The organism is Shewanella sp. SG44-2 (genome assembly GCF_014164215.1).
GTDB classification, from domain to species: domain Bacteria; phylum Pseudomonadota; class Gammaproteobacteria; order Enterobacterales; family Shewanellaceae; genus Shewanella; species Shewanella frigidimarina.
Window position 1 is genome coordinate 1 of the sequence record NZ_JACJEU010000012.1, and the last position, 57,671, is coordinate 57,671.

38 protein-coding genes (1 of these 38 running past the window's edge) are annotated in these 57,671 nt (G+C 41.3%); 15 read left to right on the forward strand and 23 right to left on the reverse strand.

Annotated features, from left to right (window positions below):
• Nucleotides 1-809: 809 nt before the first annotated feature.
• The 5 genes from H5181_RS10955 to H5181_RS10975 form a co-directional block, all read right to left on the reverse strand.
• The gene (locus H5181_RS10955) at nt 810-953 is read right to left on the reverse strand and encodes an IS3 family transposase (RefSeq protein WP_167526096.1); all 144 of its coding nucleotides are present in this window, start codon (nt 951-953) and stop codon (nt 810-812) included.
• 100 nt (nt 954-1,053) lie between these two features.
• Complete coding sequence (locus H5181_RS10960; protein WP_259397033.1) at nt 1,054-2,328, reverse strand: peptidoglycan DD-metalloendopeptidase family protein; 1,275 nt, start codon at nt 2,326-2,328, stop codon at nt 1,054-1,056.
• Nucleotides 2,329-2,652: 324 nt separating this feature from the next.
• Nucleotides 2,653-6,351: an AAA family ATPase gene (locus tag H5181_RS10965; protein ID WP_182751011.1), complete on the reverse strand. Its 3,699-nt coding sequence runs from the start codon at nt 6,349-6,351 to the stop codon at nt 2,653-2,655.
• Nucleotides 6,351-7,679 (reverse strand): exonuclease subunit SbcD, encoded by a 1,329-nt coding sequence (gene sbcD, locus H5181_RS10970; protein ID WP_102037339.1) that lies wholly within the window; start codon nt 7,677-7,679, stop codon nt 6,351-6,353. The genes H5181_RS10965 and sbcD overlap by 1 nt, the downstream gene beginning before the upstream one ends.
• Before the next feature lie 106 nt (nt 7,680-7,785).
• Complete coding sequence (locus H5181_RS10975) at nt 7,786-8,547, reverse strand: TSUP family transporter (RefSeq protein ID WP_041413055.1); 762 nt, start codon at nt 8,545-8,547, stop codon at nt 7,786-7,788.
• A gap of 297 nt (nt 8,548-8,844) precedes the next feature.
• On the opposite strand from H5181_RS10975, the gene H5181_RS10980 reads away from it, so the two are divergent.
• Entirely contained in the window at nt 8,845-9,522 is a 678-nt protein-coding gene (locus H5181_RS10980) for an SDR family NAD(P)-dependent oxidoreductase (RefSeq protein WP_102036652.1), read from the forward strand.
• Nucleotides 9,523-9,556: 34 nt separating this feature from the next.
• Here H5181_RS10980 and H5181_RS10985 read toward each other — a convergent pair whose 3' ends face one another.
• The gene (locus tag H5181_RS10985) at nt 9,557-9,760 is read right to left on the reverse strand and encodes a hypothetical protein (protein WP_041413057.1); all 204 of its coding nucleotides are present in this window, start codon (nt 9,758-9,760) and stop codon (nt 9,557-9,559) included.
• 173 nt (nt 9,761-9,933) lie between these two features.
• Between H5181_RS10985 and H5181_RS10990 the strand changes: the two genes are divergently transcribed.
• Nucleotides 9,934-10,137, forward strand: a complete 204-nt coding sequence (locus H5181_RS10990) for a hypothetical protein (protein WP_041413059.1) — start codon at nt 9,934-9,936, stop codon at nt 10,135-10,137.
• Between the two features lie 92 nt (nt 10,138-10,229).
• On the opposite strand, the gene H5181_RS10995 is transcribed toward H5181_RS10990, so the two are convergent.
• The 8 genes from H5181_RS10995 to H5181_RS11030 all read right to left on the reverse strand — a co-directional run bounded on the left by H5181_RS10995 (nt 10,230) and on the right by H5181_RS11030 (nt 20,309).
• Nucleotides 10,230-10,616 (reverse strand): ribonuclease E inhibitor RraB, encoded by a 387-nt coding sequence (locus H5181_RS10995; protein WP_011637910.1) that lies wholly within the window; start codon nt 10,614-10,616, stop codon nt 10,230-10,232.
• Between the two features lie 10 nt (nt 10,617-10,626).
• The gene (locus H5181_RS11000; protein WP_011637911.1) at nt 10,627-10,860 is read right to left on the reverse strand and encodes an RNA-binding S4 domain-containing protein; all 234 of its coding nucleotides are present in this window, start codon (nt 10,858-10,860) and stop codon (nt 10,627-10,629) included.
• A 50-nt stretch (nt 10,861-10,910) separates the two neighbouring features.
• Nucleotides 10,911-11,717: an SDR family oxidoreductase gene (locus tag H5181_RS11005; protein ID WP_182751012.1), complete on the reverse strand. Its 807-nt coding sequence runs from the start codon at nt 11,715-11,717 to the stop codon at nt 10,911-10,913.
• A gap of 27 nt (nt 11,718-11,744) precedes the next feature.
• A complete protein-coding gene (locus H5181_RS11010) occupies nt 11,745-12,947 on the reverse strand; it encodes an HD-GYP domain-containing protein (protein WP_102036650.1) in 1,203 nt (400 codons plus the stop codon).
• A gap of 154 nt (nt 12,948-13,101) precedes the next feature.
• Nucleotides 13,102-13,623: a DUF2919 domain-containing protein gene (locus tag H5181_RS11015; protein WP_011637914.1), complete on the reverse strand. Its 522-nt coding sequence runs from the start codon at nt 13,621-13,623 to the stop codon at nt 13,102-13,104.
• A 54-nt stretch (nt 13,624-13,677) separates the two neighbouring features.
• Nucleotides 13,678-15,690, reverse strand: coding sequence for an NAD-dependent DNA ligase LigA (gene ligA / locus H5181_RS11020; protein ID WP_182751013.1), 2,013 nt, complete (start codon nt 15,688-15,690; stop codon nt 13,678-13,680).
• Nucleotides 15,691-15,791: 101 nt separating this feature from the next.
• The gene (zipA, locus tag H5181_RS11025; protein WP_182751014.1) at nt 15,792-16,853 is read right to left on the reverse strand and encodes a cell division protein ZipA; all 1,062 of its coding nucleotides are present in this window, start codon (nt 16,851-16,853) and stop codon (nt 15,792-15,794) included.
• Nucleotides 16,854-16,874: 21 nt separating this feature from the next.
• Entirely contained in the window at nt 16,875-20,309 is a 3,435-nt protein-coding gene (locus H5181_RS11030; protein WP_182751015.1) for a chromosome segregation protein SMC, read from the reverse strand.
• Between the two features lie 160 nt (nt 20,310-20,469).
• On the opposite strand from H5181_RS11030, the gene cysZ reads away from it, so the two are divergent.
• Both cysZ and H5181_RS11040 read left to right on the forward strand, forming a co-directional pair.
• On the forward strand, nt 20,470-21,243 hold the full coding sequence (gene cysZ / locus H5181_RS11035; RefSeq protein ID WP_182751016.1) for a sulfate transporter CysZ: 774 nt from the start codon (nt 20,470-20,472) through the stop codon (nt 21,241-21,243).
• A 255-nt stretch (nt 21,244-21,498) separates the two neighbouring features.
• Nucleotides 21,499-23,910 (forward strand): DUF5916 domain-containing protein, encoded by a 2,412-nt coding sequence (locus H5181_RS11040; protein ID WP_310734280.1) that lies wholly within the window; start codon nt 21,499-21,501, stop codon nt 23,908-23,910.
• Nucleotides 23,911-24,022: 112 nt separating this feature from the next.
• Here the strand turns inward: H5181_RS11040 and H5181_RS11045 are convergent, their stop codons facing one another.
• Complete coding sequence (locus H5181_RS11045) at nt 24,023-25,249, reverse strand: response regulator (protein ID WP_165871083.1); 1,227 nt, start codon at nt 25,247-25,249, stop codon at nt 24,023-24,025.
• A gap of 37 nt (nt 25,250-25,286) precedes the next feature.
• Nucleotides 25,287-26,408 carry a beta-ketoacyl-ACP synthase III gene (locus H5181_RS11050; protein ID WP_123777789.1) on the reverse strand — a complete coding sequence of 374 codons (1,122 nt, stop codon included), beginning with the start codon at nt 26,406-26,408 and terminating at the stop codon, nt 25,287-25,289.
• A 386-nt stretch (nt 26,409-26,794) separates the two neighbouring features.
• Here H5181_RS11050 and cysK point away from each other — a divergent pair, with 386 nt between their 5' ends.
• Both cysK and H5181_RS11060 read left to right on the forward strand, forming a co-directional pair.
• Complete coding sequence (cysK, locus tag H5181_RS11055) at nt 26,795-27,760, forward strand: cysteine synthase A (protein WP_011637922.1); 966 nt, start codon at nt 26,795-26,797, stop codon at nt 27,758-27,760.
• A gap of 314 nt (nt 27,761-28,074) precedes the next feature.
• Entirely contained in the window at nt 28,075-28,968 is an 894-nt protein-coding gene (locus H5181_RS11060; protein ID WP_011637923.1) for a LysR substrate-binding domain-containing protein, read from the forward strand.
• A gap of 66 nt (nt 28,969-29,034) precedes the next feature.
• On the opposite strand, the gene focA is transcribed toward H5181_RS11060, so the two are convergent.
• The gene (focA, locus tag H5181_RS11065) at nt 29,035-30,711 is read right to left on the reverse strand and encodes a formate transporter FocA (protein WP_182751017.1); all 1,677 of its coding nucleotides are present in this window, start codon (nt 30,709-30,711) and stop codon (nt 29,035-29,037) included.
• Nucleotides 30,712-32,147: 1,436 nt separating this feature from the next.
• Between focA and H5181_RS11070 the strand changes: the two genes are divergently transcribed.
• From H5181_RS11070 to pflA, 4 genes are all read left to right on the forward strand, one after another.
• Complete coding sequence (locus H5181_RS11070) at nt 32,148-35,021, forward strand: TonB-dependent receptor domain-containing protein (RefSeq protein ID WP_011637925.1); 2,874 nt, start codon at nt 32,148-32,150, stop codon at nt 35,019-35,021.
• 686 nt (nt 35,022-35,707) lie between these two features.
• Entirely contained in the window at nt 35,708-37,240 is a 1,533-nt protein-coding gene (locus H5181_RS11075; protein WP_182751018.1) for a DUF3360 family protein, read from the forward strand.
• A 405-nt stretch (nt 37,241-37,645) separates the two neighbouring features.
• Nucleotides 37,646-39,928, forward strand: coding sequence for a formate C-acetyltransferase (gene pflB / locus H5181_RS11080; protein ID WP_182751019.1), 2,283 nt, complete (start codon nt 37,646-37,648; stop codon nt 39,926-39,928).
• A gap of 78 nt (nt 39,929-40,006) precedes the next feature.
• A complete protein-coding gene (pflA, locus tag H5181_RS11085; protein ID WP_011637928.1) occupies nt 40,007-40,744 on the forward strand; it encodes a pyruvate formate lyase 1-activating protein in 738 nt (245 codons plus the stop codon).
• A 53-nt stretch (nt 40,745-40,797) separates the two neighbouring features.
• On the opposite strand, the gene yfbV is transcribed toward pflA, so the two are convergent.
• The gene (yfbV, locus tag H5181_RS11090) at nt 40,798-41,235 is read right to left on the reverse strand and encodes a terminus macrodomain insulation protein YfbV (RefSeq protein WP_182751020.1); all 438 of its coding nucleotides are present in this window, start codon (nt 41,233-41,235) and stop codon (nt 40,798-40,800) included.
• A 229-nt stretch (nt 41,236-41,464) separates the two neighbouring features.
• Here yfbV and ackA point away from each other — a divergent pair, with 229 nt between their 5' ends.
• Together ackA and pta are read left to right on the forward strand one after the other, a co-directional pair.
• Nucleotides 41,465-42,667 carry an acetate kinase gene (ackA, locus tag H5181_RS11095; RefSeq protein WP_011637930.1) on the forward strand — a complete coding sequence of 401 codons (1,203 nt, stop codon included), beginning with the start codon at nt 41,465-41,467 and terminating at the stop codon, nt 42,665-42,667.
• Between the two features lie 62 nt (nt 42,668-42,729).
• Nucleotides 42,730-44,877 (forward strand): phosphate acetyltransferase, encoded by a 2,148-nt coding sequence (pta, locus tag H5181_RS11100; protein ID WP_011637931.1) that lies wholly within the window; start codon nt 42,730-42,732, stop codon nt 44,875-44,877.
• Between the two features lie 287 nt (nt 44,878-45,164).
• On the opposite strand, the gene topA is transcribed toward pta, so the two are convergent.
• Entirely contained in the window at nt 45,165-47,804 is a 2,640-nt protein-coding gene (topA, locus tag H5181_RS11105; RefSeq protein ID WP_182751021.1) for a type I DNA topoisomerase, read from the reverse strand.
• Between the two features lie 391 nt (nt 47,805-48,195).
• Here topA and astB point away from each other — a divergent pair, with 391 nt between their 5' ends.
• Nucleotides 48,196-49,530, forward strand: a complete 1,335-nt coding sequence (gene astB / locus H5181_RS11110; protein WP_182751022.1) for an N-succinylarginine dihydrolase — start codon at nt 48,196-48,198, stop codon at nt 49,528-49,530.
• A gap of 158 nt (nt 49,531-49,688) precedes the next feature.
• Here the strand turns inward: astB and H5181_RS11115 are convergent, their stop codons facing one another.
• Nucleotides 49,689-52,151 (reverse strand): Ig-like domain-containing protein, encoded by a 2,463-nt coding sequence (locus H5181_RS11115; protein WP_182751023.1) that lies wholly within the window; start codon nt 52,149-52,151, stop codon nt 49,689-49,691.
• Between the two features lie 223 nt (nt 52,152-52,374).
• On the opposite strand from H5181_RS11115, the gene H5181_RS11120 reads away from it, so the two are divergent.
• Nucleotides 52,375-53,685 carry a dicarboxylate/amino acid:cation symporter gene (locus H5181_RS11120; protein ID WP_102036400.1) on the forward strand — a complete coding sequence of 437 codons (1,311 nt, stop codon included), beginning with the start codon at nt 52,375-52,377 and terminating at the stop codon, nt 53,683-53,685.
• Nucleotides 53,686-53,871: 186 nt separating this feature from the next.
• On the forward strand, nt 53,872-54,549 hold the full coding sequence (locus H5181_RS11125) for a LysE family translocator (RefSeq protein WP_182751024.1): 678 nt from the start codon (nt 53,872-53,874) through the stop codon (nt 54,547-54,549).
• A 110-nt stretch (nt 54,550-54,659) separates the two neighbouring features.
• Here H5181_RS11125 and H5181_RS11130 read toward each other — a convergent pair whose 3' ends face one another.
• The 3 genes in view from H5181_RS11130 to H5181_RS11140 are tightly spaced (at most 57 nt apart) and all read right to left on the reverse strand, a layout consistent with a single transcriptional unit that may run on beyond the window.
• Nucleotides 54,660-56,177: an ABC transporter permease gene (locus H5181_RS11130; protein WP_182751025.1), complete on the reverse strand. Its 1,518-nt coding sequence runs from the start codon at nt 56,175-56,177 to the stop codon at nt 54,660-54,662.
• Between the two features lie 57 nt (nt 56,178-56,234).
• Complete coding sequence (locus tag H5181_RS11135) at nt 56,235-56,912, reverse strand: ATP-binding cassette domain-containing protein (protein WP_182751026.1); 678 nt, start codon at nt 56,910-56,912, stop codon at nt 56,235-56,237.
• Nucleotides 56,912-57,671: the 3' portion of a putative selenate ABC transporter substrate-binding protein gene (locus H5181_RS11140; RefSeq protein ID WP_182751027.1), read on the reverse strand. The gene runs 95 nt beyond the window's last position; 760 of the gene's 855 nt are visible here — the last part of the coding sequence; its start codon lies off the right edge, out of view; it ends in the stop codon at nt 56,912-56,914. Before H5181_RS11140 ends, H5181_RS11135 begins: the two co-directional genes overlap by 1 nt.

A 57,671-nucleotide genomic window follows, 5' to 3' on the forward strand; every position in this document is an offset into this window, starting at 1 on the left:
CTAGCGGTAAATGAGTCGCATCAAAAACAATGACAAGTATGAAGCAATAGAATAGAAAACTAAGGCCAAAAAGCTTTGGGTAAGCAGAGTATTATCTTGACTCACCGGGAGCGTCCATATATGGCGAGCTAGCTTTAGAGAGGAAGGGACGCCCCATCTGAAGCGTTAGCATTTTCGAATAAGGTCGAAGAACATCGAAACGTGGTTTAAAGCTGGGTTCATCCACGTCGCGAAATTATCGCTTTTCAGATAATTTTGATGTGGCGGCTGGGAGATCCAAGAGGGAACAGCCGTTGGTTTCCTCTTGGTCTGGTGTGGGCGAAGCACCACGACGTTAGTGGCCGCAGGCCATATCTTAAACAAGGTTTGGGGCATAAATGATTTGCATACCTTACTTGCAATTAGTGTGATTCAACTCTGAACTTGAGGACGTTGAAGAAAATAGCGTGAAGCTCACATGGAGGTGAGCTTAGCTTTCGCGGTACAGGTCGTTCTTTGGCGTCCTGCCATCACGACATTCGTGAATCCATTCACATCAGATGTACCATCGGAAGCGTTAGTATTTTCATTCTTTACTATAAAGAGTTGGCCGAAGCGGACTGCAAATGAAGTTAAAATCTGGATCTACCCCATGGCGACCTTTTCGCAGCTGTTGTTTCGTAAATAGCGAAAATGTTGCGGGGCGGCTGGGCTAATTCTTATAAAGAGTAAAGAGGGAACAGCCGTTGGTTTCCTTTTGGTCTGGTGTGGGTGAAGCGCCACGACGTTATGACCTGGTTAACTGAATTCAGTCACCCTAGTTAAGTTCGTTAAGCCACTTCTTTTAACGGCTTACCCATACGCTCAAATTCATTAGGACTTTGATAATTGAGGTATGAATGCATCCGTTGGCTGTTGTACCACATCGTGATGTCATTCAAACTAAAATCACAGCATTGATAAACACCGGCCATAAAAAATGCAGCCTATTGGCTGCATTTAATCGTTCTATCACATCTAAATTCTACGTAATAAGCCTCAGTTCATTAACCTAAGTCCATTAGAATAAGTCTATTAGCCTAAGTCCATCATCATGCTGCGGCTACGTACCAAAGCTTGAAACGCTTGTAATTGCTTTTTAGGTAAGACTTTAGCTTCTGCAATATTGGCTTTCATTGCGTCAATTGGGCGACCATTAACAATGAACTCATAATGCAAATGTGGGCCTGTGGAAGCACCAGTATTGCCCGATAAGCCAATCACTTGACCACGGGTTACACGCTGACCTCTTTTAACTAAAAACCTCGATAAATGCAGGTAACGAGTACGCACTTTATTATCGTGATCAATCACAATGTAATTACCCGCAAAAGCATGTTTAGTCACTAATGTCACCACGCCATCACCAGGAGCCACGACTTGAGTACCTATAGGCGTAGCAAAGTCGGTACCATTGTGTGGACGAACGCGACCTGTAATTGGGTGTTTGCGATAAGGGTTAAATCGAGAACTCAAACGGACTTTTCTATTTAGCGGAATACGTTGGAAGGCTGGAGTTAAACTTTGACCTTGAATGTCGTAATAGTTGCCATCAATATTTTGGAAAGCTGTAACGTCGCGACGGCCGGTGTTAATGCGAATACCTTCTATCGATGTGATACCTGTTGGTTCGCCTTCAACAAATTGATCGTTAACTAACACCGAAAAAGTATCACCGGCATGTAGCTCACGAGAAAAGTTTAATTTGGATTTTAACAGTGATTCGACTTTTTGAATTTCGGCTGCACTTAAACCAGCATTTTTAGCCGACACATAAAAAGAGCCGTTAATTTCGCCGCCAACGATGCGATTTTGCCAAATGCCATCGATATTAATGTCATTAACACCGTAAGTTCCGTCTTTAAAACGGGTGAATACCACTTGGTGAGCAGGGTTAAAGTACAGCTCTAGCTTATCAAGTTCACCATTGGCATTGTCCCAAAATTGGATGCGGTTACCCGGCAGCAGTGTATCTAACGCTAATACTTCTAAATCAGCCTCAAGTACTTTATACATGGTTCGTTGGTCGATGCCTGCTAACTCAAATAAATGACTTAAGGTATCACCGCTTTCAATCACGCGATCTAAAATCGGTGAGATAGGCTTTATAAGCTTCAACGCACTGTCTTGTTGAGCTATATCTGGCAATAACGAATCGATATCGATTGCCACTGGAATACGTTGTGATGAAAACTCTTGTTGTGTTGGCCATAATAAAGCCGCACCAACAACAAACACACTTGCAAGCAAGATTTTCTTGTGCAAGTTTGGCAAGTTCACTTGACTTACCGCTGGCCTTTGGAAGCCCATAATTTTACTCATTAGCAATGTCTAATCCACCCTAAAAGATGACTCTTTATATTTTTTATTTTTCTTTTACTGCAAATTGTTATTGCGATATTGAGCATAAAGTCGGTTAACTCTATGCCTTCATGTCGTTTTTTATGGTGAATATGACCCAATATTTGATACTACGGCATCCTGTATAAACAGCTAAAAATACGGACTTTTGCACTCAAACTGCATATCAACGCTCTTTTATATCAAAAAATAATCATTTTACAAATATAAAATGATATTTAATTAATATTTAATTTGAACTCGATTACAGTAATCATGGGAGTTTGAAGCAGATCAAGACCCACTTACAGCAAACTCACCCTGCAATTTACTAATACCAAGGCCATTCATTTTAGTCACTTTTATCTGTACGTCGATCCGCTCTTTCATGGCTTCAATATGGCTAATTACACCAATCATTTTGCCCGACGCATTTAAATTATCTAATGCGTCTAAAGCGGTATCTAACGTTTGACTGTCCAACGTACCAAAGCCTTCATCTAAAAACAGTGAGTCAATGCTCGTTTTATGACTAACAAGGTCAGATAATGCGAGCGCAAGGGCTAAACTCACTAAAAAGCTTTCACCGCCCGACAAGGTTCGGGTGTCTCGCACAGCATCACCTTGCCAGGTATCGAGCACTTGTAGCTCTAACGCATCGGACTCTTTACGTTCAAGTAAGTAACGACCTTGCAAACGTTCCAGCTGCCTGTTCGCCAATGCCACTAAATGGTCTAAAGTAAGCCCTTGAGCAAACTTACGGAACTTATCGCCCTTTTGTGAGCCAATTAACGAATGCAGGTACGCAAGATCGTCGTAATCTTGTTGCATTTGAGCTTGTTCCGCTAACAGTTGCTGTTGCCCTGCCCGCTTATTGGTATCTTGTTCTAACTCATGATTTAAGCGCCACAGTGTTTGCTTGTCTTGTTGGTGCTTAGCTTCCATCGTTTGATGTTGCAGCATTGTATCGCCGTGTTGAGTAATATCGTATCCGTGTTGCTCTGCCAGCTGCGCTAACTCCGTTTGTTTTATTTTGGCTTGTTCAACTAACGTATTGGCTTTGACAATGTCGTTATCCAGTTGCTGTTTTAGTTGCTGTAATGTGTGACGCTCTTTTGGCGTCAATAAGGCTTGCTCAAATGACTGTTGATCTGTAAATGGACTTGATTGTAATGCCACTTGCCATTTGGCCTGCATCTGCTGTAACTCTTGATTCGCCTTGGTTACTTGCTGCGTTGTCGATTGCAGCTGCGCTTGTAAGCCAGCAAAATGTTTATCCGCCGTTTGCAATTGTTGTTGAATTGAGACAAATACCTGCTGAGCTTGATCTACTGCGTGTTGGCTAAACAGCTTTTCATCTTCAACTATTTGGTCTCCAAACACGGCTTTACGCTGTGCGAGTACAGAATCGAGTTGTTCGTTAAGCGTAACCACTTGCTCAGTCACTTCTGCTAGCTTGGTTGCCATTTCAGTGGAGTGCAGATTGTTTGCGGTGAGTTTTTCAGCGGTGACACTGAGCTGCTGCTGGTTATCAATAGCCTGCTGCTGCGCTGCAACCCAACGTTCAAGTTGTTGTTGTAAATGATGAAGCCAAGTGTCGGCATTCTCTAGCGTCGGCGGTGTTAACCCTGTGGCAATAATGTGTGCATCCAGTGCGCTGTTAAGTTGCTGCAGTTGCTTGTTAACAGATTCAATTTGCTGCTGCTGACTCACTAAGCCTTGGGATAAATTATCAAGTTGCTGTTGCAATAACCCTTGCTGATTAACCAACACTGCCAACGCTTGTTCTGCTTGGGTAGCATTGTGCTGATGTTGATGTAAGGTTTTTTGGCATTGGTTAAGCTGACTTATCGTTTGGGCAAGTTGCTGCTGTTTGGCTTCTGACTGGGCAATATAATCAGTTAACTTATGTTGTTGCTGCTCATGTAATTCAAACGTTACCGCAAGCGCCTGAGTGTGTTGTTGCCACTGTTGCTCAGTTGTTTGTAATTCAGTTTGCGCTTGGCTCAATTGCATGAGCGAGTTGTCGTAGTTAACTTGCAACGCCGTTTGTTGATTTTTAAGCTGCTCACCTTGCTGTTTAATCGCATCAAGTTCAATTTGTAGTTGCTGCATTCTTTGTTCGGTAACAGACACATTCAATGCTTCATAACGCTCAACTAACGGGTGATCTGTCGAACCGCACAATGCACAAGGTTCACCGGCTTTAAGCTTGGCGCGCTCTAAGGTTAAATTGGCAATTTGCTGTTCTTGCTGCAGTATGGTTTGCAGATCTTTTACTTGCTGATTTTTTTCACTCCACTGGGTTCTTACCAGCGAAAGTGACTGCGCTAGGGCCTGTAAATCAGTGTTAAATTGCACCGATTGACTGCTTAATTGTTGGCATTGTTGCTGCTGACGCACAAAGTGACTAAATAGCTGAGTTAACTGATAACGCCCAGCTTGTTGCTCGACCAGTTGTTGGTAATCATGATTAATCTGATTTTCGTCTTGGCCAGCCAATAATGTCGTTATTGCTTGCTGGCTGTCGGCTTGTTGAGCTAACGCTTGGGTGACCGTCGTTTTGGCAAGCTTAATTTGTGGCGAAAGTTCAGTTAACGTTGTTTGAGTTTGCTCGATATTGTGTTGTTGCTGAACTCGTTGAGTGTCAAGTTGGCTCAACTGCTGGTTTAATTGCAATACTTGGCTGTATTGTGTCTGCCAAGCCGCAAACTTTTTCGCCACTTCTTGGCCTTGCGGCAAATTATCAAGTTGTTGCTGTATATCCTGCTTTGCAGACGAGAGTTGTTGTTGCAATGCCATCAACTGTTGCTGTTGCTCAATCGTTTTGTGTTGTTGCTCAGCCGTTTGCTGATGGCTTAATATGACCTGAGACAATTGATAGTTCAATTGGCTAATGTGTTGGTCTAACGGCAACACCTGTTTGTCGATAAGATTAAGTAAATCTTTGTGTGCTTGGTTGGTTTTATCAACGCTTTGCTTAGCTTGCGTTTGCTTGTGGGTGTGCTGTCGCAGTGTTTGTTCAGCTACACTAACTTGTTCCGTTAACTGTTCAATCTGTTCCGATAATACTCGGGTGCTTAACTGGGCTTTTTGTTGCTGTTCAAATAGAGGCTGGATTTGCTGTGCTGGCTCACTATGTTCAAGTCGAGTTAGTTCATCGCTATGTTGCTGTACGCTAGACAGTGCTTGTTGCTGTTGAGCCTGAATGTTAACTAATGTCTGCTGCGATTGCTCAGTATTGTCTGCCCAGGTTATAAATTGGCTTAATTGAGCTAATTGCTGTTGATCGATCACGAGCGCCTGATTGAGTTGTTCAATCTGTAGTTGCTGCGCCACAACTTGTTGTTCATCAAATAACTCAACACTGCCAAGCTTAGCTTCAAGTACCTTCAAGTTCGTTTTGGCATCAGAAAAATGCTGATGTACTCGCGCTGAAATTAAGCTGTAAATTTCAGTACCGGTTAGCTCTTCCAATAGCTCTGCACGCTCATTGGCTTCGGCATTTAAAAAAGCGGCAAACTGGCCTTGTGACAACATCATTGATTTAGTGAAACGAGCAAAGTCGAGCCCGGTGATTTCTTCAATTAACTCGGTTTTGCGTTTTATCTGGCTGGCAAGAATTTTACCGTCACTCAATTTTGCCAACTCGACTTGAGCATCTTGTAAATTGCCATCGGCTTTATCGCGCGAACGGCGCTGGCTCCAAAAAGCGCGATAAGCGACACCTTTAACTTCAAATTCAACTTCAGCCAAACATTCTGCGGTGCCACGAGTCATTAACTCGTTGGTGGTTTTAGAAATATTACTTAACCGCGGAGTACGATGGTAAAGCGCTAAACAAATCGCATCGAGAATGGTTGTTTTACCTGAGCCAGTAGGACCTGTGATAGCAAATAAACCGTTTTCAGCAAATGGCGATTGGGTGAAGTCGATTTTCCACTCATTTTTAAGTGAGTTAATATTTTTAAAGCGAAGGCTTAGAATTTTCATTATTGCTCACCCTCTGTTGCACTTTTTGTAGCAACGGCTTCTATCGAGGTTTCTTGTAACACATGGCTCGCGGCCGTTTCTTGACTGTTTCGCTCAGACTCCACCTCGGCATACACTTGGCTAAAGCGTTGCTTTATTCGCCCTAACTGTGCCTGTTGCGATTCACTCTCAAACTCTTCTTGCGACAAACGTCGCCCAAATACTTCGTCGACACTGAGCTCAGATAAAGTTTCATTATCTAGCTGCTTAATGTGTTGCTGTCGTTGACTGCGGGCACGCTTTAACTGCAATACTTCAACCGCTTTGTCTTGAGTCATGTCGGCAATGCGCGATTGCAAATCAGACAAATAATCTTGTTGTGACACTTCAATGCTCAACCAAGTCGTTTTTGCGGATTCTGCTTGCAATGCAAATGTGCTTATCTGCTGCTCAATGCTATCTAAGTCGCCTTTTAACACCTGCATCGGCTGGAAAACAGGCACCATTAATGGTGTGATTTGAGATAATTTGGCATCACTAAATTCGACCAAGAATACCGATTTATTAGTGGTATTATCTGCCGCGAGTTCATCAAAACTTAACGCTATTGGTGAACCGCTGTAACGAATATGTTCAGATTTTGCCACCACTTGAGGCCGATGAATATGACCTAATGCAATGTAGTCTGCGGCAGGAAACAGCGCCGCATTAAAAGCATCTAAACTGCCTATATAAATATCACGCACGGATTCTGAGGTGCTTGCACCCACTGTGGTTAAATGACCTGTCGCAATAATGGGTACTGGCGTGGTAAAGGTATTATTGAGTTGTTCAGCTTGCTCAAAACAGCGCTGATACAACTCGCTAATGGCATCACCCAATTTACGTTGTTTATCTATCGACGATTCACCTGATTCACTTAGCACCACATCACGTGGGCGTAAAAAAGGTAAACCACATAAAATAGCGCCAACGTCACCTTGGCGATTTTTGAGGGTAAATACATGCTCTTCAAAATGCTCTAATGCACCTGGAATAACCACAGTATTTAGGCAAGCAAGGAGATGTTTAGATTCATTCAACGTCGACACAGAGTCGTGATTACCGCCCAATAAAATTAGCTGGCAACCTGTTTGTTGAATTTGAACAATAAATTGATTATATAGCTTACGGGCATAACTTGGCGGTGTGCCGGTATCGAAAATATCGCCAGCGACAATAAGCGCATCAACCTGGTGAATGTTTATTTGTTCAAGTAACCACTGCATAAAAGCGTGGTGCTCAGCTGCGCGACTTTTACCATAAAAATATTGGCCAAGATGCCAATCTGATGTGTGAATAATGCGCATAACATCCCTTCAATAAAAACAAACACGTACACCACATAATGATGGCGTTAATAAACCCAAATTATCGATACTATGATCACATGTACCGCGATCACATGCACTGCTATCACATATATTGCGACCACAATAATTTGCCGCTCATGCCCAATGACATCACTACCACCAAAGGTTTAATGATTTTAACGCCTTTGGTCACCACTAAACGTGAACCTAACGTAGCACCAATGGCTTGGCCTACCAGCATAATTAATCCCAATACCACCGCGACTTGACCACCGATTAAAAAGAAAATTAACGACGCAATATTAGTAGCAAAATTGAGTAACTTTGCATGCGCGGTTGCCTTGGCCAAACCAAAACCAGCCAATGACACAAATGCTAAGGCAAAAAAACTGCCAGTACCTGGGCCAAAGAAACCATCATATAAACCAACGCCCAATGCGGCAGTAAAAGCAAACACACTTGGAGTGAGGACTTGTTGGCGATCTTGTTCACTTATTTTTTTAGAGAATAAAAAATAACAACCAATGGCCAAAATCAAAAATGGCAGCACCACTTCTAATAATTTAGCGTCGATCATTTGTACTAATATTGTGCCAATTGATGCACCAATAAAAGCGCATATCAACGACAGTTTGATACTGCGTAAATCAACCATTCCTTTACGTACAAAATATAAACTCGCAAAAAAACTCCCACCACATGCTTGCAGTTTATTGGTACCCAATGCCGCTGCTGGAGGTAATCCTGCCCACATTAATGCGGGAATGGTCAGTAAGCCTCCGCCACCAGCAATCGAGTCGATAAACCCCGCAACCAGAGCAACGAAAAATAAAATAACCGCGAGTTGGAGCGTGAGTTCAAGCATGGAGAGTCTCGTTATTAGGAATAGCGTGAAGTCGGCAGACATAATATAAGGCGTTATTAGACAATCTTTATCGTCAAAATACAAAGCGTTCTGTGTAATTTATTCAGCTTTACCCAACTAATTTCAGCTTGGGCTAATAAACACTGACCAAATAACGTATTACCTATTAATAAGCTTATATTGACTCAAACAACAAATTTGAAAATCGATTTGAGAAATGGACGACAACTACTTTGCGCTTCACTTAGGCATTGTTATAGTAGCCAACCTAGTAAATATTGAGCTGAAGGTTTTATTATGATTGTTATTACCGGCGCGAGTAGTGGCTTAGGTGCTGCACTAACACAACTGTATGCGGCAGAAAATCAGCCGTTATTGGTGACAGGTCGCAGTGAGCAAAAATTAGCAGATGTAATAGCTGGCCTAACTCAGCCAGAGCAAAAAAACCTGAAAACTTACGCTGCTGACTTATGTGTGGCCGAAGATGTCAGTGCATTATTTTCGCGATTACCAGCGCCGCCAAGCAAGGTTATTCATTGTGCTGGCAGTGGTTATTTTGGCCCTATCGAACAACAAGCACCAGAAGCGATTAATCAGTTAATTCATAACAATCTCACTTCAAGCATTCTAGTGTTGCGTGAGCTTGTTAGTCGCTATCGTGATCACAACGTTACTGTCGTTGTGGTAATGTCGACCGCAGCGCAAGCAGGCAAAGCAAATGAGTCGACTTACTGTGCCGTAAAATGGGCCGTAAAGGGATTAGTTGAATCGTTACGATTAGAATTGAAAGGCAGCCCAATGAAATTGATTGCGGTGTATCCTGGAGGGATGGCAACGGACTTTTGGCAAACAAGTGGCAAAGACATTAATGCATCAAGCTTTATGACGGCAACAGAAGCCGCCACAATGCTCAAGCAAGCCTTAATAGCAACAGAACATGGTTATGTCTCCGATATCACCATTAACCGCGGTTAGCGATTATCGCCAGTGAGTGTTAACTGGCGACATCTCAACGTGTTAATGGCGCTTTGGTTGACCAATACCAACAATATATCCACCCTGCAGGGGCAAACACCAGATTCAATAACAGTGCCAACATTCCCACCTGCAGTAAGTGAGTCGTTTTACCTTTAGCAAACTTGACTGTTAAGCCAACAATCACGATGGTTAACAACAATATCGTTAGGCTAATCAGAGTCGCGTTTATATTCAATTGTGCTCCCCTTACCAAGATTAAATATCTGTCACATAATAATACCTGAATGCTCACAGATTAACCAAGCACACTCATTTGATCACCAGTAAAATATAAACCGTTTGTTTTCTTTATTCGTATTACAATGAATCAACAATATGACGTTAACGCGGCAAACAAAGAGTAAAATAATGAACAAACACTTTATGACTATCTTCATCAGTATTGCTCTAATGAGCCAGCTTTCCGCCTGTGCTGAATTAAAACAGACTGGCAAAGAAATCGGTCACACCACAAAAAAAGTGACCACCGCTATCGGTCACGGGACGCGCGATACCGTTAAAGCTATTGGACATGAGACCAAAGAAGTCATTAACGAGATAAAAGAAGACTAAACTACGTCGCTTTATATAATCAAAAAACCGTTAATGCAGGGCATTAACGGTTTTTGTTTACTTGAATCATTCAATCTTTAGTGATGACTATATTAGTGCTTACAATGCTCAGTGTGAACATGGTCATCATCTGCAAACTCATTATCGCTGGCTTGGTTTTGCATCACGCCCCAACCATCAGAAATACCGTCAAACTCTTTGGCAAAGTTATTCAACTCAGTTTCTTTAGCCACAAGCGTTGCGTATTCAGGTACCATTTGCAGGCAAACAATCACTTCCCACTTGGTGCTTTCTTCATCAAAGTTAAGCTCAAGCTCACCTTGCATGTCTTTTTGGCTTAATGCTTCTAAGGCTGACTCGGCATCACGTTGATCGTCAAACACCAAGAAGAAATCGACTTCTATTGATTGAGTAAGGTCAATACCGGCATCTGCCATTGCTGCCAACATTTGGCCATTATCATCTTCTGGGAATTGCATTTATCAATCCTTACTGTGCAGGAACAATTTCAATTGTCGCGCCATTGAACGAAACGATATCGCCAACAACACACTTTTTACGTTTACGAGTATCAACTTCACCGTTGACGGTCACTTGACCTTCGGTAATGACATGCTTTGCTTCGCCACCACCGTTCACTAGACCGAGTACTTTGAGTACTTTGTACAGTTCTACGAATTCATCACCTTGAAGTAATGCAAACGCTTGAGTTTGAGTCGTCACAATAATCGCCTTTTAATCAAAATATTCCGGCTATTATAGCCTATGCTAGTTTAGCAAGCATCAAGCATTTTGAATGGATTATTAAACGCATATGTAAACCCTAAATGATGACAAATTAACTGACCGTCGATAGTTTTATTGGGTTGTTGTTGCTGATTAAACTCTGGCGCAGTTAATCCAAGATGCTCTGCAGCAGCAACATAAAACTCCCCACGAGTAGGGTGAGCGTTTGCCGCAAGATTATAAATCGGTAAAGTATCGTTGCGAGAAAGAATTAAGCTAACAGCAGCAATACAGTCATCTAAATGCACCAGATTAACCGCAACATTGGCGCCACTGACATCGGTTTTTCCGGCAAAAAAACGTCCGGGATGCCGTTTAGGCCCTACCAAGCCTGAGAATCTTACAATGCAGCTATTTTTCATAGCGGAAAACATTGCCTCTGCTTGTAATAATGTGCCACTGGTATCATTAAAAGCTGCAGCATCTTGTTCGGTTACTGTTTGATCTAGCGAAGGATAAACCCCAGTCGTACTGATAAAAATAATTTTTTGATATTGGTGTTCACCCATCAAGGTTATTAACTGAGTTAAATAGCCTAGATAATCAGTTTCGCCTCGCCTAAGTCCCGGTGGTAAGTTAATCACGATGGCGTCTGCATCGAATAAAGACGAGTTTTTTGCATGGCTAGTCACATTGGCCAAATCTAATTGATAAGCATCAATACCGGCTTGCTGTAATTGGACTAAGTCTTCAGGGTAACGTTTTGAAGCCTTTACCTTAATACCTTGCTTAACTAATTGTGTGGCGAGCGGCAAACCGAACCAACCACATCCGATAATAGTAACTGTGTTCATGTATTCTCGATATTACGCTGTTAAATTTTAATGATCGAAGTTATTGAAATAAAAACTAATTGGGTTGTTCGCTTGTAGTGTTTTGACCGCACCATCAGTTAACTCATCTAATTTCATCACTTCTTGAACTTGCACATCTTCGTTAATTAAAAAACGAAAACTGGGTTCTCCACCACTGAGATTACAAGACCACACATGCGGCTGCTTGACGTCAGCGGTGGTCATCATCACCTTGGCAATACTATCGTCAGTCAAGCGCACAATGGTTCCTGGAGGATAAATGCCTAAAATTTTAACTAATACAGCAATTAGATTATCAGCATGTTTGCCACTATGGGTTTTAAATAAAATCCCCAAAGCTATTTGTGGAGTGCGATGTAAGTTTAACAAGGTTTCATAATCGTTAGCTAAAGATACCACTTGTGTAGTGAGTAATATTTTAGCTTCGGTTAACTGATTGGGGAATCCGCTGCCATCAATAAACTCGTGATGATGGAGTACGATATCCAACATAGCTTCAGGGAATAATCCGGTGCGGTGAAGCATGTCGTAACCAAAATTGGGGTGCATTTTTAAAAAATTAATTTCATGATCGCTTAAATCACCACGTTTTTTACGACGTATAGCATCTGGCACTTTGAGTTTGCCAATATCGTGAAATAAGCTACCTAATGCAATGTCACGAACATCTTTTTTCGACAGTACTAACGAGTGGGCAATCATCATAGAAAGTACTGCAACTGAAATACCATGTTGAGTCACACTGACATCAATTTCACCACTGCCTACGATCGTGAGTTGAGGGGTTTCACTTTCATACAAATGATCGACTAAATCTTCGACTAAGGTGGCAGCTTCTCGGTACGCCCCCTCAGGGTCGCTAACAATTTTGCCAAAAACAGTCCTACTATCGTTAACCGATTTTACAAAGCGTTGCTGGCTAATTCGCATGCTTTTTTTAGCCAATGGTCGATAATCAATTTCTTGTTCAACAACCTCTTCTGGTTGTTCAATTTCAACAGGTTCAGAAACGTGGGGCAATAAATCATGGCCTTCAATCACATAGACAAATGACACATCGAGGCCTTTGATCATCTCGATTTGCACTTGTTGCTCAAGCTTAACTTTACTGCGAAAAAAAGGATGGTTTGTCCAAGACAAAGGCAGCTTAACGGTTAACCCGATAACCATTTGCGAAACAGGTATTTGTGTTAATTCTGCTTTAGCCAAAGTATTGATCCTTTTCACATTCGCCACGTTATGGCTGAGATGACAATGTCATTTTATGCTAACATTTTAAGAATAGAGTTATGTGTTTCAAGGTCTTACATTTTAAATTTTTTGGAAACCAATAAATAATAGTGTATTTATACCAAGTCGTACATTATTTCGTATCTGGCTTAATCTCATCATCAGCTAAGGTTTCAGCTTGCATAGTGCTGTCATCCGGTGTCCAGTCGGCAAAGTAGTAATATAGTCGCTTTGATTTGAAGACATAAATAACCGACCAAAAGAGAAAAAGTGCATCAATCGAATAGCCAATTTTAAACAAATAGTCATCGTGCATCATTCGCTGGAACAAAAATAGTCCATCAATAATGAGTAATCCCCACAAAAACCAACCACTATGTCTAAACAAAGGTATTAATATCGGCCAGCTGCGTTTACGTTCAGCAATAATAAGTCCATAAATCAGTACCGCCCCTACACCAGCAATTAGCGCCGATACAAAATCGCTTTTTTCAGGATAAAATAACCGCACTAAACCCGCGCGGTCATTAAACTGGGTTAAGGATGCTATAAAAATACACCAGCCACGCGCTAAAAAAACCAAAATCAAATACAAAAATAATGGCGGTTTTATATGACCACGATCATCTAACCAAGTAATATTACTAAAATTCACAATAAACTCTTATCGGCATGCACCAGCATAAATAAAGCGCTACCAGCTTTCATGTTAGTTAGCCGCATTCAATAGATCCATCAGAGCTTGTTCATCTATCACTTTAACGCCCAACTCTTCCGCTTTTGCTAACTTAGAGCCAGCAGCCTCGCCAGCGACAAGGCAATCAGTATTTTTCGAGACGCTGCCAGCCACTTTGGCGCCTAAAGCCTGTAATTGGGCTTTGGCATCGTTACGATTAAGCTGGGTTAACGTACCGGTTAACACCCACGTTTGCCCTTTAAGACTAAGCTGCGACTCGTCAGCTAGTTCAATAACAGGCCAAGTAATACCGGCTTCAAGCAATTGATCTATTACTTCAATGTTATGTGGCTGAGAAAAAAATTGTCGAATGTGCTTGGCAACGATGTCACCAACATCAGCGACTTCTAACAGTTGTTCAACGCTAGCGGTTCGAATACGCTCAAATTCAGCAAAGTGTTGTGCTAAATTCGCAGCGGTAGCTTCCCCTACTTCACGGATCCCAAGACTATATAAAAAACGCGCCAACGTGGTGGTTTTAGCTTGTTTAATCGCCGCGACAATATTTGTTGCTGACTTCATCGCCATGCGATCTAGCATCGTGACGCTTGAAGCGGTAAGTGAAAACAAGTCGGCTGGTGTTTTGACTAATTCTTTGTCAATTAACTGTTCAACGATTTTATCGCCCATGCCATCAATATTTAATGCTTTACGGGATGCAAAATGCTTAATAGCCTCTTTACGTTGCGCTTCACAAAAGAGTCCACCACTACAACGCGCTACAGCTTCGCCTTCTAAACGCTCAACAATGCTTTGGCACACAGGGCAATGCTGTGGAAAGATAATATCTTGTGCATCATCGGGGCGCTTTTCTGGCACGATAGCAACAATTTGCGGGATAACGTCACCTGCGCGGCGAATAATCACTGTATCGCCTATTTTTACCCCAAGACGGGCAATTTCATCAGCATTGTGCAAGGTCGCGTTCGACACAGTCACGCCACCGACAAATATTGGTTTGAGGCGAGCGACAGGGGTAACAGCACCCGTTCGGCCAACCTGAAAGTCAACTGACTCTAACAAGGTCATTTCTTCTTGGGCTGGAAATTTATAGGCTATGGCCCATCGAGGTGCTTTAGCGACAAAACCTAGAGTTTGCTGCTTAGCAATGTCATTGACCTTTATGACGACACCGTCGATTTCATATTCAAGCGCACTTCGTCTGGCCATAATATCTGCGTAATATGCATAGACTTTTTCTAATGAATCAGTCACTTTCACTTCGCTACTGACGGGGACACCCCATTGTTGCAGCTGTGTTAGTTGGCCATAGTGGCTTGTTTGCATCGGTTGTGACTCGCCTTCGACTACACCTAATGCATAAGCATAAAACCCAAGAGCCCTTGAAGCGGTAATTTTACTGTCTAATTGGCGCAAACTGCCGGCTGCTGCGTTGCGAGGATTAACAAAGACTTTGTCACCTTTGCTTATTTGACGCTGGTTTAATGCCTCAAATGCCGCTTTAGGCATAAACACTTCGCCACGTACTTCAACTAAATCAGGAAATCCTTCACCGCGTAACTTGAGCGGAATAGAACGAATAGTACGCACATTAACGGTAATATCTTCGCCGACAGTGCCATCACCTCGCGTTGCGGCGCGTTCAAGAACGCCCAAACGATAAGTAATACTCACGGCCAATCCGTCTAGTTTTGGTTCACAAACATAATCAACGTTATCGACTTTATCAGTTATACGCTTATTAAATGCTGCAAAATCAGCTTGTTCAAACGCATTGTCGAGGCTTAACATCGGTTTAAGGTGGGTAATTTGAGCAAATTTTTGTAATGCCATACCACCGACGCGCTGTGTCGGTGAATCTACCGATTTAAATTGCGGATAGTCGCGTTCTAATGCAGTTAAGCGCTTAATTAATCTATCGTATTCAGCATCGGGTATTGACGGAGCATCATCAACGTAATAACGAATATTATGTTGATTAATGGTGTGAGTAAGTTGATCCATTTCAGTTTGAATAGCGTGCATTGTGGCATCCGTCATACAAGTTGTAACCGTGGTTTGCTTGATAAAGTGTAAAGGTATAAAACAATTAAGGCCGCTGCTGCGGCCTTAATTAACACATCAACCTACGCGGCATTGAGTCGTCGTAAATAATCTTTTTTGGTGGCATCGGACCAAGGTTGACGTTGTCCATCCAATAATTCAGCACCGAGATCCTCGGCAATTTGATAAGCTGAGTTCAGCATAATGGTGAAGTTCATTAATGGATCGCCATAACCCGGTAAGGTCATAAACAGCACCACACCTTGGGTGACAAATTGCTCCATATTATCTGGATCAAATATCCCTGGTTTTAGCATGTTAGCGAGTGAAAACAGCACTTTCCCAGTACCTGCATTGTCAATGTGGCGATGAAAAATATCCATATCGCCAAATTTAAAATTGAGCGACAACAAGCTTGGCAATAATTCTGCACCTTGAATTTGCTCGCCCGCTTTAGCAACAATATGCAGTACTAACACATCGGTCGGCTCTACAGGTTCATTTACAGGAGCATCCGCTTTCATGGTTGATTTAACCTCTACTTCAGCTTTAACCTCTTCAACTTCAGCTTTAACGTCGACTTTTGGCGCTGCTGGTTGTATTGGTGGCTTAATCGGCTCTGGCCTGGCGGCAACAGGCTTACCTGTGTAGCTTTCTAACTTGGCGGTACTGGTTGAAGGATTGAATATCTTTTTAGGAGTATTCATTGACGTACTTGCCGTTGGAGCAGGTTTAACATCGTCTTCAACAAATAAGCTTTGTTGTGCAGGCTGTTCTACTTTAGGTTCAACATGTTCTGCTTCAGTTTTGTGCGGACCAGGCTGACGCAATGAATCTTGTAAAGGAGTGTCGGTTAGCTTAGTTGTTCCCGAGTGTGGCTTTTGACTTAAATTAGTCTTTAATACTGGCTTAATAATAACAGTTTCTTCAACCTCACCAGGTTTACGTATACGCACTTGGCCAATACCATCTGCGTCAAAACCTTCAGAGTCTCGACGTTTAGCTTGGTCTTTATAAAATCCAGCCATCGGACTTTGCTTCATTGATTTAGGTTGTTGTTTGCGAATCGACCAAAAACCGTGCACTAACACCGCAATTATTGCGATAGCGCCTAATACGAATAACACCAGTTGTAGATCTTTCATTAGATTCCCTGTCTTGCTAATTTATACCGCGTCTGCCATGGCGACGGCGGCTTCAATGTCCACTGCGACTATTCTTGAAACGCCTGGTTCATGCATAGTAACGCCAATAAGTTGATCGGCCATTTCCATTGTTATTTTATTATGACTGATATAAATAAATTGCACACTCTGTGACATTTCTTTCAGTAACCGACAAAAACGTTCGACGTTGGCGTCATCCAAAGGTGCATCTACTTCATCTAGCATACAAAAAGGTGCTGGATTCAGTCTAAAAATGGCAAAGACTAATGATAAAGCGGTTAACGCTTTTTCTCCACCACTAAGTAAATGTATGGTGCTATTCTTCTTACCTGGCGGTTGCGCCATAATAGTAACACCCGTTTCAAGCAGGTCATCACCGGTTAATGCCAAATAAGCCCTTCCCCCACCAAAAACTTTAGGAAATAGCAGCCCTAAATCATGGTTTACCGTTTCGAATGTGGCTTTAAAACGGCTTCGGGTTTCTTTATCTATCTTACGGATAGCATCTTCTAAAATCGCTAAGCCTTTATTTAGGTCGTCATCTTGACTGTCTAAATAAGCTTTTCGCTCTCGTTGCGATTCAAATTCTTCAATGGCTGCAAGGTTGATAGCACCTAAACGTATAATGTTCTGTTTTACTTTTTCAAGCTGTTGCGACCAAACATCAACAGATGCATGTTCCGGTATGTCGGCAATGACCTGTTGTAGCTGAATTTGCTGTTCTTGCAGCAATTGCAGCTGCCCATTAGCCTGCCCTTTTAAGCCCTCACGACGTAACTTTAACGTGCTTATCTTTTGAGTCAAGTCTTGTAACACTACAAGCTGTTGTTTTTGCATCAATACTAAACGGTCTAAACTGCTTTGAAGCTCTGCTTGTTGAGACCGATTGTGCTGTAATTGCTGCTGTAATGCTTGTTGCTGCTCGAGTGCTTGCGCCAGCTGTGTTGATAATTGACTTAAATCATGTTGACCTTGTTGCTGCTGATTGTCGAGCAACATTTGTTGTAACTGAGTCAATTGACTGACTAATTCTGTCTGTTTTTCATGTTGTTGCTTTAATTTTTGTTCACTCAATGCTTGCTGGGTAGTATGTTGCTGCACTTGCGCTTGCAGCTGCTTAACGCTATTTGCAGCATCGGTGCGAACAACTTTGGTTTCACGCAGCTTGGCTTGGCTTGTTTGCCAAGCTTGTTGAGCAACATCGTGTTGGTTCATCGCTTGCAATAATGCATCTTCTTGCGTCAACACTTGTTCTTCAAGGGCATCGACATGCATTTGTTTATCACCAATTTGCTGTTCAAGCTTGGCGATTGATTGGCTGCATTGCTGTTGTTTATCGCGTTTCTCAACGGCTTGTTGAGTTAAACTTGTCACCAAAGAGTGCAGTTTTGTCTGCTCTATTTGCAACTGATGACAAGCCTGTTGGCATTGATTCAGCTCTACCTGAGTGGTCGCAGCCCGTTGAGTTAACGAAGTCAGAGATTGCTGAGACAATAGCAGTTGTTGCTCAAGTTCTATTAATTGCTGACTTAAGCTTGCTCGCTCTTGGCTCAGTACAATAGCGGATTGCCCTGCCTGAGTATGATTGAGCACAAAACCATTGCCTATCAAGTAACCTTCTTGAGTGGCAATATATTGCTCAGGAAGCAATGTTGGTAATAACTCCTTTGCTTCACTGAGACTGGACGCCCACACAACATGTTGTAACCATGGCGTTAAATTAACTGGGGTTGTTAAAGCAGGATACGTCACTTGATGCTGTGGCTCAAAACCCACTGTAGGCGGAGAAACGCTCAATGAAGATGTTTGACCCAACCCTAGAACAGGTAATTGACTTAAGCCTTGTAACACTTTATCGACCGCTTTCTCCCAACCAGGCACAACCTCAATAACTTGCCACAATTGTTGGCCATCATCTTGAGTGTGATCAGCCAGCAACTCATCAATAAATTGCAATCGAGAGTGATGGCGAGTGACAGTTTGCTTTAGGGTTTGATAAGCATCACTCGCTTCAGTGACGGCTTGTTGCTGCTCAAGTAAGGAAAGCTCAAGTTGACTATGCTGCAGCTGTTTATCATTTAGTTGTTGTTCAACATTAGCTAATTCTGCCGTGCTGTTGTGCAACTGTTGTTGGTTGTCTTGCTGAGCTAAAGCAGCTAACTCTGTTTGTAATTGAGCTAAGTACTGTTCGTTTTGAACCAAACTTTGCTGTTGATGGCTGAGCGTCGATTGGCTCAGTGCCAACTGCATTTTATGAGTCGCTAAGATTTCAGCATATTGGGTTACTTGTTGCTGCTGATCATCACACGCTTCTTCGATAGCAAAAACTTGCTCATCAATTTGCTCAAGCACAATGCTCGCCTGTTCATAAGCTGGTTGGTGAGTATCTGATTGCGCAACCAATCGTTGATGAACATCGGTCATGCTGACAATATTATCGTCAGCTTGTTTGATTTGCTGTTGTAATACTTGAATTTGTTGCTGCAACTGAGAGTCTTGCTGTTGCTGATGAGCAAGCTGTTGCTCAAGCTTGGTCATGGTATTACCGGCTTGGTAATATTGCTCTACCAGCTTATGTTCAGCATCACTGAGCTCATCCAATTGCTGTTTAAGTTGAATAACACTGGTGTCGCCCTGCTGTGCGGTTTTGGCTAACGCTTCAGATTTAAGCTCACCTTCGGCCGTTTCAGCATCAAGTCTGTCTGTTTGCTGCAACAATTGCTGATAGCGCATCACTAATAGCTGGCTATGCAACTCTCGTTCACTATTTTTTAATTCTCGGTACTGTAGAGCGGCTTTAGCTTGTTGCGATAGCTTATCTAATTGGACACCGAGTTCAACTCGAATATCATTTAAACGTTCGAGGTTTTCACGGGTATGACGAATACGATTTTCGGTTTCTCGGCGGCGTTCTTTATAACGCGAAATACCTGCTGCTTCCTCAATAAACACTCTTAACTCTTGAGGTTTAGATTCGATTAAGCGTGAAATAGTACCTTGCTCGATAATGGCATAACTACGCGGCCCAAGACCCGTCCCCATAAATAAGTCGGTAATGTCTTTTCGACGACATTTTTGACCATTGAGGAAATAGCTTGATTCACTGTCGCGGTTAACTTGTCGCTTTACCGAGATCTCTTGATAACTGGCATATTGACCAGTGAGCCTTCCCTGAATGTTCTCGAATACCAGTTCGACACCCGCAACAGAAATGGGTTTGCGTGCCGATGAACCGTTAAAAATAACGTCGGTCATCGAATCGCCACGTAAATGCTTTGCCGAACTTTCACCCAGCACCCAGCGTACGGCATCAATCACATTGGATTTTCCGCAGCCGTTAGGGCCAATAATCGCTGATAAGGCGTTATCAAATGGGATTTTAGTTGGGTCTACAAACGACTTAAATCCAGCAAGTTTTATTTGTTTTAATCTCATGTTGCCAGTTCAGGTACGCATTAAAAGGAAAAAGCAGCTCACTTTAGCAATTGAGCAGCTTTTTGTAACGATTTTTATCCTTTTGACACAGTTTATCACTTGTTTTATTGTGCTTGGCTCGTCAAAATCAATAATATAAGTCACAAAATAGGCAGTCTCAATGGTTACCAATTCAACAATCGCCAAAAAAAGTGGTGTGAATTATTTTATCCAAGGGTTTCAATTAATTAAACAGCCGGGTTTACGTTCATTTGTATTTATCCCGCTGATGATCAATTTAGTCTTATTCGCTTCAGCGATGTATTTTGCACTAGGACAATTAACTGAGCTATTTACCTGGATGGACGGGCAACTTCCAGAATATTTAAGCTGGTTGAATTTTTTATTGTGGCCATTAGCCGTCTTGACAATGTTAGTGGTAATGTCGTTTTTATTCAGCTCAGTCATGAACTGGATTGCGGCGCCGTTTAATGGTTTATTGGCCGAAAAAGTCGAGCAGCATCTCACTGGAAAAAACTTAAATACTGGCAGTTCGGTCGATATGATCAAAGATTTGCCGCGTATTTTTGGTCGTGAATGGATTAAGCTCAAATACTATTTACCACGAGCATTACTGTTTTTAGTGTTATTTTGGTTGCCGATTATCGGCCAAACTGCAGCGCCCATTTTATGGTTTTTATTCACCGCGTGGATGATGGCAATTCAATATTGCGACTATCCATTTGATAATCATAAAGTGCCTTTTGACGATATGAAGTTCGCTCTCAAAAATACCAAGGGTTCGAGTTTTAGCTTCGGTGCTACCGTGACAGTGTTTTCAATGATCCCGATTGTAAACTTTATCGTTATGCCGGTAGCCATTTGTGGTGCAACGGCTATGTGGGTCGATAAATATCGTGATGCCTATAAAAATAGCATTGTCGCCCCCGATTAATCGTTAGAAAATTAAGCTGTAGAGAGTTAATCGAAGGTAATGGCTCAATAGAAGCATGGTCTTTTCTCGTAGTAGAACAACCTAAACTGTACAGCTTAAAGACAAACCCGATAGCGACTATCGGGCTTTTTTATTACATTCACGCAAGCTAATTTAACATTCAGTAACAATTTAGTGATTATTTTGGTACAAGTCGGACCTACGTTTTAAGGAGTTTTTTGCGACAATAAGAGAAATAACAAAAATAAAAACAGAGTGAAAGTGATCAACAACTTAATTCCAACTAACAGCTTTGCACCAATCAACCGATTAACTCGAACCTGTGCACATACCTGTGGCGCTATATTAACTTTAGCATTATTGAGCAGTGTATTATCTTTCGCTGCGTTTGCCGGTTCGAGCCAGCAATTTCATCTCGACATCCCGACCATCAATGAAGATATTGAGGTGGATGGCGACTTTAACGAACCAGCTTGGCAACACGCTACCGAGGTAATGCTGCGTTATGAAACCTCTCCTGGTGAGAATACCGCTGCACCAGTAATAACCACAACTAAAGTCTATGCGTCAAATACCAGCCTATATTTTGCGTTTACCGCCCACGATCCTAATCCAGACAATATTAGAGCAAATCTACGTGATCGAGATAAATCCTGGGGCGATGACATGGTGGGTATTAAACTGGATACCTTCAATAATGCTCGTTTAGCCTACCAATTTTTTATTAACCCTTATGGGGCGCAAAGTGACTCCATTGAAAATGAACTCACTGGTCAAGAAAGTGATGCCTGGGACGGGATTTGGTATAGCAAAGGTAAACTCACCAAAAATGGTTTTCAAGTTGAGGTGCAACTCCCTTTAAGACTGTTTAATTTTGATGACAGTAATCCAATTCAAACTTGGGGCATTGAGCTTATTCGCTTTTATCCCCGCAATGAAACCCATCGTTTATCCACTCATAAAATAGACCGTAACGTGTCATGTCAGTTATGCCAATTAGGTATCGCATCGGGTTTAGCCGGCGCAACTCAAGGGAAAGACCTCCAACTAACACCCTCGATTGTGGCAAATCAAAGCCAGCAACGAGACGTAGCGCAGGCCCAACCTTGGAGTGATGAAAGTAATGTTGATGTTGGATTAGATTTACGTTGGGGGATCACACCGACTACCTTACTTAACGCCACAATTAACCCAGACTTCTCTCAAGTAGAAGCTGATGCGGGTCAGCTAGATGTAAACAATACATTTGCACTCTTCTTTCCGGAAAAACGCGCCTTTTTCTTAGACAACAAAGATTACTTTGATACCCAATTAGACTTGTTACACACCCGCAATATTAGTTCGCCAGATTATGGTTTAAAATTGACCAGCAAAACCGATAACCATACCGTTGCAATATTGGCGGCCAATGACACTCAAACCCAGTTTTTAGTCCCTGGCAATTTAAGTTCTGATGTGGCGATATTGGATCAGCAAAGTCATAATATGGCGGCTCGCTATCGATTTGACCCTAGCAGAGAGTTTTCAATTGGTGGCTTAGTGACGTTAAAGCAAGCCGATGATTATCATAACTATGTTGCCAGTGTTGATATAAAGTACCAACCGACGAAACAAGATACTTTCACTGCGCAATATGCGCATTCACAAACAGCTTATCCGGACGATTTATTCACTAAATTTTGCAATACGGATGATTGTTTACAGCAATCTGAACAATGCGAATTTGGTGATTGTAATATTAACGAACGCGTTTTACGTACCCATAAAGACGATAACTTTAACGACAACATGTACGCTATCAGTTATCAACACGAACGTCGTAATTGGTATGCCAGTACTCATTATGAATCAACAGGCGATGACTTTCGTGCCGATCTTGGCTTTATCGACAAAATTGATGTCGCAAAATTTGTCGCTGGCGGTGGCTACATTTGGTATCCAGACAATCATTTCTTCAGCAAAATTAACCTCGGCGGCGATTGGGACATTACCCATAATCAAAACAATGAACGACTTGAGCAAGAAGCAGAAATGTATATCGAGTTTGACGGCGGACTTCAAAGTTTTATCGCCACAGGGATCGTACAACGACAACGAGTGGGCAGACGCCACAACCCGAGCATTATTGATATCGAAGGCAACACCAGTGAGTTTAATGAAACCTTAGGTTGGTTTTACACCAATTTCACCCCTATTGGATCGCTGAAATTAGAACTAGATGTGAACTATGGCGATGACATTGATTTCGCTAATGACAGGCCTGCAACTATCACTATGTTGAATCCAGGCATCGAATGGAAATTAACCGAATCATTAGTGCTTGATATATCACACCGCTACCAAACATTAGACGTCGATGATGGTCGTTTATTTACAGCTAACCTCACCGATATGCGCCTAAATTGGCAGTTGACGCTAAACAGTTTTATCCGCTTAAGCAGTGTGTATACTCGCATCGAACGCGACCCTGACTTATATCGTTATCAACGTCCTAATACACTGTATCAAGATATTGGCAATGAATTGCTCTATGGCTATAAACTTAATCCCCAAAGTGTGTTTTACCTCGGTTATTCAGACGCATTTATTGCCAATGATGACATCGACTCGTTAACCCAAGACGAAAAAACCTACTTCATGAAACTCAGTTACGCTTGGCTACTGTAGTCATAGTCAATAAGTTTAAAATTAACATTGTAGGACAACTATAGAGGTAAAAAGGCCGTTGATACTGAAGCATCAACGGCCTTGTACTATCTAAATGAACAAGTGAAGTAACTTACTGAGAAACAACCCTATTACGACCTGCATTTTTAGCTTTATACAGTAGCTCATCGGCACGTTGCAGTGCCCGGTCTAATGTTTCATTACTCACGGTAGACACGCCACAACTGAATGAAACAGGCAAATCACCTGCCGAGGTTCTTATCGGGTTGCTTTCACATTGTTCCCGAAATTTATTCACTAGTAGGCTAGCTTTAATGGCATCTAAACCTTTAAACGCTACAACAAACTCTTCGCCACCAAAACGCGCTACAGTAAAATTCGCTGCAAAGGCGTTTTCTAAGCGCTGCACAAATTCAATTAACACTTCATCGCCGACATCATGGCCATAGGTATCATTGATTTTTTTGAAGAAATCTATATCTAATAGTGCCACCGATAACAATTTTTGTTCCGAATCATTTTGTTGGTATTGACCAAAAAAATAACGCCGAGTGTAGGCTTTAGTTAAATAATCACGATTGGCTTTACGCCACAAATTACGCATCATATCGAGTGAATCAAGGGTGTTAAGCACTCGACAATGAAACTCTTCATGCACGAACGGTTTTTGCAAAAAATCATTAGCGCCGTTTTTAATAAACTTTGCCGACAAACTTTCATCATTGTCATTAGACAAACCAATAATGGCGATATCTTCACGGTTAAACTGCTCACGTACCCGTAAAACAAGTTCAACACCATCAACTTTTGGCATGTTGTAATCAGTAATAAGCAACTGAATATCAGGCTGCGCTTGTAGTACGGCTAATGCTTCTTCGCCATCATTGGCTTCTATAACCTTGAACAAATGCTGTTCAAGGAGCATTTTTACAAACTTACGACTCACCAACGAATCATCGGCAACCAACACTTTAACGTCTTGATTTCGATAAAGTCTGTCAATTAACTTGACCACATATTGATAACTGTGGCGTTTATCCTTTGGAATATAATCAACGATGCTGAGTTTTAAGATTTCTCGACGTTGAGCCGCATCTAAATTACTCGTGAGAACAATGCAAGGAGTTGAATACGATGCCACTAACTTGACGATATCGCCGTCAGAAGCATCGGGTAAATTTAAATCTGCAACCACTACAAAATATTGATTTTCTTCTAAAAAAGTCAATGCACTCGACATATCAGGTGCGATGTCCACATGGTATCCAAGATCCTGAACAATCATGTGTTTTAATATTTTCGATACAGTGGTGCTATCTTCTACAATCAACACTCGCAATATAGTCACCTTTATTTCTGTCTAGTACTCAAATCATTTAACACTTTTCAAGTACGATGCTGCCGATAGAATAACCTGCACCAAATGAGCACAACAAGCCTAAATCACCCGTTTTAAAGTCTTGGTTAAACTTATGAAAAGCAATAACCGATCCCGCAGAAGCGGTATTAGCATACTCATCTAATACGATAGGCGCTTGAGTTGGTTCTACATTATCACCAAGCAGCTTCTTCACTACAAACAAATTCATGTTTATATTGGCTTGATGAAGCCATAAGCGCTTAAATTCCTCAGGTTTTATTTGTTCATCAGTAAATTGTGCGTCTAAATGTTGGTAAATCATCGGCAATAATTCTTTAAACACTTTACGGCCTTGCTGATGAAACAGCTTATCTGATGTGGTTGCATTTTCTGGATCGCAGCGATTAACAAAGCCAAAGTTACTGCGAATATTACTTGAGTACTCGGTCACACAGCGAGTCGATAACACACTAAAGGCATTCGTCGATGTTGATAGCTCTGCACGTTCAACTACCACTGCAGTTGCCACATCACCAAAAATAAAGTGGCTGTCACGATCGCGAAAGTTAATTTGCGGCGAGGTTAATTCAGGATTTATAACCAGCACTCGATTAGCTGTGCCGCCACGAATAGCATTAACGGCATTCACAATCGCAAACGTAGCCGATGAACATGCCACTAGCATGTCGTAGGCAAAACCTTTAGTGCCCATGGCTTGTTGGATTTCAATTGCAATGGCTGGATAAGCTCTTTGAGTATAAGCACACGCCACAATCACCAAATCGATGTCTTCAGCCGTTAGGTTTGCTTGCTGTAATGCTTGGTTAGCGGCTTCAATACCCATCTCAGCTTGCATAGACAACGATTCAGAAGGTCTATCAGCAATTAATGGCATCATGATGTTGGTATCGAGGATACCGTCTTTTACCATGACATAACGGCTTTTAATCCCAGAGGCTTTTTCAATAAACTCACTTGACGAATATGCCAACGCAAGCGTATTCCCGGCCTCTATCTCGGCCGCATTCTGTTGATTAAATTGGTCAACATAACTATTATAACAGTTAACTAATTCGTCGTTAGAGACACTGTAAGGTGGTGTGTATAAACCACTGCCTGAAATCACAACTTTATTCATTTTACTCTACCATTTTTAGTGAATGAGTTAGCGAAAGCTCATTTGAGTGCCAGATACATCGACATGAATCACTGAAGGTTTTAACATCGCTTATCGATAACCTTACTGATCATTTGGGTGGCACGACAGAGAAACATTTTGCTGATTAACGCTATTCTAGTATTTTATGATTTAATCTCGTCATACTAAATTAAATTTGTTTGATGGTCAGACCATTGAATGATGACAATTTACTCCGAAAGCCTAATATAGCAGCATCTATAAGGTTTTTAGAATAAAAATAAACTCCTTAATAACTAAAAAGAATAAAGAAGAACAAATTTTCACTTCTAAATCCTGCTGAGCAGATTATGATTAGACAATGCAACCATAGGAGCAAATAATCCATGAGCAAAATTTTCGAAGATAATTCATATACTTTAGGCAACACACCGCTAGTTCGTTTAAACCGCGTCAGTAACGGCAAGGTACTCGCTAAAGTAGAAGCACGTAACCCAAGCTTTAGTGTTAAGTGTCGTATTGGCGCCAACATGATTTGGGATGCTGAAAAGAAAGGCCTACTCACCAAAGATATCGAGTTAATTGAACCTACTTCAGGTAACACCGGTATTGCACTTGCTTATGTTGCTGCAGCACGTGGTTACAAATTAACTTTAACCATGCCAAACACCATGAGTCTTGAGCGTCGTAAATTGCTTAAAGCATTAGGTGCAAACTTAGTGCTAACTGAAGGCGCTAAAGGCATGAAAGGTGCTATTGATAAGGCTGAAGAAATTCGTCTGTCAGCGCCTGAAAAATACCTAATACTAGGTCAATTTGATAACCCTGCTAACCCAGAAATTCACGAAAAAACCACAGGTCCAGAAATCTGGAATGATACTGATGGCGAAGTCGATGTATTCGTTGCTGGTGTAGGTACTGGTGGTACGCTAACAGGTGTAAGCCGCTATCTTAAAGCACAAGGTAAAACCATTACCTCTGTTGCTGTTGAACCAGTTGACTCACCAGTTATTGCACAAGCATTAGCAGGCCAACCGATTCAACCTGGTCCACATAAGATTCAAGGTATTGGTGCTGGTTTTATCCCTGGTAACCTAGACTTGTCGATTATTGACCGTGTTGAAGCTGTTACTAACGAAGAGTCTATTGAAATGGCTCGTCGTTTAATGAAAGAAGAAGGTATTTTAGTCGGTATCTCTTCTGGAGCTGCTGTTGTTGCCGCGAACCGTATTGCTGCATTACCCGAATTTGCAGACAAAACCATTGTGGTGATATTGCCTTCAGCTGCTGAGCGTTACTTATCTTCAGTATTATTTGCTGGCGAATTTAGCGACAGCGAAAACGTACAGTAATAAATTGCATGAATAGACTCTACATTTGTCTATTATAAAAACCAGCTTCGGCTGGTTTTTTGTTTCATTTTCATCATAAAGCCTAAATATTGGTCAACTAAAAGCATTATGCTCATCGTATATATCGCTATCTACCTGTCTAACTTTCGATAAATTATTGTTTATTTGTAATAAAAACTAAACCTCAGTTGCAAAGTTGCTATAAGTCGCTTGCCTATACAACAGCCTTCCGTTTTACTTATTGAAACAAACACTAGTAAACATCAATTTTATTGATACTTAAATGATTCATAAAACGGAGCTATTACGCTGATATGAAATACTCGCTTAAACAAATTACCGTTTTTGATGCTGTGGCCAGTCTTGAAAGTGTGAGCGCAGCTGCTAGAAAGTTATCGATGACCCAATCAGCGGTGAGTATGTCACTTTCTCAGCTTGAGAATTTATTAGACCGTCCGCTGTTTATTAGACAAGGCAACCGACTAACCCTAAGCCATTGGGGCAATTGGTTAAGACCCAAAGCACGCCAATTACTTCAAGATGCACAACAAATTCAATTTGGTTTACATGAACAACACGTAATTAGTGGTCAATTTAAGCTGTGTTCAAGCCAAACTGCGGCCGAATATTTATTGCCGAACTTAATCAGTAAAATTGATAATGATTTTCCAGAGCTAAGGATTGATCTTGAGGTTGAAAACACCGAACACGTTGTTGAAGGCTTAATAAACTACGACTATGACCTTGGTATTATTGAGGGGCGTAACGACGATAGCCGCTTACATCAAGAGAAGTGGATTGATGACCATCTTGTGGTGGTTGCTGCACCACATCACCCTTATGCCAATGCTGAAAAAATTAGTTTAGCGCAATTGGAACAAGCAAAATGGGTACTTAGAGAGCAAGGTGCTGGTACTAGGCGTATTTTTGAGGGCGCTATCCACGGTGTGCTTGAAAAGCTCAATGTGTGGAAAGAATACGAACATGTACTGCTGTTAAAGGCATTAGTCAGAAATGGGGCTTACTTAAGCTGCCTGCCCCATATTACCGTAGAGCAAGATGTTGCTGAAGGTAAGCTGGTTATTATTGATACACCACAGCTTAACCTACAGCGTCAATTGTCTTTTGTATGGCGTAATGATGCGGGTGATAATCCGCTGCGTGATTGCGTCCTAAATGAAGCAAGACGCATGAGTAAAACGCTTTAATGGTATTTGATAACGCCTTTACTTAACCACTAGATGGCTCGTTAAAGGCGTTATCGATTGAGTTAACTATCCCATCACCGAACAAATTTTAGTGGCTATCTGTTCTCGAGTAATAACCCCAAGCAATAACCCTTCATTCACCACAGGAAAACTACTCGGTTTATTCGCAGAAGCATGTCTTAAGCGTTCTTCATAACTCATAAAGCGGCTTCCGGTATACATTCCACTAGCAGTAACAGGAAACAGCTTCTCTCTGTCGACAACCATTAACTCAACAAGATCAGCAATTTTATCGTTGCCAGATACGGTCATCACTTGCGTCTGCATTAAATCAGCAACATGACTGTTAATGTGTTTGTTATATTCTTCAGACCATAAGCATCTTAATAAATCTTGCTGAGATACAAATCCTAATAAACGATTTTGCTTGTCGACAACTGGTGCACCGCGTTCTTGCGCAGCAGTGAGTTGCATCAGTCCTTCATGAATAGAGAGTTCTGGTGACAATGTAAAAGGTGTGGCTTCCATTAATTCACTGACAGTAAGATTAATAATTGATTTAGGCATAGCAGTTCTCCCATTCGTTTTTAGCGAAGGTGTAAGGTTAGATTCATGGTGGATTTGGGTTAATACTGAATGTGATTTGGAAAAGTCTGTGGTCGATTGACTGACCATTGTTCGACTTGATATTGGTACGTTGGGTATTGGCTTATCTGAATTAGACTGGTTAGAAGCTGACTTATTTGAAATAGCCTGATTTGACATAGCCAGGTTTGAAATATGCGCGTCAATCGCCGGAATACATTCAGCTAATGCCAACGTTGCTAACGCCATAGGCGCTTTATGATCAGCGTTAGAGTGCTTTAATCGTTCAATCATTAAATAAGCAAGGCCGACAAATAAAGCACCGCCGACGATGTTGCCTAACGTGACAGGAATAAGATTATTAAATAGAAAATGCGTTATTGTGATATCAGAAAACTGGCTTGCGGGTACACCAATAGCATTAAAGAAATCAGCCGATGCAAATTGCTGCAACATGATCCCCAGCGGCACCATGAACAAGTTAGCAATACTGTGTTCAAAACCACTGCTGACAAACATGGCGACGGGCAGCATAAGTAAGAAGGCTTTGGTTAGTACGTCTTTGCTGGAAAACGTCATCCAGACACCAAGGCACACCAAAACATTACATAAAATGCCTAAAATAAATGCTTGGCTCCAATCATGATGTATTTTGTGTTGCGCAATATTTAATGCATTCAAGCCCCATTGACCACCATTGAGCAGGTGCATTTTAGCCCCTAAAATCAACAACAACATCAACATAGCACCAATGAAATTGCCAACATAGACACGAGTCCAACACATCAATAAATCTTTGGTATTTACCCGTTTTTGAGCCCATGCAACACTACTTAATACCGTACTGGTAAAGAGTTCTCCTCCACAAATAACCACTAGAATTAACCCTAGGCTAAACGCTAAGCCGCCAATAAAGCGCACTTGCCCCCAAGGACCAATTGTTCCGGTCGTTACCGTAATATAAAAAACAAAAGCCAACGCAATGAAAGCACCGGCAAAAATAGCTAAGCCGAATGACTCTAAGTGCGACTTAATGACTTTAGATTGTCCGTATTGTTCAGCTTGCTGGCACATGTTGATAACTGCACTATTCGCAGCGTCTTGTGTGTAAACATTCTGTATCGGCACCGTTGACGTTTTTGTTGTTAAAGCAGTCATAAACTACATTCCAAATACACTAATGGTTATTCTTTGGCTGCAGCATAAATATTAAAGAAATATACAGATACACATCATCGTTGTTTCTAATATTCATGGCAGCCTTCTTGTCAGACATAAGATTACCTTTGAAATAATCAGAATAAAATCTGATAATAATGATGGCGACCATCAATATTATTGATTCACGATTCTGTAATATCAGCATCCATAAAATAGAATGATACCGGTGGTAAAGTTGATGAAAGAGTTGATGGATTTATCACTGGTACTGATATTGATGTGAATGTTGATGTTACTATTGATGTTATTAGTGATGCGCATTAACGGTTATACGTGGTTTTGTCACAGTGCAATGTAAACCATTATGTTTGCGGCTGTTGAGCCAGTTAACTCATCGGTATCGTGCAAACATGAATACGACAACCTGTACAACTACATCCGCATTCCCCCATAGTATTATTGCTAGTTTTATCGTTGCACTCTTAAATCTTGTGATTATTAACCGAGCTAAAACTGTAACCTATGCAAAGCCTATCGCTACAATTCACTGTTTAATAAAAAAGTAGATATCTTAATGAGTATTTACTTTGCATCCGCTATTACGACAGAAATTCATATGCCTACATTTGCCAATAAAAAATTGGAATCACCTTCATTTATGTGGCAGCGTTCTATCGACATTAGGCTTTATCATCGGTGTTATTTACAGATTGATTTTGTGATTATAAAAACCTACATCAATAAAACAGGATTTTATTACGCATTATCAATCATGGATCGTAGCCATTATTGATAATTCTTATTGATAAGGTATCTGCAATGCTTATTACTGGCGTTTTTGTTTAAAAAAATTTAACTAAGGCAATCAAGACTATGTTGCTCCGAATGTTAAACAATCGAATAACAAATTACTTAAACACCATAACTATTCAATTAATGAACGATGTTCTAATATAAAAAAGGTCAATACCAAGATTTATTTAGGTAAAAACCATATTAATTATGTGCATGAAACAAATTTATAAACATGTGAAATGTGTAATTTAACTAAAAAAAACGCTACGTTATATTTTTTCACATAAAAATTAAAAATAATTTATATACATAGCATTAACAAGTTAGGCTAAATTAACTATCCACAAAACAATAAAGCAATGATTTACACTCATTTAATTAACAAATAAACCCACTTAAAATTACACTGTAATGATGATATTTACATTATTATAACTCTATAATGGTTATGATCTCTAAATGTTAATAAAAATGAGTTTAATTGTATGTGTGTTGCAAGTCATCAACATGATGACCTGATATTGTTTTTTTATTTAGGTGTGCTTATATCAATAGCTGTGTAACTTTGTTTCATTTTTATATTAAAAATGATCTCAATGATTACATCATAATAAAAAAATATTTCAGGGAGTTAAAATATGCAAGCTAATTCACATTTAGCCAAAGCTATTCGCTTTGCGCTAATCAGTGGCGTTGCCGTTTCTGCAGCAACCACATTCAATACTGTTGCAGCAGAAGACGCAGCGAATACAGCACCTGCTGTCGAGAGAATCTCGGTAACGGGCTCACGAATTATTCGTGAAGGTGCTGTTGCACCAACGCCAGTTACAGTAATTACTGGCGACGAGTTATTATCAACTGGTGTAACAAATATTGGTGAAGCGCTAAACCAATTACCTGCACTAGGTAACACCTACTCACTTGCCAACTCAGGCCGCTTTATTGGTACTTCGGGTCTTAACTTACTCGATTTAAGAAGCATGGGTACCGCCAGAACACTCGTGTTAGTGGACGGTAAACGCCATGTATCAAGTTCTGCAGGTACTTCTTCAGTCGACGTCAATACCATTCCAAGTGTATGGATCGATAGAGTTGAAGTAATTACCGGCGGTGCATCTGCAATTTACGGTGCCGATGCGGTAACCGGTGTTGTAAACTTCATTTTAAAGAAAGATATTAATGGCTTAGATGTATCCGCAACCAAAGGTTGGGCTGACGATAGTGGTCACAATAAAGACCGTTTCTCATTATCTTATGGTTCTGATTTTGCCCAGGGTGATGGTAACGTTGCCTTTGCGGTTGAGTACAGCGCTCAAGAGCAATTAAGAGCATTTGATCGCGATCAGACTTCAACTGCTTTTTCGAGCCTAGCAAATAAAAACCGCACTGAAGATAATAATGACCCATCAGATCCAGACAAAATATGGACTCCTAATGCAGGTCACTACACAATTAGTAATGCCGGTACCTTCAATTTAGATGGTTGGAAAAGCTTTAACCCTGATGGCTCATTAAGCGATGTTTATAGCGGTCAAAATGTTGATGGTATTCGTTGTGCAAATTGCGATGTCACTAACTTAAACCAGTTTGTAGAATTACAACCTGAATTCGAACGTTACAATATTAACTTTAAAGCAAACTACCAGCTTAACGATAATCATAACGTTTATTTTGAAGCTAAATACGTTAACAGCCAATCAACAGATGAAGGTCAACCAGCATTTTTCTTTGGTAATCCGGTTAACGATATCAAAATTGATAACGCTTTTATCAATCCTGAACTGGTTGCTTTAATGAAAGCAAACAAGGATAGCGACGGTAATTCAGCGCCATTAGATACACTTAATATTCGTCGTTTTATGACGGACTTGGGTGCGCGCATTGAAGATGATACTCGCGAAACTCAACGTTATGTTATCGGTCTTGAAGGTATAGTATTCCAAGATTGGGATTACGATGCCTATGCTATTTATGGTCAAACTGATTTAGAGCGCGTTAATAAAAATAACTTAATCTATGACAATTACACCAACGCCCTTGATTCTGTATTAGAAAACGGGATTGCGGTTTGTCGTGATCAGTCAGCTAGAGATGCAGGCTGTGTGCCAGTCAACATTTTTGGTTTTGGCGCACCAAGTCAAGATGCGATTAATTATATTAATACCGCTTCAACTGGTACATCGATTATTAAGCAAACCGTATTAGGTGGCTCACTAACTAACTCTAGTTTATTTGAATTACCTGCCGGTTATGCAGGCTTCTCTACTGGTGTTGAATACCGTAAAGAAGAAAGTGAGATATTTGAACCTTCAAATGCAGCAGGTACTTTCTTCAATGCATTAGGCGAAGATAAAGGCGATTTTGATGTAAGCGAAATCTTTGCTGAAATCACGCTTCCTTTGTTAGCCGATTTACCAATGGTACGTCAGCTAGACTTAGATCTTGCAATACGCTTTGCTGATTACAGCACCATTGGTAATGCTACAACATGGAAAACGGGTTTAAGCTGGGAAGTTGATGATCAGATCCGCGTTCGTACTACATACTCAGAAGCTATTCGTGCACCTAACATCAGTGAGCTTTATGGTGCTGCAAGCCAAACATTCTTCTCTGTAGATGACTCTTGTCGTGCTAAAAACTTAAATGATCTGGCTGATCCAACTCAACGCCAAGCTAACTGTGCGGCGTTAGGGATCCCTGCTGGTTTTGACGCTGACTACGACGATAAAACGCTTGAAGGATTAAGTGGTGGTAATCGCGAGCTACAAGCAGAAGAATCGAAAAGTTTCACGTTAGGGATTGTTTATCAACCTGATTTTATTGATGGTTTATCGATCACTACCGATTATTGGAATATTGAGATCGAAAACGCTATCAGTGCTGTTGGTGCTCAAGATATTATCGATCGTTGTGTTGATTCTAAATCTGGTGTGAATAATGAATACTGTAGTTTGATTACTCGTGATTCAACTAGCCACGAAATCACTCAAATTAGACAGTTCTCGTTGAACATTGCGTCGCTTGAAGCTGCTGGTATTGACTTTGATATTGGTTATAACTTTGAAGCCTTTAGTGGTGACGTGCGCACTAACCTTATTGCGACTCGTCTACTAAAACGTAAAGACTTTTCATTCCAGGATGAACCAGATACGTTTGAAGAACTTGCAGGCACGGCTGGCTATGCTGAATGGCAAGCAAACTGGAGCCTAAGTTACTCAATCGATAGCTGGGATGTTAGCTGGAGAACGCGCTATGTCGAGGGTGTAAGCCTTTATACTGATAAGGAATTAGCCTTAAACGCGAATCCTAATAGCAACATGGAATTTGGCGATTACTTTATCAACGATATGGCAGTTGCATACAACTTCGATTCAGGTATTAGATTGAAGTTTGGTATCGACAACGTGTTTAACCGTGAATTACCTTACGGCTACACAGGTACTGATACTGATAGTTCAGCTTACGATAACGTTGGCCGTTTCTTCCATACTACGGCTACTTACAAGTTCTAAACTATTCGTTATAAGCGATAGGTTTATTTGTAATAACGGCATCTTCGGATGCCGTTTTTTTATGTCTATAACATTATTTTAAATATCGCCTAGCAATAAAGTTTCCCCCAGTCTCAGTATCAACACCATAGCGAAAAACAACCACAGAGTCATACTCACAGTATTATGAGCGTTACCGCATTAGCTGATTAAGCACATCACTTTAATGTTGATGTCGTCAAACATTACCAGCCAAGTCGCACCTTTAAATAACGTCTGCACGCCTTAAGTAAAACTTTTAATTTATGATACTCTATATCAATTATATTGATGCTGAGTATTAATTTGTCATCTGCATAACAATCAAACTTCAAATCTAGGCTAATTTACGGATCTGATTTTGCAATCAACTTGTTATCCAGCTCTCACTTCTAGCAAACAAAACATCAACTTTCTTGATACCAAGTGATGCGATCGCATCGCTATGCTAAAATCCACAAGGTAAATTGGTCTTACCAAGAAAGATCATAATAAGGACATCACTGTAATGCTTCCCTAATTAAAGGCATCGCAGCTGAGCAAAGTGATAAGAGCCATTGCGGCTCACCGGCAAGCTGCTCTTATGGACATAGCCATCACTTCAATGGAACACACTTAAACTTCATCATTTGATGGATTAACCTGTTCTTTTCGGAGAATGAGAAATTATGTCAGACACAGTCAGTAATTCAGATACACAAGCTCATGAAGCAAGCTATAGCGAGCTTCACCGCCCTGCTAGCGAGTTTGAAACTCGCGATGCCTATCTAGAAAATGAACTCAAGATAATGAAGCCAAAACGCTGGGGACTCAATCTTCCTGGGCGTGATTTTCGTTTTGAATGGGAAGACTTAGTCCCAGCAATAGCAGGAACCATTGGTATTACTGTTATGTATTCTGCAGTAATGGCTGCTTGGGCTGCAGGCTTAAGTGAAAAATGGGACCACGTCAATCTTGGGGCAGAATTTGCTATCCAAATTGTCCGCGTAGAAATGCTCATCCCTGCTTTACTCTTCTGCATTATTAGCTCCGGTTTTATTAACCCAAGAGCAAACCTTGGTGGCAACCATGGACCAATGATCCCGTTGATTGGTACCATCGCGCTCGCTGGTGCTCATCCGTTAGCGTTAGCAATCCTCATTGGTATATTTGGCTTAATTTTAAGTTATTTCAAAGGGGGATCGAAACTGGTTAACCTCACCAGTAGCGGTGTGGCCGGCGGTTTATTAGTGTTCTTAGGATTTATGGGGGCTAAAAGTCAGATAGGTTCTTTGTTTGACTGGGCTGGAGGACTGCAAGCCAAACATAGTCTTGACTATTCACTCGGTTATGTTGCATTTGCCATCTTGTTAATCAATGTCATTATTTATGCTGCATTAGCCAAATATGGCAAGCGTTGGTTGGCTATTCCGCTGTGCTCTATCGCGGCTGTTGCTCTGGCATTTGGTCTTGGCGCAGGTTTGGATCTACAATTTACTACCGCTCCAGGCATCCCAAATCTCAATCCTGTTTATTGGTGGGGTTCAACTGAACATGGTTGGCAGTTAGGCTTACCAAATGCTGCTCATTTTATTGCATCATTACCGTTCGCCATTCTTGCTGTTGCCATGTGGTCACCAGACTTTCTTGGCCATCGTATTTTCCAAGAGTTAAATTATCCAAAAGGTGCTGAAAAAGTACTGATGGATGTTGATGATACGATGACAACCTGTTCAGTAAGGCAGATCGTTGGTACGGCAGTAGGTGGCGGTAATATTACCTCATCATGGGGAACTTACATGATCCCCGCAGCCATTGCCAAACGCCCTATTCCTGCTGGCGCTATCCTACTCGGTAGCTTATGTATTATTGTGGCTATCATTGGTTATCCTATGGATATCACCGTGTGGCGTCCTGTTATGTCGATTGCGCTTTTAGTCGGTGTATTCCTACCGTTATTAGAAGCGGGTTTACAGATGGTTAAAGACACAACTAGCAGCCAGGCCGCAGGTATCTGTATTTTCGCTGCATTCGTTGCTAACCCAGTATTAGCTTGGGCTTTGACCATGTTACTTGATAACAATGGCTTGATTGGTGATAAAGAACGTCCTAAAACCTTGTCGTTTGCAGACCGTATTGTTATCCCAAGCCTAGCCTTTGTGATTTGTTTGGCGGCGATGTTAGCAGTAGGCATGATCGAAGGGATTCCAGCGTTGCTATAATCCAGTTATGCTCGGTAATACCATCAATAAAAAGCGAGATCGGCAACGATCTCGCTTTTTATTTGTCAAAAATTGCCGCGTGCTACTCCAACTTCTAAACAGATTTGTTAGCCAGTTAACACTTTTGATATTCCGTTAGCGAAAGCAGCCGATATCGTCATCGCGCTGTGCTATTATCAAGCCATGGATAATTGGTCTTACCAATTAGTTCATTAACCGAAACAATATCGATTAGCGTCATTACACAAGCCAGGCGGAACATTTCTGCCATCAATGTCGCAGAAGATGTAAACGGCTCAGTCTAGCGAATCAACCTAGACTACAGAATGTAAGTACTCAACGGATAACAACACTTAGTGTTAATTGTGATGATATCCGTAGAAAATCAACCAGAGGGTTAAGTAAATGACAGATAAAACCGAACTATTTGCCAACGCGTGGGAAGGTTTCGTAGCTGGCGATTGGAAAACTGAAGTTAACGTACGTGACTTTATCCAACAAAATTACACACCATATGAGGGTGATGAATCATTCTTAGCAGGTGCAACAGATGCAACATTAACTTTGTGGGACAAAGTAATGGAAGGCATCAAGCAAGAAAACCAAACTCATGCTCCTGTCGATTTCGACACAGAAATGGTTTCGACCATTACCTCTCATGATGCTGGTTATATCAATAAAGACCTTGAAACTATCGTTGGTTTGCAAACTGAAGCGCCATTAAAGCGTGCCATGCTGCCTAATGGTGGTATTCGTATGGTTGAAGGTTCATGCAAAGCTTATGGCCGTGAACTGAACAGCGATGTAAATTACGTTTACTCTGAATTACGTAAAACCCATAACCAAGGCGTGTTTGATGTCTATACTCCTGAAATTATGGCTTGCCGTAAGTCAGGTATATTAACGGGTTTACCTGATGCTTATGGTCGTGGTCGTATTATTGGTGACTACCGTCGTATTGCTTTGTACGGTATTGATTATCTAATGAAAGATAAGTTTGCCCAATTCAGTTCACTGCAAGCGCAGTTTGAAGCAGGCGAAGACTTATCAAGTGTGATCCAATTACGTGAAGAAATTGCTGAGCAACATCGTGCTTTAGGCCAAATGAAAGTGATGGCAGCTAAATACGGTTGTGATATTTCTGTCCCAGCCCAAAATGCTAAAGAAGCCATTCAATGGACCTACTTTGGTTACCTTGCTGCAGTAAAAAGCCAAAATGGCGCAGCAATGTCACTTGGTCGTACTTCAACATTCATTGATGCTTATATTGAACGTGACATTAAAAATGGTGTTCTTACTGAGCAGCAAGCCCAAGAAATGGTTGACCATTTCGTAATGAAATTGCGTATGGTTCGTTTCCTTCGCACACCTGAATACGACGAACTATTCTCAGGCGATCCAATTTGGGCAACTGAATCTATCGCAGGTATGGGTCTTGATGGTCGCACATTAGTAACTAAATCAAGCTTCCGTTTCTTACATACCTTGTACAACATGGGCCCAAGCCCAGAGCCAAACATTACTGTATTGTGGTCAACAAAATTGCCACAAGGTTTTAAAAGTTACTGTGCCAAAGTATCAATTGACACTAGTTCAATTCAATACGAAAACGATGACTTAATGCGCCCAGACTTTGAGTCTGACGATTACGCCATTGCTTGTTGTGTTAGCCCAATGATTTTGGGTAAACATATGCAGTTCTTTGGTGCTCGTGCTAACTTAGCCAAAACCATGTTATACGCCATTAACGGTGGTGTTGACGAAAAGCTTAAAACCCAAATTGCACCAAAAGCTGATCCAATTACTGCTGATGTTCTTGAGTTCGATGATGTTATGTCACGTCTTGATGGTTTAATGGACTGGCTTGCAACGCAGTATGTGTCTGCACTTAACGCTATTCACTTTATGCATGACAAATACTCTTACGAGTCTGCGTTAATGGCATTACATGACCGTGATGTGCGCCGTACAATGGCGTGTGGTATTGCTGGTTTATCAATTGCCGCCGATTCATTGTCAGCGATTAAGTTTGCTAAAGTTAAGCCTATTCGTGATGAAAATGGTATTGCGGTTGATTTTGACATTCAAGGTGATTATCCAAAATTTGGTAACAACGATGCTCGCGTCGATGATATTGCTTGCGATTTAGTTGAACGTTTTATGTCGAAAATTCGCTCTAAAAAAATGTATCGTAATGCCATTCCAACTCAATCAATCTTAACCATCACTTCAAACGTAGTTTATGGTAAGAAAACCGGTAATACTCCTGATGGTCGTCGTTCAGGCGCACCGTTTGCGCCTGGTGCAAACCCAATGCATGGCCGTGATGAAAATGGCGCAATTGCTTCATTAACATCAGTGGCTAAACTACCATTTGCCCACGCACAAGATGGTGTTTCTTATACTTTCTCTATCGTGCCAAATGCATTAGGTAAAGATGATACGGGTCGTCGAACTAACCTAGCGTCACTTATGGATGGCTACTTCTTAAGCAAGCCTAACCGTGAAGGTGGTCAACACTTAAACGTTAACGTGATGAACCGTGAAATGTTAGAGGATGCGATTGTTAATCCGGATAAATATCCACAATTAACTATTCGTGTATCGGGTTATGCCGTTCGCTTTAATGCGCTCACCCCTGAGCAGCAGCAAGACGTGATTACTCGTACATTTACTAAAAGTATGTAGTCTCTGCTAAAATTGGCTGTATCGATGTGTAACATCTTATCGATACAGCCTTTTTTATATTCATTTTAAGGAACAACAATGACGTTAGGTCGCATACATTCAGTGGAATCATTCGGAACCGTTGACGGTCCAGGAATTCGCTACATCGCTTTTATGCAAGGCTGTCTTATGCGCTGCCAATATTGTCATAATCGTGATACATGGGATCTAGATGGCGGCAAGGAAGTTTCTGTTGATGAAATAATGAGCCAAGTCATTTCTTATCAACCCTTTTTAGAAGCCAGCGGTGGTGGTATTACAGCCAGTGGTGGTGAAGCAATTTTACAAGCTCAATTTGTCAGCGAGTTGTTTAAAGCCTGCAAAAGTCAGGGGGTACACACCTGTTTAGACACCAACGGTTTTGTGCGTAAATACGAACCGGTGATAGATGAATTGCTCGACAATACCGACTTAGTGTTACTTGATATCAAACAAATGGACGATGCCAAGCACATCGAACTGACGAAAGTCAGTAACCATCGAACACTACAATTTGCACAATATCTTGCCACACGAAATATAAAAACCTGGATCCGTTATGTGGTTGTCGCAGGATTTACTGAAGATGTCGAATCAGCCATCGCACTCGCTGAGTTCATTAAACCGATGAGCAATGTTGAAAAAGTTGAATTACTGCCTTATCACCCGTTAGGGGAACATAAATGGCAAGCTTTTGGCGAAACGTATACTTTGGCGGATATTTCACCGCCAAGTACAGAGATTATGCAGAGAATTCAGCAAGTGTTTGTCGACCGAGGTATTAACGCTACATTTTAGTCACAAAAACGATAAACAGATGTAAATTAGCACTGACTTATACATAAGATGAATTACAATTCATCCCAGTAACTTTGGTCTAAACGTTCAAAAGCCAGTTTCAAAATGGTAGCCATATCAGAATAACAGGCTTTTGCGCCCAAAGGTTGGCAATGGATACCCATCTTAGTCAATGCAGAGGTGAGTTGGTTGCCCCAATCAAATAATGATAACGGTAACGGATGGCTCGCTCGCCAACCTAGCCATAATAAGCCTTGTACAGGCAGGCTAATAAAAAACAGCAACATAGTTAATGCTTGCGGTAAATAATCCCAGCCAAATACGTATAGCTGGCTAGACGCAACGACTAATGCCAACACAGGCATAGCAATTATCGCTAATTGAGTCGCTTTAACGACGCGGTACTCTGGGAAATAAAACCCAAGTTGCCTAACCATTGGCCAGGTCTTCATATAACGTTGACCATCGCCAAGTAATTTAACCAAATTCATGTTCAATATACGGCTACCTTTACTGCTTAGGACATGAGTATAACGATAACATAATACAGTGTCATGCCCCAAATGCACTGGCTGATTTGCATCTATACTGATTTAACTTTCAGTCGTAAATCACGGTAAGAACAACGAAGTGTGGCGTTTATGAAAGAATCATCATAAACCTTAATCAAAATGGAATTTTACTATTTTATTTAGTTTCATTGACTTAAAAGGCGTTAACATGTCAGACAAATTAGTACTCGTGCTCAACTGCGGTAGCTCATCATTAAAATTTGCCATCATTGATGCTCAATCAGGCGATGATAAAGTTTCTGGATTAGCTGAATGTTTTGGTTTAGAAGATTCGCGCATTAAGTGGAAATTTGATGGCGGCAAGAATGAAGCCAAATTAGGTGCCTTTACTGCGCATCGCGAAGCGGTAGAATTTATCGTTAATAACATCTTGGCAGAACACCCAGAACTTGCGGCACAAATTAAAGCCGTTGGTCATCGTATCGTCCATGGTGGCGAAAAATTTACTCGCTCGGTTATTGTGACTCCTGAAGTCATTCAGGGTATTGAAGATTGTGCGTCATTAGCACCTCTGCATAATCCTGCGCATTTAATTGGTATTCGTGCCGCACTTGCCTCATTCCCAGCGTTGCCACAAGTTGCAGTATTTGACACCGCATTCCATCAAACCATGCCCGAAAAGGCATATATTTATGCCCTTCCTTACAAATTGTATCGTGAACATAGCATTCGTCGTTATGGCATGCATGGTACTAGCAATATCTATATTTGTCGTGAAGCAGCCAAAGTCTTAGGCAAAGAGACTAAAGACACCAATATTATTTGTGCTCATTTAGGCAATGGCGCATCAGTAACCGCGATTAAAGATGGTAAAAGTGTCGACACTTCAATGGGCTTAACCCCGCTTGAAGGTTTAGTCATGGGTACACGTTGCGGCGATTTAGACCCATCAATTATTTTCCATTTAGTTAAACAACTTGGCTATACCCTTGATGAAGTCAATAACCTATTGAATAAGCAAAGTGGTTTACTGGGCATTTCAGAGCTCACCAACGATTGTCGTGGTATTGAAGAAGGTTATCAAGACGGTCACAAAGGTGCCACATTAGCCTTAGATATCTTCTGCTATCGTTTAGCCAAATATATCGCCTCTTACACTGTGCCATTAGGGCGTTTAGACGCCATTATCTTTACTGGCGGTATTGGCGAAAACTCAGACCTTATTCGTGAGAAAGTGCTTAATTTATTAGCAATATTTAACTTCAAAGTCGATGATAACTTGAATAAAGCGGCTCGCTTTGGCCAGCAAGGCATCATTACTCAAGTAGGTAGCCCAATTGCTATGGTCATACCGACAAATGAAGAGTGGGTTATTGCCGAAGATGCCATTAAGCTCATCACTGCTAAATAAGCAGCCTATTCGGTCTTATATTCGGTTAATTAATATGAACAATACGCACACAAGAGGTCGTTATGTCTCGTAATATTATGCTTATTCCAATCGGTATTGGAGTGGGATTAACATCACTAAGCTTAGGTATGGTTCGTGCGCTTGAACGCAAAGGCGTTAAAGTCCAATTTTTTAAACCTATTGCTCAAATTCGATCTGGTGATACTGGTCCAGAACGTTCAACCACTATTTTAAGTACTTCTCCAACCGTCAATCCGTTGGAACCTTATTCAATGGTCCATGCTGAAGCGTTAATCCGTTCAGAGCAAACTGATGTCCTACTGGAACAGATTATTGCCCGCGCAGCAGAATGCGCCAGTAATACTGAAATCCTAGTGGTTGAAGGCTTAGTACCAACACGTAGCCATCCATTTGCTGATGACATTAACTATGAAATTGCCAAAGCATTAGACGCCGATGTTATTTTCATCGCAACCCCTGGTAACGATACGCCTAATGGATTAATGAATCGATTAGAAATCGCCTTTAACTCTTGGGGTGGACAGAAAAACAAACGTTTAATTGGCGCTATCATCAATAAAATTGGTGCTCCAGTTGACAACGAAGGTCGCACTCGTCCTGATTTATCTGAAGTATTTGATGATAAAAATATGAATGCTGTTGATAGCTCAGGAATGTTCCAACTTCCGGGTAAAAGTCCGCTGCGTATATTAGGTAGTGTGCCATACAATTTAGAGCTAATTGCCCCGCGTGCATCTGATTTGGCCAAGCACTTAAATGCCAAAATCATTAATGCCGGTGAAATGCATACTCGTCGTATGCGCCGTGTAACATTTTGTGCCCGTAGCCTGCCTAACATGGTTACTCACATCAAAACAAATTCATTGTTAGTGACTTCTGGCGATCGGTCCGACGTGATCGTGTCTGCATGTTTAGCAGCGATGAACGGCGTTAAAATTGGCGCGTTGTTGCTTACTGGGGGCTACCCGCCTGAACCAGAAATAATGAAATTATGTGAACAAGCTTTTGAAACAGGCTTGCCAGTATTTTTAATTGATTCAAATACATGGCAGACCTCGCTCAATATTCAACGCTTTGATCATGAAGTGCCTGTGGATGATGCGGTGCGCGTTGAAAAAGTGCAAGAATACGTGGCCAGTCATATTGACCAAACCTGGATTGAAAGTGTTACCCAGGATTCTCCACGTGAACACCGTCTATCTCCTCCGGCATTCCGTTACAAGTTAACCGAGCTAGCCCGTGCTGCCCGTAAAACTATCGTGCTTCCTGAAGGTGAAGAGCCAAGAACCGTAAAAGCAGCATCTATCTGTGCTGAACGGGGTATTGCTCGTTGCGTGTTAATCGGTAATCGCGAAGAGATTTTACGCGTTGCATCGCAACAAGATGTTATTTTAGGTGAAGGCATCGAAATCATTGAGCCAGAAAGCGTGCGTGAAAAGTACGTTGAGCCTATGCTCGAATTACGTCGTAGCAAAGGGTTAACAGAAGTTGTTGCCCGTGAGCAACTTGAAGACAACATGGTACTTGGTACCATGATGCTGGCACAAGATGAAGTAGATGGAATTGTATCCGGTGCTATTCATACCACGGCACATACTATTCGCCCACCATTGCAGTTGATCAAAACGGCACCGGGTTCTAGCTTAGTGTCGTCGATTTTCTTCATGCTGATGCCTGATCAAGTGCTAGTGTATGGCGATTGCGCGATTAACCCAGATCCAAATCCTGAACAACTAGCCGATATTGCGATTCAGTCAGCTGAATCAGCTAAAGCCTTTGGTATTGAGCCTCGCGTTGCGATGATCAGTTACTCAACGGGTACTTCTGGCACCGGTTCTGATGTGGATAAAGTACGTGAAGCCACACGAATCGCGAAAGAAAAACGTCCGGACTTGATTATCGATGGTCCATTGCAATACGATGCAGCAGTCATGCCTAACGTAGCGCTCTCTAAAGCACCTGACAGCCCTGTCGCAGGTAAAGCAACCGTATTTGTGTTCCCAGATTTAAACACGGGTAACACCACATACAAGGCGGTACAGCGTAGTGCTGATTTAATCAGCATCGGTCCAATGCTTCAAGGTATGCGTAAACCGGTTAACGATTTATCACGCGGCGCATTAGTCGATGATATTGTCTACACCATTGCGTTAACGGCAATTCAAGCTGCTCAAAATAGTGCCAAATAATTTGCTCTATTTCGGCTTAACATCGATGTAGATTGGTAATGTTTTGTCACTAAAAAAGCACTGATAATAATCAGTGCTTTTTTGTATCTGTCATCTTTGTTTTTTATATCGAGAGTTCTTGTTTATCGAGTGTTCTTACTTATCAAGAGTTAAAATAGCTTTGCTCGCTAACCCTATTATCTTTACCAAAACGGATTACGGCCTATACCCATTTGTGACACAAACAAAAACGCTACCCGTATGGGTAGCGTTAATGAACAGGGTTATGTTGCAACCAATGCTAAAAGCTATTTCTTCGCTTTTTTCTTAGTTGATTCACTAACCCATTTACCGCCGATAAACTTAGAAGACCAACCGGTAGCTTTACCGTCAACTTCAGTAGCAACATACTGCTCTTTCGTTTTACGACTAAATTTAACCGAGGCTTTATTGCCTTCATCATCTTCGACTGGCGCATCAGCAAGATACGCATATTTAGGCCATAACAAATCACGATATTGAACTAACTCTTCCACTAACGGCGCACGTGTTTCACGCGACTTAGGGAAAGTACTGGCCGCTAAAAATATGCCCGCAGCACCATCACGAAGCACAAAGTGAGCATCCGATTTAGTACATTTTAATTCAGGTAAGAAAATAGGATCTTCTTTTGGTGGCGCCGCTTCGCCGCTTCTAAGCAACTTACGGGTGTTTTTACACTCGCTATTGGTGCAACCAAAATACTTACCAAATCGACCATTTTTAAGTTCCATATTATTGCCGCAACGATCGCACTCAATAATTGGACCTTCATAACCTTTAATCTTAAATTGTCCGGCTTCAACTTCGTAACCATCACATGACGGGTTATTACCACAAACATGCAATTTACGTGTCTCGTCAATGAGATAACTATCCATCGCGGTACCACACTTACCACAACGATGTTTAGCACGTAACGCTTCCGTTTCGCCATCTTCATTGTCGCTTACCGCTTCTTCACCTGGGGTTAAGTTAAGCGTGGTCTTACAACGTTCTTTAGGTGGTAACGCATAACCAGAACAACCTAAGAATACCCCTGTTGAACCAGTACGAATACCCATTGGACGGCCACAGGTTGGACACTTAATGTCGTCTGTTAATACCATCTCATTAGGGCGCATACCACCTTCATCAGGATCTAACTCGGCTAGCAATAACTGCTTGGTAAAGTCGCCGTAAAAACCGTCTAATACTTTTTTCCAGTCCAGTTTACCTTGAGCAACATCATCTAATGTTTGCTCCATGCTGGCGGTAAAGTCGTAGCTCATTAATTCTTTAAAACTGCCGACTAAGCGTTCGCTGACAATCTCACCCATTTTTTCAGCAAAGAAACGGCGGTTATCAACTTTAACGTAACCACGATCCTGAATGGTTGAAATAATCGTCGCATACGTTGAAGGACGACCAATACCACGCTTCTCAAGCTCTTTAACTAAAGATGCTTCGCTGTAACGCGGCGCAGGCTTGGTAAAGTGTTGTTTTGGCGACAACGTTTCAAGCACTAATTTGTCGCCTTTTGCAACGACTGGCAGTGTCTTATCTTCTTCGTTTTTCTTACTCACTTGTGGCTGAACACGAGTCCAACCATCAAAACGTAAGGTACGGCCACTGGCTTTTAATTCGTAATCACCCGCGGTTACCGTTAAACGTGTTGCATCATATTGAGCAGGTGTCATTTGACAGGACACAAATTGACGCCAGATAAGCTCATACAAGCGCTGAGCGTCTCTTTCCATATCGGTTAACGAAGCGGACTGCACTGCCACGTTTGACGGTCTAATAGCTTCATGCGCCTCTTGAGCGCCCTCTTTGCTACCATAACGAATAGGTTCTGCCGGTAAATACTTGTCACCGAACTCGGTACCAATCATTTCGCGTAAGTTTTCAACCGCTTCTTTACTCAAATTGGTTGAATCGGTACGCATGTACGTAATGTGACCAGCTTCATACAAACGCTGCGCCATCATCATGGTTTTCTTAACACCAAAACTAAGACGAGTACTGGCAGCTTGCTGTAACGTCGACGTAATATAAGGGGCCGAAGGTTTGCTTGAGGTTGCTTTATCTTCACGCGCAGTGACAACATACGTTGCATCACGTAACGCATCGACAGCGACTTTAGCTTGCGCTTCATTAATCGGCTCAAATGCTGCAGATTGATATTTCATCACCTGCATTTTCAAGCTAGCGGCGGTAGGTGTATTTAACTCAGCATGGATATCCCAAAACTCTTCTGGAACAAACGCTTTAATTTCACTTTCACGCTCAACAACTAAGCGCACTGCTACCGACTGAACACGCCCAGCAGATAAACCACGAGCGACTTTTTTCCATAATAATGGTGACACCATAAAGCCAACAACGCGGTCTAAAAAACGACGAGCTTGCTGGGCATTAACCATATTGGTATCAAGTACCGACGGTTTACTAAACGCATCTTGAATTGCAGTTTTAGTAATTTCGTTGAACACAACTCGCTGATACCGTGAAGGATCACCACCAATAATTTCCTGTAAATGCCAGGCAATGGCTTCCCCTTCACGGTCCAAATCCGTTGCGAGATATATTTGGTCAGCAGTTTCTGCTAACGCTTTTAATTCTTTAACAACTTTTTCTTTACCAGGCAGGATTTGATACTTAGCTGCCCAGCCTTTATCTGGGTTAACACCCATACGCGCCACAAGCGCTTGTTTGTCTCTGATTAGCTTGTATTTAGCTTTTTCTTCAGGAGATAATTTCTTAACTTCTGCTGCGGTTTTAGTCACAGTTGTACCGTCAGAAGTAGACGAAGTTGGTAAGTCACGTATATGACCTACACTCGACTTCACAATGAAGTCTTTACCAAGATATTTATTAATTGTCTTGGCTTTGGCCGGCGATTCGACAATAACTAGCGATTTACCCATAGTTTTATTTGCGCCAAAAAGTCTCGAAAAAAAGAAAATTGATTCCATATATAGAGGGTTGAGACAATAGTTTCAAGTTAATCCCTCTTTTACATGGCTAGTAAGTCATTTTTTAATCAGAATTGAATCAAAAATAAAAAATGTAAAAAATAATATGCGTTTTTTAAACGTAATTTTTCACTTAATGATACTTGCGAGCACCTTCAGTGCATTTTTAGTCATTTATACACATTTGTACAAATTAACCACACCTTGTTAACCCTTATAGCTTCAGTATACTGGGGTTAAATTAGCGTTAACTGACATGAACAATCACGTTCCTTTTTTATAAGTAACACAAATAAGTGCAACTACAATAATAATTATTCACTAAAATTCTCAAGGATCACGAATGAAGCATTTTGAAGCGAACTTTGATGGCTTGGTTGGACCAACCCATAATTATGCCGGATTATCATTTGGTAATGTGGCCTCATTTAGTAATGCGGCCCAAACCTCAAATCCTAAAGCGGCAGCGAAACAAGGTTTGCAAAAAGCCAAGTCATTAGCAGATTTAGGTATGATACAAGGTGTATTAGCCCCACAAGAGCGCCCAGACCTTTATACATTGCGTCGAATTGGTTTTTCTGGGTCTGACGCTGAGGTTTTACAAAAAGCCGCTCAGCAGGCTCCTGCGTTACTTAATGCTTGTTGCAGCGCATCAAGTATGTGGACAGCTAATGCGGCTACAGTTTCTCCCAGTGCTGACACTCGTGACGGAAAAGTTCACTTCACTCCTGCTAATTTAGTTGATAAATTACATCGCAGTATTGAACCTGTCACCACGGGCAATATTTTGCAGGCAACATTTAACAATGATCGCTATTTTAAACATCATCAACATTTACCAGAACACGCAAGCTTTGGTGATGAAGGCGCCGCTAATCACACACGTTTATGTTCTGAATACGGTCATGCTGGCGTTGAACTATTTGTTTATGGCCAAACAGCCACTAATCCTGACGGCCCTAAACCAACAAAATATCCAGCACGTCAAACTTTGGAAGCATCTCAAGCTGTAGCACGCTTACATCAACTTGAAGATGAAAGCTGCGTGTTTATGCAGCAAAACCCAAATGTAATTGACCAGGGTGTATTCCACAATGACGTCATTTCAGTGGGTAATAAAAATGTGCTGTTTTATCACGAACAAGCGTTTTTAGATACCGAAACAAAGTTTGATGAAATTCGTCGAAAAATGAACTCTGACATGTATTTTGTCAAAGTAACCACAGAGCAAGTATCCATTGATGATGCTGTTCGTAGTTACTTGTTTAATACACAAATTATTACTTTACCTTCTGGTGAAATGGCTATTATTGCACCCACAAATTGCCAAGAAAACCCTGCAGTATTTGCTTACTTAAATGAACTCGTTACTTTAGGCACACCAATCAAACAAGTGCGTTATTACGATGTTAAGCAAAGTATGCAAAACGGTGGCGGTCCAGCGTGTTTACGCTTACGAGTCGCGATGAACGAACAAGAAGTCGCTGCAGTTAATCAAAACACATTAATGAATGACGGTTTATTTACGCGCTTAAATACCTGGGTTGATAGACATTATCGTGATCAACTCACGGTAAGCGATCTAGCCGACCCACAATTAATTATTGAATCACGCACCGCGTTAGATGAATTAACACAAATATTAAAATTAGGTAGCGTGTATCAGTTCCAAAGATAGTCTGAACTGACCGAATAAATAATTGAGTAAAATATTTGTAAAAGCCAACAGTATTAGCTGTTGGCTTTTTTGTTTACATTCTAAAATCGAACCAATAAAAAAGGCGCTAAATGCGCCTTTTAATCAATTTAAACTAACAAGCTAGCTACCAACATCAATTATAGAATTGTTACACCAATGGATACCACTGGAGTGACTAAACCATTTGGTGATTCTACTTCTACAAGGAAGACACCAGAGTTCGGCTCATCTTCGCCTTTAATAGTTGTTGTAAACTGACGACCACCATTGTAGTTGGTACTTGGCCATGTATATTCGCTTGAACTCACCACCGAGCCCGCTGACGTTGTAAATCTTACGATCGAACCTGCTGGCATTTGTTGATTATGTAAATCTGAAATCGTAAATGTTGCAGTTGCAGAGCCTTTACCCACTATGACCATACTACTAGCGCCAGAATGAATACCCGTGCTATCAACAACCACTATATCGGCTGGGGCGGTAGCATATGCAGCACTTCCAGACATCACTAATGTTAAGCTTCTGCGAACAAATAATGACTTTGAATCACTTACGCCATCAGCACATGCACTGTGCACAGGGTCAGAACAAAGCACACCATTATATTTACCGTCTTTTACATCAAATATACCATTGGAGTTAAAATCGATTAACTCTTCTAATGTGCCACCAGCTTGACCACCGGTTTGTTGCGGATTAAAGAGGCCATCTTCATTATAGTCATTATATGCATCATTTAAATCAAATGACTGACCAGTCACATCTGTCCCCGTAAGAAACGTATTTGCTTCTGATGCATCAAAACGACCATTACCATTTAAATCTGGAAAAGACTCTTCACCAATTGCAGTGGCTGTAACGGTTGCACGTCCACCGTATTTTTGGCCATAGATATTTCCATAAAGATCTAAAGTGGCATCATAAGCTAATGCAGCATTAGGATTACGATACATCTGACCGGCGCTATTCAGAATTGTCTGACCCTCTGGTCTTGGTAGTTGACTCGTCCACACGACAGAACATGCACCATTAAGTGTTTGACAAGCATCTTCAATAGAACCACCCTCAGTGGTAAAAGATACCGTGGTGCCATCTGGTACAGGGTTGTTAAACGCATCAGCCATACGAGCAGTTACAGTCACTTGTGTGCCGTCAACATTCCAACCTTCTGGATTTAATATCGTTGCAGCTAATGAGAAACTGTCTTGATCTGGAATACCTGTTGATATAATTAACTGACTAGATTGGCTAGATATCACTGGAACGGCGCCATTATCAACAATGGCAGTGACGCGTAAGGACGTCGCCACAGTACCTGTATTTACGACAGTTTGTACAATACCATCATTATCGGTTGTCGCTTGAAGCGGATCAATTTTCACACCGCCGATACTCGTATTTAGTGCAAATTTAACATTTTGGTTAGCAACCACATTGCCATTTTTATCCAAAACTTTAAATTTAACTACAGATGACTCAGTGCCGCCAGTCCCTAAAATACTGATGTTTTCTGGTACTGCTGATACAAACACAATACTGCCAACGTCAGCCTGAAGTATATTGATGGTACCTACTGCAGATAAACTGATGCCACCAGCATTGGCAGTCACATTAATTTGGTCTTCACCCACACAACCTTCTGCACGATACGTTGAGGTTGCGACACCATTACTTGACGATACTGGTGAGCTTATCACTGCTTGCGCAGGAATTTTAGTAGCACAAGTAGATGAAAAATTTACGTCCACAGGTTGTGTAAAGGCATTACCTAAATCATCTTGAATAGAGACAGTTACAGTCGCTGTTCCGCCCGCGGATAAATCAGTAGCACTTATGGCGGCAACACCTTCAACAAAAGGTGTACCACTGCCCATCACAACGTTGGTAGCTCCGACAACAACAATCGTTGAACCAGTTTCATTGGTTGATAATGTCGCTGTTGCTTCACCGGCACCTAGCGAGCTGCCTGCATAAATATCAACGGTAGCTTTACCTTGTGCATTAGTTACTGCAGTTTTAACGGGTAAATCACCGATAGGGCTTTCAAATGTAACAATAGAGGACTTAGTAATACCTGTAACTGTTGCAGTTAATTTACCTGGTGATAAAGTGCTAATCGATTGAATAGCGTTTCCAGCTGCATCAGTTAACACCAATGACACTTGAGCACCACCGCCTGCAACACCGCCATCACCCGTCATAGTGACAAATAATGATGCACTTTCACCTGACGTGGTAGTCGCGGTTACTGTTGCTCCAGTATTAATTTCTGCGGTATTGAGTTGGATAGTAGCAACACCGCTTGAATTGGTGACAACTTCACCGGTACTTGGTGAAAATGTACCGTAATCATCATTATTAAGCGTAAATGAAACAAGCGTGCTGACAGCTGCACCCGTTGAGTCTTTCACTGTTGCAGTAATAACTGCAGGTTCAGCAACAGAAACTTGATCGTTGTCGATACTTAATGAAATAGATATGGTTGGGTCTGGTGTAGTCCCACCTCCGGTTCCATCATCGGTTATACTGCCACCGCCGCCACATGCGACGAGAAAAAAAGAACATAAAAGCGCGAAATAAACTTTATATGCTGACCTCATTGTCAGGCTCCCTGTTACATTAAAATAAACTTAAGAATTATTATAGTTACTTATACATTAACAATACGCAAACATCTTATAACTTTAGCATAACTCTACTATTTTCTTCGCTATTTATTGGCGAAAACTTTCACTTTTAGGCCATTTCCTAAGTTGTCGATTCCTGCTAGTCTTTAGCGCATTCAATAAAGACATAAAATAATATGATGAGAAGGAACACTCTGTGAGTAAACAACGCAAGCTCGGGCTCACGAGCAAAATTTTAATTGGTATGGCTGCAGGCATAATTTTAGGCCTGTTGTTAAGGAATGTGTTCCCAGACAGTCTATTCATTAAAGAATATATTACTGAAGGTTTCCTTCATGTCATCGGTACTATCTTTATTTCAAGCTTAAAAATGCTCGTTGTACCATTGGTGTTCATTTCACTGGTGTGCGGCACAAGCTCGTTAAGTGACCCGTCTAAATTAGGTCGCCTAGGGGGTAAAACGATTGCTTTCTATTTATTTACCACGGCAATAGCACTCACTATTGCGATTTTAGCTGCAGTACTTATCCACCCGGGTAATGCCAGTCTGGCAGGTAATGCTTTAGAATATACCGTTAAAGATGCACCAAGTTTGTCCGAGGTTCTTATTAATATAGTACCGACAAATCCGATGCAAGCCATGAGTGAAGGCAATATGCTGCAGATCATTATTTTTGCGGTAATTTTTGGATTTGCCATTTCTCATATTGGTGAACGAGGTACTCGTGTTGCCTCATTCTTTAATGATTTGAATGATGTGATCATGCGAGTGGTGACGTTAATTATGCAACTGGCACCTTATGGTGTGTTCGCATTAATGGCTAAGCTGAGTTTAACGTTGGGATTAGAAACATTTGGTAGTGTCGTCAAATACTTCTTCCTCGTGGTTGCCGTTTTATTTATCCAAGGCTTAGTGGTTTACCCGACTTTATTAAAAATGTTCTCGGGTCTCAGCCCGTTAATGTTTTTACGTAAAATCCGCGACGTACAGCTGTTTGCTTTTAGTACAGCAAGTTCTAATGCAACATTGCCAGTTACCATTGAAACGGCTGAGCACAGAATGGGCGTTGACAACAAAATAGCGTCATTCACTTTACCACTTGGTGCCACACTCAACATGGATGGCACCGCCATTATGCAGGGTGTTGCTACGGTATTTATTGCTCAAGTATTTGGTATTGAACTGAGCATCATGGATTACGCTACTGTTGTGGTAACTGCCACGCTGGCATCTATCGGTACTGCGGGTGTGCCTGGTGTAGGTCTTATTATGCTGGCAATGGTATTAAACCAAGTAGGTTTACCCGTTGAAGGTATTGCCTTGATTATTGGTGTAGACAGAATGCTAGACATGATCCGCACAGCGGTGAACGTCACTGGTGATGCGGTAGCTACGGTGATCATTGCCAAATCTGAAGGCGAATTTAATGAAGAAGTATTCAACGATTCACAAGCAGGTAAAGCCGCCAAAAGTTTTGAAGAGCAAGTGCTTAATGCCAAAAAATAACAATTAAGCTTAACCTATATAAAAAAGCGCTAATTTAGCGCTTTTTTATTATCTTTTTGCTGCATAAATGTGCCATTATCATCAACTTACATTAAAATAAGCTCTCATAGACATCAACAAATTGATATGAACAAATAGATATCAACAAAATCTCACCAGCTTGAATTTATAAAAAACGGAATATATATGGACATGACTTTATTGGCGGGTTTAGCGGTTATTCACATTGTGGCATTAATGAGCCCAGGACCTGACTTTGCCATTATCGTTAAAATGGCTACGCAGCAAACACGCTTAACTTCGCTTTATTGCGCCTTAGGCATTACTGTCGCTATCTTAATTCACACTTTTTTGTCGTTAATGGGCATCAGTGTGATGATCCAACAGTCTCATATTACCTTTATGGCCGTGCAACTGATTGGCAGTAGCTATTTAGCATGGATGGGATATGGGGCGCTCAAATCAGCGATCACCAGTATTATCAGCAAACGCCGTAATTCAGACACGCCATCAATGCAGCAAAATGTGGCAAAAGCGGCGCTGATATCATCATTAAAGGGATTTAAAATTGGACTATATACCAACCTACTGAATCCTAAAGCATTGATATTTTTTATTACTTTATTTTCTGTATTAATTACACCGCAAGTCAATTACCAAACAAAAATTGCCGCCACGGTATTATTATTTGTGTTGTCATTGGCGTGGTTTAGCTTACTCGCACTGATCCTGTCTAAACCTCGGGTACAACAAAAATTGCTCGCGGCCAATACCATTATAGATCTACTCGTTGGGATTATTTTTATTGCCGTTGCAGTCACGATTGCTAATAATATAATTCATCAAATTATCGGTCAGTTATAAACACGATTGAATTAGAGTAAATAAAAAGATGAGTAAACTGACTATTTTGCTCAAACAGTTACCTGTTTGAGCCATGATGCTAACCTTCTGTCGCTCTAAACCAAGATACTTTAGCAAGCCTGTAAACGGTTGCGAGGGTAATGCAATAATCGTCGCGCTAAATAATCCACCACCACATTCAAACCCGCAGTGAACACCAGCAGCAATAATGCCCCACTAAAACGAATTTCAGAAAAATTACTGTCGACATAAAAGCCTAATGTCATTACCCCAAGCATGCCCAAGATGGCCGTTTCACGGATAATCACTTCAAATCGATAAAACAACAGTCCCATAAAATGAGGGTATATAGCTGGCAGCACCAAATAACTGTACTGTTCAATCCGAGGTCGATACGTCAGCGGCACGCTAACACTGTCGGCTTGACGTGACATTAAAAAGACCATCAGGCCACTATTGTGCAGCGCTAACGCGATAATCGCTGGCAACATCGACGGCCCTAATAGCATCATAAACACAAAAGCCAATAAATACTCAGGCAATGAACGTAATATTAAATTCACCGCCCTCATGATTAAAATAACCACTTTTGGCATCATCAAACGAGTATTAAAAGGCAATAATACCAGCGTTAGCACATGGGTTAATCCCAAGGCACAAAAAGCCAGAACTAAGGTCGCGACCATCCCGGGAAACACTTGCTGGCTGATTAATGTATAACTCCAGTTAACAAGCTGCGACAGTTTATCAGTGTCAAACCAGCTCAAAAATGGTTGCCCTTGAAGCATAGGCGGTAAAACATCGACACTGATAAAGCGCCAAATGAGTTGTGAGTCGATAACAGGAATGGGGGGTAAGAAGTACACTGCAAGCGGTAAATACAACCAAAGCATTATCGGTTTAGCCCAAAAGCGTATACTTCCAATTAACAACACAAATAAGATTAATAGTGCACCACCTTGCTGATAATGCCCCTGACGAAAAGCGGATTCTAAATAAAACCCTAATGTTGGCATACCAATAAAACCCAACACGGCACTGCTCCGGAGCGCGCACTCAAAACGGTAACGAATATAATCGACAATCTGCGGATACATGTGCATCCATCGACCATATATAAATGCCGACAGTTTATCGGTGCCTTTAGGCAGTGAAAATAAGGTATGCATTGGTGCCTGCTGTAAAATATCTGCAAACACACGAGCAAAAGTAGCAGCATAAGGAAGCGCTATTGCTAAAATACCGGTAATGGCTGAAAGACCAAATATCTGTAAGAATATCAATGCCCAAAATATCTCATGTATAGCACGGATAAATGCACACATTGCCGCAACCAAAGGATGTTGATACCACAATGCGAGTGGAAAACCCAATAGCAACCCTATCGTAATCCCAAGCAATGCAAAGCTAATGGTTTGCCACAGCGCATCAAGTAAATACTCTGTCGCGAAAAAGTCAGGATGCACGAAGCCTTGCCACATGCGGCCAAGCTCTGCCCAAGGATCGAGTGCAATCACCTCGGTATCGGCAAAAAACCAACACACGGAGACCATAAGTAAAAGCAACAGAGTGATTTTCTGCCAATGCCCTACAAAATAGTAACGACTGTAAGTAATCATTTTAGGCATTATAAAAACGGGGATAGAATGAAGATAAATCGCTTAGCAGCATCAACATATTCATATTTATGCCACTGCATGCTTTGGTGAATCAGCTAAAGCATAATGCTGTGATAAATGAGCCAGAGATAATTGGCCCGCTTTGTTATCTAGTACTACTTTGCCATCACTAATGACAATAATACGATCAAAGTTTGCTAACGCTAGCTCGGCATCATGTAGCACACAAATAACACTCTCATGCGTTTGCTTAATCAAGTTTAGTAATCGTAAGCCCATTAGTGGATCTAACGCAGAAAAGGGCTCGTCGCCCATAAACACTGATTGTTGTTGGAATAACGCTCTGGCCAATGCCACTCGTTGGCGCTGACCACCGGACAACTCACTGACTTTCTGTTGCAAAGGCACGGTTAGTTCTAATTGCTGGCAAATAGCGCCAATTTGTTGTTGCGGCTTATTAAATGGCAACAACAAATTAGCTAAATTATACCAACGGGAATAACGCGCTAACCCACCAATAAACACATTGTGATACATCGACAGGTTATCAACTAACCCTTGTGCTTGAGAGCACAAGCAGGTTTGTTCGGCCAATTGTTGATATAGGTGATGCAACAGCGTAGTTTTACCCACGCCTGAAGGGCCTAAAATAGCCACATGCTCATTTGCCTTAAATGACAAATTCACTTTAGGTAAAATAATTTGCTGGTTATAACCTAAATCAACATCAACCAACGACAACATTAATCGAGCATTCCAATTGTTTTTGCCACGCGCTCAATCGGTTCATAATCGCTATTTTTGGCAGGTACAAACGACTCACGCGGGAAACTGGTTAACAAATCTTTATCCGTCATACCAATTAACGTTTTAGTCAGCTTTTCTTTAAAGCCTGCACCAAACTTTTCATCAACACCCGAATGTACCGTCCATTGATAATCTGGGTAAGTAGGGCTTTCCCAAATCACTTTCACTTTACTGGTATCAACTTCACCGTTTTCAACGGCAGTGTCCCATACTTTATAATTAACCGCGCCAACTTGGTATACGCCGGCTTCAACTTGGCTAATAGTACGGCTATGGTCACCAGAAAAACCGATACGTTTAAAAATTTGTTCAATTGGCTTACCGGTATTTTTTTCAATAAAATACTGTGGCATTAAACGCCCTGAAGTTGAATCTTTAGAACCAAAGGTAAAGGTATAATCGTTCAATAATGGAAAATGAGTTGAAGCAGCCATTTCAGTAGATTTATGAGCAATCAAATAACTCTTGAAAAACCGATCTTCAAAACCTTGGGCAATAGCCTCAGAACCGGGCACTAAACGACGCGCTTGCACACCAGATAAACCACCAAACCAAGCTAGTTGTACTTGGTTATTACGAAATGCTGTTACCGCTGCAGAATATGACTTTACCGGAATATATTTCACTTCCACGCCCAGCTGCTCGGTTAAATAATCAGCCACTTTATCAAAGCGAGTCCGAAGCTGACTTTCATCT

What these genes read in the sequence shown, in the direction of transcription:
- H5181_RS10955 (WP_167526096.1), bottom strand. Translation starts at nt 953, where the DNA reads ATGGCCGGTGTTTATCAATGCTGTGATTTTAGTTTGAATGACATCACG.
- H5181_RS10960 (WP_259397033.1), bottom strand. Translation starts at nt 2,328, where the DNA reads ATGGGCTTCCAAAGGCCAGCGGTAAGTCAAGTGAACTTGCCAAACTTG.
- H5181_RS10965 (WP_182751011.1), bottom strand. Translation starts at nt 6,351, where the DNA reads ATGAAAATTCTAAGCCTTCGCTTTAAAAATATTAACTCACTTAAAAAT.
- sbcD (WP_102037339.1), bottom strand. Translation starts at nt 7,679, where the DNA reads ATGCGCATTATTCACACATCAGATTGGCATCTTGGCCAATATTTTTAT.
- H5181_RS10975 (WP_041413055.1), bottom strand. Translation starts at nt 8,547, where the DNA reads ATGCTTGAACTCACGCTCCAACTCGCGGTTATTTTATTTTTCGTTGCT.
- H5181_RS10980 (WP_102036652.1), top strand. Translation starts at nt 8,845, where the DNA reads ATGATTGTTATTACCGGCGCGAGTAGTGGCTTAGGTGCTGCACTAACA.
- H5181_RS10990 (WP_041413059.1), top strand. Translation starts at nt 9,934, where the DNA reads ATGAACAAACACTTTATGACTATCTTCATCAGTATTGCTCTAATGAGC.
- H5181_RS10995 (WP_011637910.1), bottom strand. Translation starts at nt 10,616, where the DNA reads ATGCAATTCCCAGAAGATGATAATGGCCAAATGTTGGCAGCAATGGCA.
- H5181_RS11005 (WP_182751012.1), bottom strand. Translation starts at nt 11,717, where the DNA reads ATGAACACAGTTACTATTATCGGATGTGGTTGGTTCGGTTTGCCGCTC.
- ligA (WP_182751013.1), bottom strand. Translation starts at nt 15,690, where the DNA reads ATGCACGCTATTCAAACTGAAATGGATCAACTTACTCACACCATTAAT.
- zipA (WP_182751014.1), bottom strand. Translation starts at nt 16,853, where the DNA reads ATGAAAGATCTACAACTGGTGTTATTCGTATTAGGCGCTATCGCAATA.
- H5181_RS11030 (WP_182751015.1), bottom strand. Translation starts at nt 20,309, where the DNA reads ATGAGATTAAAACAAATAAAACTTGCTGGATTTAAGTCGTTTGTAGAC.
- cysZ (WP_182751016.1), top strand. Translation starts at nt 20,470, where the DNA reads ATGGTTACCAATTCAACAATCGCCAAAAAAAGTGGTGTGAATTATTTT.
- H5181_RS11050 (WP_123777789.1), bottom strand. Translation starts at nt 26,408, where the DNA reads ATGAATAAAGTTGTGATTTCAGGCAGTGGTTTATACACACCACCTTAC.
- cysK (WP_011637922.1), top strand. Translation starts at nt 26,795, where the DNA reads ATGAGCAAAATTTTCGAAGATAATTCATATACTTTAGGCAACACACCG.
- H5181_RS11060 (WP_011637923.1), top strand. Translation starts at nt 28,075, where the DNA reads ATGAAATACTCGCTTAAACAAATTACCGTTTTTGATGCTGTGGCCAGT.
- focA (WP_182751017.1), bottom strand. Translation starts at nt 30,711, where the DNA reads ATGACTGCTTTAACAACAAAAACGTCAACGGTGCCGATACAGAATGTT.
- H5181_RS11070 (WP_011637925.1), top strand. Translation starts at nt 32,148, where the DNA reads ATGCAAGCTAATTCACATTTAGCCAAAGCTATTCGCTTTGCGCTAATC.
- H5181_RS11075 (WP_182751018.1), top strand. Translation starts at nt 35,708, where the DNA reads ATGTCAGACACAGTCAGTAATTCAGATACACAAGCTCATGAAGCAAGC.
- pflB (WP_182751019.1), top strand. Translation starts at nt 37,646, where the DNA reads ATGACAGATAAAACCGAACTATTTGCCAACGCGTGGGAAGGTTTCGTA.
- pflA (WP_011637928.1), top strand. Translation starts at nt 40,007, where the DNA reads ATGACGTTAGGTCGCATACATTCAGTGGAATCATTCGGAACCGTTGAC.
- yfbV (WP_182751020.1), bottom strand. Translation starts at nt 41,235, where the DNA reads ATGAATTTGGTTAAATTACTTGGCGATGGTCAACGTTATATGAAGACC.
- ackA (WP_011637930.1), top strand. Translation starts at nt 41,465, where the DNA reads ATGTCAGACAAATTAGTACTCGTGCTCAACTGCGGTAGCTCATCATTA.
- pta (WP_011637931.1), top strand. Translation starts at nt 42,730, where the DNA reads ATGTCTCGTAATATTATGCTTATTCCAATCGGTATTGGAGTGGGATTA.
- topA (WP_182751021.1), bottom strand. Translation starts at nt 47,804, where the DNA reads ATGGGTAAATCGCTAGTTATTGTCGAATCGCCGGCCAAAGCCAAGACA.
- astB (WP_182751022.1), top strand. Translation starts at nt 48,196, where the DNA reads ATGAAGCATTTTGAAGCGAACTTTGATGGCTTGGTTGGACCAACCCAT.
- H5181_RS11115 (WP_182751023.1), bottom strand. Translation starts at nt 52,151, where the DNA reads ATGAGGTCAGCATATAAAGTTTATTTCGCGCTTTTATGTTCTTTTTTT.
- H5181_RS11125 (WP_182751024.1), top strand. Translation starts at nt 53,872, where the DNA reads ATGGACATGACTTTATTGGCGGGTTTAGCGGTTATTCACATTGTGGCA.
- H5181_RS11130 (WP_182751025.1), bottom strand. Translation starts at nt 56,177, where the DNA reads ATGCCTAAAATGATTACTTACAGTCGTTACTATTTTGTAGGGCATTGG.
- H5181_RS11135 (WP_182751026.1), bottom strand. Translation starts at nt 56,912, where the DNA reads ATGTTGTCGTTGGTTGATGTTGATTTAGGTTATAACCAGCAAATTATT.